42 protein-coding genes, 6 tRNA genes and 1 other RNA gene (1 of these 49 running past the window's edge) are annotated in these 57,671 nt (G+C 63.1%); 18 read left to right on the top strand and 31 right to left on the bottom strand.

Annotated features, from left to right (window positions below; genetic code table 11):
* Positions 1–144: 144 nt before the first annotated feature.
* From recR to ffs, 6 genes are all read right to left on the bottom strand, one after another.
* Positions 145–771 (bottom strand): recombination mediator RecR, encoded by a 627-nt coding sequence (recR, locus tag KBX13_RS09445; protein ID WP_070363279.1) that lies wholly within the window; start codon positions 769–771, stop codon positions 145–147.
* A gap of 58 nt (positions 772–829) precedes the next feature.
* Positions 830–1,207 carry a YbaB/EbfC family nucleoid-associated protein gene (locus KBX13_RS09450; protein WP_070363280.1) on the bottom strand — a complete coding sequence of 126 codons (378 nt, stop codon included), beginning with the start codon at positions 1,205–1,207 and terminating at the stop codon, positions 830–832.
* Between the two features lie 73 nt (positions 1,208–1,280).
* Positions 1,281–3,299, bottom strand: coding sequence for a DNA polymerase III subunit gamma and tau (locus tag KBX13_RS09455; protein WP_256021927.1), 2,019 nt, complete (start codon positions 3,297–3,299; stop codon positions 1,281–1,283).
* Positions 3,300–3,317: 18 nt separating this feature from the next.
* Positions 3,318–3,890: a hypothetical protein gene (locus KBX13_RS09460; protein WP_256021929.1), complete on the bottom strand. Its 573-nt coding sequence runs from the start codon at positions 3,888–3,890 to the stop codon at positions 3,318–3,320.
* On the bottom strand, positions 3,851–5,137 hold the full coding sequence (locus KBX13_RS09465) for an aminotransferase class I/II-fold pyridoxal phosphate-dependent enzyme (protein WP_256021930.1): 1,287 nt from the start codon (positions 5,135–5,137) through the stop codon (positions 3,851–3,853). The genes KBX13_RS09460 and KBX13_RS09465 overlap by 40 nt, the downstream gene beginning before the upstream one ends.
* A 104-nt stretch (positions 5,138–5,241) precedes the next feature.
* Positions 5,242–5,340: signal recognition particle sRNA small type (ffs, locus tag KBX13_RS09470), an RNA gene on the bottom strand.
* Between the two features lie 114 nt (positions 5,341–5,454).
* Between ffs and KBX13_RS09475 the strand changes: the two genes are divergently transcribed.
* Positions 5,455–5,540: transfer RNA gene (locus KBX13_RS09475), tRNA-Ser, on the top strand.
* Between the two features lie 493 nt (positions 5,541–6,033).
* Here KBX13_RS09475 and KBX13_RS09480 read toward each other — a convergent pair.
* Together KBX13_RS09480 and gluQRS are read right to left on the bottom strand one after the other, a co-directional pair.
* Positions 6,034–9,597, bottom strand: coding sequence for a YPDG domain-containing protein (locus tag KBX13_RS09480; RefSeq protein WP_256021932.1), 3,564 nt, complete (start codon positions 9,595–9,597; stop codon positions 6,034–6,036).
* Between the two features lie 168 nt (positions 9,598–9,765).
* Positions 9,766–10,686, bottom strand: a complete 921-nt coding sequence (gene gluQRS / locus KBX13_RS09485) for a tRNA glutamyl-Q(34) synthetase GluQRS (protein WP_256021935.1) — start codon at positions 10,684–10,686, stop codon at positions 9,766–9,768.
* On the opposite strand from gluQRS, the gene KBX13_RS09490 reads away from it, so the two are divergent.
* Positions 10,685–11,371, top strand: a complete 687-nt coding sequence (locus KBX13_RS09490) for a queuosine precursor transporter (RefSeq protein ID WP_070477264.1) — start codon at positions 10,685–10,687, stop codon at positions 11,369–11,371. The genes gluQRS and KBX13_RS09490 overlap by 2 nt on opposite strands.
* On the opposite strand, the gene KBX13_RS09495 is transcribed toward KBX13_RS09490, so the two are convergent.
* From KBX13_RS09495 to KBX13_RS09530, 8 genes are all read right to left on the bottom strand, one after another.
* A complete protein-coding gene (locus tag KBX13_RS09495; RefSeq protein WP_256000645.1) occupies positions 11,368–11,697 on the bottom strand; it encodes a helix-turn-helix domain-containing protein in 330 nt (109 codons plus the stop codon). The genes KBX13_RS09490 and KBX13_RS09495 overlap by 4 nt on opposite strands.
* A gap of 60 nt (positions 11,698–11,757) precedes the next feature.
* Positions 11,758–12,192, bottom strand: a complete 435-nt coding sequence (locus tag KBX13_RS09500) for a hypothetical protein (protein ID WP_141742150.1) — start codon at positions 12,190–12,192, stop codon at positions 11,758–11,760.
* A gap of 67 nt (positions 12,193–12,259) precedes the next feature.
* Positions 12,260–13,510: a tRNA guanosine(34) transglycosylase Tgt gene (gene tgt, locus KBX13_RS09505; protein WP_256000644.1), complete on the bottom strand. Its 1,251-nt coding sequence runs from the start codon at positions 13,508–13,510 to the stop codon at positions 12,260–12,262.
* Positions 13,507–15,909, bottom strand: a complete 2,403-nt coding sequence (locus KBX13_RS09510; RefSeq protein ID WP_256021937.1) for an MMPL family transporter — start codon at positions 15,907–15,909, stop codon at positions 13,507–13,509. The genes tgt and KBX13_RS09510 overlap by 4 nt, the downstream gene beginning before the upstream one ends.
* 397 nt (positions 15,910–16,306) lie before the next feature.
* Positions 16,307–16,394: transfer RNA gene (locus KBX13_RS09515), tRNA-Ser, on the bottom strand.
* A gap of 49 nt (positions 16,395–16,443) precedes the next feature.
* Complete coding sequence (locus tag KBX13_RS09520) at positions 16,444–16,650, bottom strand: CsbD family protein (RefSeq protein WP_070363288.1); 207 nt, start codon at positions 16,648–16,650, stop codon at positions 16,444–16,446.
* A gap of 90 nt (positions 16,651–16,740) precedes the next feature.
* Complete coding sequence (locus tag KBX13_RS09525) at positions 16,741–17,169, bottom strand: nucleoside deaminase (protein WP_256021938.1); 429 nt, start codon at positions 17,167–17,169, stop codon at positions 16,741–16,743.
* A gap of 41 nt (positions 17,170–17,210) precedes the next feature.
* On the bottom strand, positions 17,211–17,693 hold the full coding sequence (locus KBX13_RS09530) for a tRNA adenosine deaminase-associated protein (RefSeq protein WP_256021940.1): 483 nt from the start codon (positions 17,691–17,693) through the stop codon (positions 17,211–17,213).
* A gap of 52 nt (positions 17,694–17,745) precedes the next feature.
* On the opposite strand from KBX13_RS09530, the gene KBX13_RS09535 reads away from it, so the two are divergent.
* Positions 17,746–18,777 (top strand): prephenate dehydrogenase, encoded by a 1,032-nt coding sequence (locus KBX13_RS09535; RefSeq protein WP_256021942.1) that lies wholly within the window; start codon positions 17,746–17,748, stop codon positions 18,775–18,777.
* Between the two features lie 76 nt (positions 18,778–18,853).
* On the opposite strand, the gene KBX13_RS09540 is transcribed toward KBX13_RS09535, so the two are convergent.
* From KBX13_RS09540 to mgtE, 4 genes are all read right to left on the bottom strand, one after another.
* A complete protein-coding gene (locus KBX13_RS09540; RefSeq protein WP_256021943.1) occupies positions 18,854–20,818 on the bottom strand; it encodes a hypothetical protein in 1,965 nt (654 codons plus the stop codon).
* A 143-nt stretch (positions 20,819–20,961) separates the two neighbouring features.
* Positions 20,962–28,494, bottom strand: coding sequence for a carboxypeptidase regulatory-like domain-containing protein (locus tag KBX13_RS09545; RefSeq protein ID WP_256021946.1), 7,533 nt, complete (start codon positions 28,492–28,494; stop codon positions 20,962–20,964).
* A gap of 462 nt (positions 28,495–28,956) precedes the next feature.
* Positions 28,957–29,032, bottom strand: a tRNA-Arg gene (locus KBX13_RS09550).
* Between the two features lie 69 nt (positions 29,033–29,101).
* Positions 29,102–30,463: a magnesium transporter gene (mgtE, locus tag KBX13_RS09555; RefSeq protein WP_256021948.1), complete on the bottom strand. Its 1,362-nt coding sequence runs from the start codon at positions 30,461–30,463 to the stop codon at positions 29,102–29,104.
* A gap of 253 nt (positions 30,464–30,716) precedes the next feature.
* Between mgtE and KBX13_RS09560 the strand changes: the two genes are divergently transcribed.
* A complete protein-coding gene (locus KBX13_RS09560; RefSeq protein WP_256021949.1) occupies positions 30,717–33,269 on the top strand; it encodes a hypothetical protein in 2,553 nt (850 codons plus the stop codon).
* A 12-nt stretch (positions 33,270–33,281) separates the two neighbouring features.
* Here KBX13_RS09560 and KBX13_RS09565 read toward each other — a convergent pair whose 3' ends face one another.
* The 4 genes from KBX13_RS09565 to KBX13_RS09580 form a co-directional block, all read right to left on the bottom strand.
* A complete protein-coding gene (locus tag KBX13_RS09565; RefSeq protein ID WP_256021951.1) occupies positions 33,282–34,106 on the bottom strand; it encodes a fumarylacetoacetate hydrolase family protein in 825 nt (274 codons plus the stop codon).
* A 300-nt stretch (positions 34,107–34,406) separates the two neighbouring features.
* Positions 34,407–34,482, bottom strand: a tRNA-Arg gene (locus KBX13_RS09570).
* 1 nt (position 34,483) lies between these two features.
* Positions 34,484–34,575: transfer RNA gene (locus KBX13_RS09575), tRNA-Ser, on the bottom strand.
* Between the two features lie 81 nt (positions 34,576–34,656).
* Positions 34,657–34,741 (bottom strand) — tRNA-Ser (locus KBX13_RS09580).
* Positions 34,742–34,803: 62 nt separating this feature from the next.
* On the opposite strand from KBX13_RS09580, the gene KBX13_RS09585 reads away from it, so the two are divergent.
* Complete coding sequence (locus KBX13_RS09585) at positions 34,804–35,802, top strand: NAD(P)H-quinone oxidoreductase (RefSeq protein WP_256021953.1); 999 nt, start codon at positions 34,804–34,806, stop codon at positions 35,800–35,802.
* On the opposite strand, the gene KBX13_RS09590 is transcribed toward KBX13_RS09585, so the two are convergent.
* On the bottom strand, positions 35,799–37,028 hold the full coding sequence (locus tag KBX13_RS09590) for an aminotransferase class V-fold PLP-dependent enzyme (RefSeq protein ID WP_256021993.1): 1,230 nt from the start codon (positions 37,026–37,028) through the stop codon (positions 35,799–35,801). The genes KBX13_RS09585 and KBX13_RS09590 overlap by 4 nt on opposite strands.
* 116 nt (positions 37,029–37,144) lie before the next feature.
* On the opposite strand from KBX13_RS09590, the gene KBX13_RS09595 reads away from it, so the two are divergent.
* The 3 genes from KBX13_RS09595 (at position 37,145) to KBX13_RS09605 (ending at position 40,160) form a co-directional block, all read left to right on the top strand.
* Positions 37,145–38,035, top strand: coding sequence for an ABC transporter permease (locus KBX13_RS09595; RefSeq protein WP_256021954.1), 891 nt, complete (start codon positions 37,145–37,147; stop codon positions 38,033–38,035).
* A gap of 16 nt (positions 38,036–38,051) precedes the next feature.
* Entirely contained in the window at positions 38,052–38,840 is a 789-nt protein-coding gene (locus KBX13_RS09600) for an ABC transporter ATP-binding protein (protein ID WP_070363296.1), read from the top strand.
* 402 nt (positions 38,841–39,242) lie between these two features.
* A complete protein-coding gene (locus tag KBX13_RS09605; protein ID WP_256021956.1) occupies positions 39,243–40,160 on the top strand; it encodes a glycosyltransferase in 918 nt (305 codons plus the stop codon).
* Here KBX13_RS09605 and KBX13_RS09610 read toward each other — a convergent pair.
* Both KBX13_RS09610 and KBX13_RS09615 read right to left on the bottom strand, forming a co-directional pair.
* Positions 40,147–40,539: a GtrA family protein gene (locus tag KBX13_RS09610; protein WP_070363298.1), complete on the bottom strand. Its 393-nt coding sequence runs from the start codon at positions 40,537–40,539 to the stop codon at positions 40,147–40,149. The genes KBX13_RS09605 and KBX13_RS09610 overlap by 14 nt on opposite strands.
* 5 nt (positions 40,540–40,544) lie before the next feature.
* Positions 40,545–40,988: a hypothetical protein gene (locus tag KBX13_RS09615; protein WP_070363624.1), complete on the bottom strand. Its 444-nt coding sequence runs from the start codon at positions 40,986–40,988 to the stop codon at positions 40,545–40,547.
* Positions 40,989–41,019: 31 nt separating this feature from the next.
* Between KBX13_RS09615 and KBX13_RS09620 the strand changes: the two genes are divergently transcribed.
* From KBX13_RS09620 to KBX13_RS09655, 8 genes are all read left to right on the top strand, one after another.
* Entirely contained in the window at positions 41,020–41,238 is a 219-nt protein-coding gene (locus KBX13_RS09620) for a hypothetical protein (RefSeq protein ID WP_070363299.1), read from the top strand.
* 99 nt (positions 41,239–41,337) lie between these two features.
* Positions 41,338–42,753: an FAD-binding oxidoreductase gene (locus tag KBX13_RS09625; RefSeq protein WP_070477238.1), complete on the top strand. Its 1,416-nt coding sequence runs from the start codon at positions 41,338–41,340 to the stop codon at positions 42,751–42,753.
* Between the two features lie 27 nt (positions 42,754–42,780).
* A complete protein-coding gene (locus KBX13_RS09630; RefSeq protein WP_256021958.1) occupies positions 42,781–43,545 on the top strand; it encodes a decaprenylphospho-beta-D-erythro-pentofuranosid-2-ulose 2-reductase in 765 nt (254 codons plus the stop codon).
* 50 nt (positions 43,546–43,595) lie between these two features.
* Complete coding sequence (locus KBX13_RS09635; protein WP_256021959.1) at positions 43,596–45,581, top strand: galactan 5-O-arabinofuranosyltransferase; 1,986 nt, start codon at positions 43,596–43,598, stop codon at positions 45,579–45,581.
* 11 nt (positions 45,582–45,592) lie between these two features.
* The gene (locus KBX13_RS09640; protein WP_256021962.1) at positions 45,593–48,934 is read left to right on the top strand and encodes an arabinosyltransferase domain-containing protein; all 3,342 of its coding nucleotides are present in this window, start codon (positions 45,593–45,595) and stop codon (positions 48,932–48,934) included.
* An 18-nt stretch (positions 48,935–48,952) separates the two neighbouring features.
* Positions 48,953–49,837 (top strand): cutinase family protein, encoded by an 885-nt coding sequence (locus KBX13_RS09645; RefSeq protein ID WP_070477232.1) that lies wholly within the window; start codon positions 48,953–48,955, stop codon positions 49,835–49,837.
* A 44-nt stretch (positions 49,838–49,881) separates the two neighbouring features.
* Positions 49,882–51,732: a M13 family metallopeptidase gene (locus KBX13_RS09650; protein ID WP_256021964.1), complete on the top strand. Its 1,851-nt coding sequence runs from the start codon at positions 49,882–49,884 to the stop codon at positions 51,730–51,732.
* Complete coding sequence (locus tag KBX13_RS09655; protein WP_256021965.1) at positions 51,726–52,511, top strand: alpha/beta hydrolase; 786 nt, start codon at positions 51,726–51,728, stop codon at positions 52,509–52,511. The genes KBX13_RS09650 and KBX13_RS09655 overlap by 7 nt, the downstream gene beginning before the upstream one ends.
* 717 nt (positions 52,512–53,228) lie before the next feature.
* On the opposite strand, the gene KBX13_RS09660 is transcribed toward KBX13_RS09655, so the two are convergent.
* Genes KBX13_RS09660 through KBX13_RS09675 form a run of 4 tightly spaced genes read right to left on the bottom strand, consistent with a single transcriptional unit; the run spans position 53,229 to position 55,365 of the window.
* A complete protein-coding gene (locus KBX13_RS09660) occupies positions 53,229–53,993 on the bottom strand; it encodes a VOC family protein (protein WP_256000623.1) in 765 nt (254 codons plus the stop codon).
* Positions 53,994–54,281, bottom strand: a complete 288-nt coding sequence (locus KBX13_RS09665) for an RNA-binding S4 domain-containing protein (RefSeq protein ID WP_256000622.1) — start codon at positions 54,279–54,281, stop codon at positions 53,994–53,996.
* Between the two features lie 2 nt (positions 54,282–54,283).
* Entirely contained in the window at positions 54,284–54,616 is a 333-nt protein-coding gene (locus KBX13_RS09670; protein WP_256021967.1) for a heavy metal-binding domain-containing protein, read from the bottom strand.
* 29 nt (positions 54,617–54,645) lie between these two features.
* Positions 54,646–55,365 (bottom strand): SDR family oxidoreductase, encoded by a 720-nt coding sequence (locus KBX13_RS09675; protein WP_256021968.1) that lies wholly within the window; start codon positions 55,363–55,365, stop codon positions 54,646–54,648.
* Between the two features lie 468 nt (positions 55,366–55,833).
* Here KBX13_RS09675 and KBX13_RS09680 point away from each other — a divergent pair, with 468 nt between their 5' ends.
* Together KBX13_RS09680 and KBX13_RS09685 are read left to right on the top strand one after the other, a co-directional pair.
* On the top strand, positions 55,834–56,400 hold the full coding sequence (locus tag KBX13_RS09680) for a sugar O-acetyltransferase (RefSeq protein WP_256021970.1): 567 nt from the start codon (positions 55,834–55,836) through the stop codon (positions 56,398–56,400).
* Positions 56,393–57,671 carry the 5' portion of an ATP-dependent RNA helicase gene (locus KBX13_RS09685; protein WP_256021972.1) on the top strand. The gene runs 914 nt beyond the window's last position, so only the first 1,279 of its 2,193 coding nucleotides appear in the window; it begins with the start codon at positions 56,393–56,395; the stop codon falls past the right edge of the window. The genes KBX13_RS09680 and KBX13_RS09685 overlap by 8 nt, the downstream gene beginning before the upstream one ends.

Below are 57,671 nucleotides of genomic sequence, written 5' to 3' on the forward strand. Positions count from 1 at the left end.
ACAGCGCCGATGCCGCGTGCATTGATGATGCATTGTTAACCATGAATCTGGCCCACAACCACTTGACACAGAGCGTTTCGCGAGCGAATTTGAAAAAGCCCAGGTCGCTGGAGCTCAGTGAGGGAATTTGGTGCACAGCACCTCCTACAACGTGAGCCGCCCGGAGAGCGCGCGGGAGAGGGTGAGTTCGTCGACGAACTCGAGGTCGCCGCCGAGCGGCATGCCGGAGGCCAGGCGGGAGACGGTCAGATCTGGGAAGTCCTTGAGCAGGCGGGCCAGGTAGGAGGCGGTGGCTTCGCCTTCGGTGTCGGGGTCGGTGGCGAGGATGACTTCGGTGATTTGGGGGGCGTCGTCGCCGTCGAGGTCGGGAAGGACGCCGCCGATGCGCTTCAGCAGGGGCGTGACGGCGAGGTCCTTGGGGCCCACGTTCGCGAGTGGGTCCAGTGCCCCGCCGAGCACGTGGTAGCGGCCGTTGAACTCGCCGGTTCGCTCGATGACCTGGATGTCTTTGGCGTCTTCGACGACGCAGATGAGGTCTTTTTTGCGGCCGGAGTCGGCGCAGATGCGGCAGACCGCTTCGCGGGAGACGTTGTTGCAGATGCGACAGAACGTCACGCCGTCGCGGACGCCGGCGAGGGCGGCGCGGAGCCGGTCGATATCTTCGGGCTCGGTTTGGAGAAGGTGGAAGGCGATCCGTTGCGCAGACTTGGGTCCGACGCCGGGGAGGCGCGAGAGCTCGTCGATAAGGTCTTGGAGCGGTCCTTCGAACATGGGGGTCCTTTACAACACAAAACGCCTGGCGAAGTGCCAGGCGTTCAAGCGGGTGGGTTTAGATGATGCCGCCGAACGGAATCTCACCAGGTGCAGGCTGCTGACCACCAGGAGCCTCCTGTGGCATTGCGCCGCCGGTCAGTGGGCCGATCTTCTCCTGCGCCAGTTCGCCGGCCTTGTTGTGGGCGTCGCGGTATGCGGCGAGGATGAGGTCCTGCAGCGTCTCGACGTCGTCGGCGTCAACAGCCTCCGGCTTGATCTGCAGGTCGGTGATCTCTGCGCCACCGGTCATGACGACGGTGACCAGGCCGCCGCCAGCGGTGCCGGTGACGGTGGTGCTGAGCAGCTCCTGCTGTGCCTGCTGCAGCGCCTGCTGCACCTCGGCTGCCTGGCGGATGAGTTCCTGCATGTCCTGAGGCATATTTGGCTGGGTCATGGTGTGTAACACCCTTTCGTGTCAGTGATTTTGTCTAATTTGCTCACCAGTGTACCCGGTAGTTCCTGAATGCTTACAAGGGCTTGGCTCCAAGTTCGCTGGCAAGCAGGTCCATGGCAACTTCGGTGGCGTCACGACGGTCGAAGGTCGCCGACTCGGCCTCGGCCTGGTCGACCATGTCGCGCTCTTCGTCCTCTTGGCTGTAGGGCTCGGGCGGCGGCGGAGGCGGTTCCCATCCGGCGTCGTCGTGGGGCGGTTCGGGCGGCGGCGGGACTTCCTCGCGCTCGCGGCGCTCCTGTTGCGCGCTGCGCTGCCCGGCGGCCTTCGCTATCGCCCGCCAGTCAGTGGGCTGCTGCGCTGCGGGTTTTGGGGTTGCTTCACTTTTCGACGCCCCCTTCGCCCCTTTCGTGCCCACCACGCAACGCACGGCAACCTTGGTGCCAAGCGCTTCGGAGAACACCGCGACGATGTCCCCGTTGTTGTTGTCGGCGTTGAGGCGCTCCGCGAGGGCACCCGTGTTGTGTCCGATGAGCAGTGTGGGCTGGCCGTCTTCGTTGTCGAGGGAGAGCGGTTTTGCCTCGGCAAGCATGATTTCGGCGACCTGGTTGCGCTTGCCCACAGCTTGGCGCAGCTTCATCCAGTCACGCTGCACGCGTTCGAGGAGGTCTTCCGCAGGTGCTGGCTCTGGCTTCGGTGCCGGGGTTGGTTCCGGCTTCGGCGGCGTTGCGGGTTCCGCGGGTGGTTGCGGCACCGGCTTCGGTTCAGGCTTCGGCTCGGGCTTGTGCTCAGGCTTCGCTGCAGGCTCGGGCTTGGGCTCAGGCTTCGGCGTGTTCTGCGCCTTTCGGCGCTCCGCGATCCTGGCCGCAGCAGCCGCAGCGGCCGCGGCTCCCCCACCCTGCGAAGGAGTCTGCGACGGGGCCGGCTGGGCAGGCTGGGCCGCCTGCGCAGGGGTAGCAGGCGCCGGTGCAGCTGAGGTAGCCGAGGAGACCGCCGGGCGGTCGCCCATCGTGAGCAGGTGCGCCATCATCACTTCCAACAACAGGCGCGGGGACGTCGCACCGCGGAGGTCGCCGATCCGATCGTTGACCTCGGTCGCGAGCGCGGCCAGCGTCGACGGGTGGAACTGTTGCGCTTCGGCGCGGAGTATTTCGGCGCGGTCGACGGGGGCGTCGACAAGCCCTTCGCCGAAGGCATCCGGCACGGTGACGATGAGCAGCAGGTCACGCAGCCGGTCCAGCAGGTCGAGGGCGAAACGGCGCGGCTCGTGGCCGGACTCGATCACCTTGTCGATGGTGTGGAACATCGCCGCGGCGTCCTTGGTGGCGAGGGCGTCGACGGCGGCGTCGAGAAGCGTGAGGTCCGTGACCCCGAGCAGCGGCAGCGCCATCTCGTAGGTCAGGCCGTCCGGGCCGGCGCCCGCCAACAGCTGATCCAGCACGGACAGCGTGTCGCGCGGCGACCCGCCGCCAGCGCGGATGACCAGCGGGTACACGTTCTCGTCGACGAACGCGCCCTCCTCCGCAACGATGTTTTCCAGCAGGTGGCGCATCGCCTGCGGGGTCAGCAGGCGGAACGGGTAGTTGTGGGTACGCGAGCGGATCGTGCCGAGGATCTTCTCCGGCTCGGTCGTCGCAAAGATGAAGATGAGGTGCTCTGGCGGCTCCTCCACAATCTTGAGCAGGGCGTTGTTGCCGGAGGGTGAAATCATGTGCGCCTCGTCGATGATGAAGACGCGGTAGCGGGACTCCGCAGGCGCGAACATGGCGCGTTCGCGCAGCTCACGCATGTCGTCGACACCGCCGTGGGAGGCGGCGTCGAGCTCCATCACGTCCAGGTTCCCGGTGCCACCAGGCGCCAGCGACACGCAGGACGCGCACTTGCCACACGGAGTGGATGTCGGCCCCTCAACGCAGTTCAACGAGCGCGCCAGGATGCGCGCCGAGGACGTCTTGCCACACCCCCGCGGCCCCGAAAACAGGTACGCATGGCTGATGCGCCCGTTGTCGAGAGCGTTCGATAACGGCACAGTCACCTGGTCTTGCCCAACCAGCTCACCAAACGTTGCAGGACGATATTTCCGGTACAGAGCCACGGCGCCAAGTGTAGACGATCAGCCCTCTTCCCGGCACCAATCTTTCACATCCACACCACGCCTGCGAAGACGCCGCTCCAGCACCGGATAGCCCTGCTCGGAGGCGATCCCGAACTCCTCATCGGTGAGCGCAATCAGCTCCAGAAGCAGCGTAATCCGGCCCGGCTCACGCACCAGCGGGGTGCCCTGCGCAAACACCTCCGGCTCCCGCAGCAGCCCATGCCGCACGGTGCCCGGCGCGTCGGCCAGCAGCCCCTCGAGCAGCACGCCAGGCTGCCCCGGCACTCCAAGGCGCTCAAGCTCGCGGGTCGCGTCCACGACGGCCTCGGCAAGCACCTGCTTCTCGACGTCCCCCACCGCCATCACCTCACACACCACTTTGGTGGCGTCATCGTCAGCCAGCACCAGACCCAAATCGGTGCCGCTGAACCCGGCGGTGACCGCCACGTTCGCACCGTTCAGTTCAGCGGTGGCGGCGGCGCGGGCGTCGATAAGCGAAAGCTGCATCCCCGGAAACACCGAGGCCAGCCAGGCGGCGAGGTCGTCACCCGTCATGCGCTGAGCTTCTCCACCGCCGCGAGCAGCACGCACGTGGCCACCCCGTCCATCGCCCGCGTGACATCCTCCAGTGGCGGCATCGACGGCGCTAGGCGAATATTGCGGTCGTTCGGGTCCTCCCCCTTCGGGAACGCCGACCCCGCCTTCGTCAGGCTGATGCCGGCCTGCTTCGCCAACTCCCACACGCGAGTCGCGGTCCCGTCCATCACGTCCAGGGAGATGAAGTAGCCGCCCCTCGGCTCCGACCAGGTCGCCACGCCCGTGCCCCCGAGCCGGTTCTCCAGCACCTCAAGCACAGCCTCAAACTTCGGCGCCAGCGACTCAGCATGCTTCCGCATCACCTCACGCACACCATTCGCGTCCTTGAAGTACATCGCGTGCGCCAACTGGTTCACCTTGTTCGGACCGATGCCTCGCACATTCGCGATCGACTCATACCACTCCAAGTTCTCCTGCGAGGAGGCAAAGAACGCCACGCCCGAGCCCGCGTGCGTAATTTTCGACGTCGACGACATGTACCAGAACCGGTTCGGGTTACCCGCCTTCGCCGACAGCGCAAGCACGTCCGCGTTCACCGGGAAGGTATCCGTCAGCGTGTGTACCGCGTACGCGTTGTCCCACACAATGCGGAAGTCCGGCGCGGCCGTCTCCATCGCCGCCAGGCGCTCGATAGTCGCCTGCGAGTACACCGCGCCCGTCGGGTTAGAAAACACCGGCACGCACCACATGCCCTTCACGGCAGGGTCCTTCACCAGTTCCTCCACGACGTCCATGTCGGGGCCGTCCTCCAGCAGCGGGACAGTGATCATTTCGAAGCCGAAGCGCTCCGTAATCGTGAAGTGGCGGTCATAGCCGGGCACTGGGCACAGCCACTTAATCGCGTGCTCGCGCTGCTCATCCGCCCACGGCCGCGGCGAATCATTCGTCCCAAACGTGTACGCCCAGGACACCAGGTCAAACATAATATTTAGCGACGACGAGTCTCCCGCCACCAACAGCTTCGGGTCAATGCCGAGCGCCTCGGCCCACAACTCACGCAACTGCAAAATGCCCGTCAGGCCGCCGTAATTACGCACGTCCACACCCGAGGCGTCACGGTGATTCCCCACACCCGGCAGGGCCAACAGGTCGTCCGCCAAGTCCAACTGGCGCGCCGAGGGCTTCCCCCTCGTGAGATCCAACGCCATGTTGGTCTCCTCCAGCTGCTTGTACTGCTCACGCAACTCAGCAGCCAGGCTTGCAAGCTGCTCAGCATCTAGTTCTTTCAACGGGGTGTTCAATGTCTTGGTGTCCTATTCGAGTACGTCGGCGTATCTACTAACGACCCATCATCGTACTAGCGACACCCCACCCCGCGCGACGGTTTTTCCCCAGTTTTACCCCATAAAAAAGGGGACCTCACGCACCTGCCAGCGCCCGCTTACCCTTGCTGCGTTCCCGCCCTGGGGGAGTTCACGAGATGAGCACCGCGTGAGATCCTGCAGAACACTCTAGCCTGAAGCTTTAGGCGTTGCAAAACATTGACTGCGCAGGCGTTTTGTCGGAACCTGGGGGGATGGGTTAAAGTAGTCCCTCGACGCATGATGTGTCGCAACTAGGAGGATTCGACTAGCGGCCTATGTCACACGCCTGGAACGCGTGCGGGTTTCACGACCCTCGTGGGTTCAAATCCCACATCCTCCGCGCTATTCAGACAGCGCACCCGGTTGAAGTTTTTCGCCGGGTGCGCTGTTTTTGCATTCGCGTTTGGATTGCGCACCACATTCCCTGTTTCCAGAGTGACGCCCGAACGTTTCCCCAGGTCGCGCCCGCTGCGTGAGGGAATTTGGTGCACTACCCATCACCCGAGTGCCAAAGGACGCAACCCACTTTTCGCAACCTGGGCTTTTACCTCCTCCCCCAACAAGAACTGCGTCCTTTGGCACTCACACCACGCGCGGAGACACCAAATTCCCTCACCGGCTGCCAGTGACCTTGACTTTTCCAATTCGTCCCGCGAAAACCCAGGAATGTGGTGCGCGAGGAGGGTAGTTGCGCACCAAAATCCGGCATTTGAAAAGTCGCCAAAGCATTTCCCCAGGTCGCGCCGACCGTATGAGGGAATTTGGTGCGCGGGTCCAGCATGCACAAAACCCCGCGACCCAACTCGCAGGTCGCGGGGTTTTATACAGAGGAGCTACTTCTCCTTAGGGGTGGTCGGCTCAGCCGAGGTCGTGGGAGCTGCCGTCGAGGTCGTGGCTGGTGCCGTGGTCGATGGCTTCCGGCCGAGGAAGTCGCCGAGCGAGGAGCCCTCGTTGGAGCTCTGCTGGATCTTGTTGGCTGCGCCGTTCTCGCCTGGGGCACACAGGGAGAGCAGGCCGGCCAGGGCACCAATGCCGAGCGTGACCGCCGCGATGGCGCCGAGGGCTTCGGTGGCCTGCGGGCCGAACTTGGCGTTCAGGCGGGCGGCTTCAACGTCGAGCTGCTTCAGGAAGTCAGGTCGGTTGTCGCCGAAGTTGCCGAACGGGTTCGGGATGTTCATCTGCTCGGAGACACGGCGTGCGGAGGCGCTGATCTCTGGGCCCATTGCGGCGATGAGTGGCGCGCCGACGGCGACTGCCAACCCGAGCGGGATGAGCCACAGGAGTGGCCCGCCGTGGGAGGACATGTCGGCGAAGCAGCGCTGCAGGTCATCGGTCGAGCTCTTGCCTGGGGTCTTCGGCTGGTCTTCACCCTGGACAACGACGTGGACGGTGACGTCGCCTTCGCGGCCTGGGATCGTGATGTCGAAGCCCTTGGGGTCCGGGGTTCGCTCAGCTGGCGGGACGATGATGACCTTGTCGCCCTCGCGCTGAGCGGTCCAGCCGTCGGGGAGTTTGAGGTCGCCGATGTTGGCACCTGGCACGTGGACCTCAACGTGCGATGTGCCCGGTTTGACCTCAATGGTCGGAGGGGTGTTACCTGCGGAGGTTGACGGGGTATCACCAGTGACGGTAACAACGGCCGGGCGGGTGACGGTCTTGCCGTCAGGGTAGGTGATTTCTACCGGGACGACGACCTGCTCGCCTGGCTTGGCGTCGGCAGGTGGCGTGACGGAGACGGAGCCGCCGTCGTTGATGGTGACGGTCCAGCCTTCCGGTGCCTTCCAGCCGTCGACGATCTTGAAGGTCGCGCCGTCAGGCTGCGTGCTTGGCGGCACGACAACGGTGACGCCGCCCTTGGTACGGCCAGGGTTGTAGTCAACTGGTGGCTGGCCTTCGGGGGTGTCGGCGTCGTCAACAACCAGGATGGTTGCTGGGCGCGTGACCTTCTGGCCGCCTGGGTAGGTGATGTCGACTGGGACGACGGTGTAGTCGCCGGACTTGGCGTCGGCAGGCGGGGTGGCGGTGACGCCGCCGTCCTCGCCGACGGTGACCTTCCAGCCCTTCGGCGCCTTGTACTCAGGCGAGATGACGAAGGTGGTGCCGCCCGGCGCGCGTGGCGTCGGGTTGACGGTCACGGTCTGGTTCGGCTTGGTCTGCTTCGGGGCGTAGTTCTGGTCGGGGGCGGACGGGGTGGCCGGGTTCGGGTCGACGGGTGCGGCCGGGTCGTCGATGACGGTCACGACGATTGGGCGCGTGATGGTGTTGCCGTTCGGGTCGGTGACCTGTACGTTAATCACGCCGAAGTCGCCTGGCTTGGCGTCGGCAGGCGGGGTGACGTGCGCGACACCGGTGTTTTCGTCGATGTTGATGGTCCAGCCTTCAGGGATGTCCTTCTGCTCGACAACGTAGGTGGAGCCCTCGGTGCCACCCTTCGGGGTGACAACTACGACGGTGCCCGGCTTGGTCGGCTTCGGTGGGAACTGGACGTCGTTGGTGCCCTTGGGGGCGTCGTCAACAACTACGACGACTGCTGGGCGGGTGATCGAGGAACCATCCGGGTAGGTGATCTGGACAGGCACGACAATGCGGTCGCCTGGCTTGGCATCGGCCGGCGGGGTGGCGGTGACGGAGCCGTCCTCGCCGACGGTGACCTTCCAGCCCTTCGGTGCCTCGTAGGCGTCGTGGATGGTGAACGTGGTGCCCTTCGGCGCATCAGCGCTGAACTCTGGGGCGTCCACGGTGACCTCGACGCCTGGGCGGGTGGTTTCCGCCAGGTAGTACGCGTCCGGGTTCTGTGCCTGCGGTGGCGCACTGACGATGACGGTGCCCGGTACGACCTTGGTGGAGCCGTCTGGGAATGTCACCTCGACGTTGACGGTCTTGGTTTCGCCGTCGCGGGCGTTCGCCGGCGGCGTTGCGGTGATCTCGCCGGTGCGCTTATCGACGCCCACCTTCCAATCACCGAGCTGCTGGTCAGGGGCGATCTTGAAGGTCGTGCCGGCTGGCAGCTCCTGGTCACGGACCTGCGGCAGCGTCACGGTGACGGATGGGCGGGTGATCACGACGTCGTAGCCAGGGGTGTGCTCCTGGGCCAGGGTCGTGTCAACGCCGACCACGGACTCCAGCACGTCGTGGGATCCGTCTGGGTAGGTGGCCTTGACCTGCACGGTCACGGTATCTTCCAGGCGCGCGCTCATCGGCGCGGTGACCTTGAGCGCGTTGCTGCCCTCTTCCAGGGTGACGTCCCATGGGCGGGCCTCGCTGCTTGGGGTAGCGCCGATGACCTCGAAGGTGGTGCCGTCAGGGTACTTCGGGCTACCCGGCTTCAGCGCGACGGTTGCCGTCTTGCCCGGGGAGGTCTTCTCGTTGCCGTAGCTTGGGGCCCACTGCTGGGTCTTCAGCCGGAACGTTTCGCCGATCTTGGCGTTGTCCTTGTACTTCTGCAGGTTGAGCTGGTCGGAGCCGTCGCGCGGGGTGGCGTACACCTCAACCTGGAGCGCTTCAGGCTTGTCATTGTCGATTTCGCCGGTCCCGCCGACAGGCAGGGTGACATGCACGCGGCCATCCTTATCGACGCGCGCATTCGCGCCCTCGACAGCCTTACCGTTTCGCGTCACGACAGCAATCACACGAGCGTAATCTTCTCCAGCACCGTTGGTGACCTGGATGTTCGTCGCAAACTCCTTGCCGTTCGCGGTGACAACCGGCACCTCGTCCTGAGCCGCCTGCAGCGGGAAGCACTGCGCGTTCTCTGCCGGGACCGGCAGCAGGTCAACCTCGGCGATGTTGCAGGCTTCGAAGCCCAGGCGGTTCGGGAAGTTCTCGTAGCCGTTGCCTACGCTTCGGGCGACCCACGCGAACGTGCGTGTCTCGCCTTCCTTGATGTCCTTCACGTCCTCGAGGGTGACCTTCGCGGACACCACCGGGGAGCCTTCCGAAAGGTGCAGCTCGACCGGCTCAACGTGCGCGGTGCCGGTGACCTTCAGGTCCATATTGGTGGTGCTATCCTCGCCGGAACGCACCGCTCCTGGGATAGTCTCCCCTACAGACACCGCCGAAAGGGTGAAGGTCTCCTCGAAATCAGAGATGCCGGTCTGGTTCATGCGCAGCTCGGAAACCATCGAGTCCACAGCGTGCTCACCGTCGCCGTGGAGGCTGACCCAGTAGTACACCTCAACCTGGCCCTGCTCGTTGACAACGCGGGTGCCCGTCTCAAACGAGCCCTCGTTCGGCGTAGTCACGGCACCAACGTGCTGGTGCGGGAACAAGGTGTTCGCGCTCAGCACGTCGTGGCATCGGTTCTCCTCGGCGCTCTGCGCGTCCACCTGTGGCACCACGAGCGCGGACGCCCCCAGCGCCAGCGCCACCACAGTGGCTGACATTCTACGATTTCGCATTCTGAAACTCCCCTCAAAGGCAACTGTGTGTTATTTGTGCTATCCATTCATCATGAACGGTTTTTAAGAAGTTTCAAGTACTTTTGACAGTTTATTTTCAGCGAATGCCCGGACCTGCACAGTTGTCGTCAAAATATTTGCATCACATGAATGTTATTCAACCAGCGGTTACCCCCGCTCGGGTGTATTTGTCCAGACGAAAGGATCCGCTGAGAGCCTCTCAGGGTCAAAGCGCTCAAGGATCTCCTGCGCCGTCACAGCGCCTGCGCACCCAATCGATTCTGCAAGCGCCCGCACCACGCCATCCACCCCAATGCGCTGCGACATCTCCGCAAACGTCACCGCCCCATCACGCTTCGCCAACCGCTTGCCCTCCGCGTTGAGCACCAGCGGCACGTGCACATACTCGGGTTCCTGCCCGCCCAACAAGTGCGTCATGTACGCCTGCGCGGGCGCCGACATCAACAAATCATCCCCACGAACCACCTGGTCAACCCCCTGGTCCACGTCGTCGACGACCACCGCCAAGTTATACGCCCAGTCCCCCGCCTGCGCCTGCGCAAGGTTACCGCCGCGACGCACCACCACGTCATCGACAGGCCCAGTCACCTCCCCGGCAAAGAAGTCCCGGACCGTCCACTCCCGCACATCGGCACGCAGGCGAAGGGCAGGCATGCGGCCCTCTTGCGAAAGCTGGTGACGTCGAAAAGCTCGCTGCTCCTCATCCAAGTCCCTGCACGTGCCCGGGTACATCCCAGGCTGCGCATGCGGCGCACTCGCCGCCTCCCGAATCTCGCGGCGCGTGCAGTAGCACTCATACACCGGGAGCTGCGACAACGCCGCCTCATACAACGCCGAACGCTGCGACTGCCACACCACCGGCGGATCAAAATCAAGGCCCAGCGCCAACAAGTCCTCTATTTGACGACGCCCCGCCGCCTCCGACGAACGCTCCGAATCAACATCCTCCACCCGCAGCCAAAAACGCCGCCCACTCTGCCGCGCGAACAACCACGCCAACAGCGCCGTCCGCAGATTGCCAAAATGGAGATCCCCACTCGGAGAAGGTGCATACCGTCCAGCATTCATGTGTATAGGATATGTAGCCGTGACAAACCAAGAAACTTTTGCGCGATCGCTTTACCCTGTACTGGTATCTGTGTTCTGCGCCGTCTTCCTCATTTCCAACATCACAGCACAGAAGGGAGTCGCCCTCGGACCATTCATCACCGACGGCGCCTTTTTCCTCTTCCCACTTGCATACGTCCTCGGCGACGTGCTCGCCGAAGTCTACGGATTCAAAGCCGCCCGCCGGGCAATCTTCACCGGGTTCGGCATCGCCATCCTGGCCGTCGTGTCCTTCTACATCGCCATCTGGCTCCCCGGCGCCGACTTCTACGACATGCAAGAACCCTTCTCGACGATCCTCGGCCTCATGCCACGCATCGTCATGGCTTCCCTGGCAGGCTATATCGCAGGCCAGCTGCTCAACGCGTGGGTGTTGCAGAAAATGAAGGACCGGTTCGGGCACGACCGCCTGTGGGCACGCCTCATCGGCTCCACCATCGTCGGCGAGTTCGCCGACACCCTCCTGTTCTGCGCCATCGCAGCGGCAGTCATCGGCATCGAAACGCCAGGTCAGTTCATCAACTACGTGGTCGTCGGCTTCCTGTGGAAGACCCTGCTCGAAGTCGTCCTCCTCCCAATCACCTACCCGACCATCGCGTGGGTGCGCCGCCGCGAGCAAGAACTACACGCAGAGCTGCGAAGCTAACGCCCAGAGCCAGCGCTAGGAGCTGGCTCGAACACCAATCTGAGATCAAGGGCAGCAAGCACTTTGAGCAAAGTATCAACAGTCGGGTTACCAAGCCCGTTTTCAATGCGGCTCAACTCGGCTTGCTGGATCCCCGCGGAGTCTGCAACCTCTTGCTGCGTTGCGCCGCATTCTTTCCTCGCCGTCATCAGGGCGGCACCCACTGCCCTTCGGTCTGCAATCTCGGAAGCAAACGCACGAGCAGCAGCATCTCGCACGATCTCAGCAGCTGGTGAAGCTGCTTCCCGATACGGTTTTACGAATTCTTCAAATGCTGTAGTCCCCATTCCCACACCTTTCATCCGCTGATTCAATACCCCTGATCTTATGTGTTACAGCACATAAGATCAAGAGGGTTGGTCACGCTTCCACTGCTCCAACGCAGCCCTTGCAGCTCGAATCTCCTTCTGTTCTTGCTTGCTACTTGGCGCACGCAGTTTGTTGTACCCACCCAGCAACAGAACGATCTTATCGCCGTGAAAAGTGCAGTAGACACGGATCAATACGCGTTTCTTCCACCAACGTTTTGGCACCCGATCAGCCGCTCCCGAGGGCCCATGCTCGCGAAGAATTGTGTCGATGCTTCTTCTTATTCGAAGTTCAAACAGCCCCCTACCAAGGCTTTTGCCCCATTCGCTTTCACAAATGCGAATCCCCAGCGGCGCTAGAACATACTGGACTGCTGCGTCCGTGACTGCTCGTTCCACTTCATCCAGGCGTTTGTAAAAACGATGAAAGTTTCCACCATCGAAGACCTCGACGCGCCAAAGCTGATCAGACACTGTACCCCCTTTGTCCCCCGAAATACGCTCTAACTTAGCGCCTATAAGAGCCTCTAGCCACCCTCGCCTACTTCCCTGCGTAATACCGGCCCATGAACTCGTCGCGGAAGGCCTCGTACTCCCCGGCGTCGATGGCGTGGCGGATGTTGTCCACTAGGCGGATCATGAACTCCAGGTTATGCATGGTGCACAGCGTGCCCGCCAGGAACTCCTTGGCCTTGAGCAGGTGGTGGATGTAGGCGCGCGAGTAGTTCTCGGAGACGTAGCCGCCGAACTCCTCGTCGACGCCGGAAAAGTCCCGCTTGAACCGGGCGTTCGTCAGGTTCATGCGCCCGTCCAGCGTATAGACGCCCCCACGGCGACCAAGCCGCGTCGGCGCGACGCAGTCGAACGTATCGGCGCCGGCTTCGACGGCGGTGAAAATGTCGTCCGGCTCGGAGATGCCCAGCAGGTGGCGCGGCTTGTCCACGGGCAGCTCATCGGTGACCCAGCCGACGATGGTGCCCAGGTTTTCCTTCTCCAGGGCGCCGCCGATGCCGAAGCCGCCGAAGCCGCGTCGGCCGGCCTCGCGCGCCTCCCTGTCGAGGTCGAGCAGTCCGCGGGTGGCGTGGCGTCGTAAATCTTCGTACTGGGCGCCCTGCACCACGCCCCACAGTGACTGCTTCGGGCGGTGCGTGCGCGCCTCGGTCAGGCGGTGGTGCTCGTCGAGGCAGCGCTTCGCCCAGCGGTGGGTGCGCTCCACGGAACGCTCCTGGTAGTCGCGGGTATCCACGAGGGTGGTGAGCTCGTCGAAGGCGAACATGATGTCGGCGCCGAGCTGGTGTTGGATCTGCATGCTCACCTCGGGGGTGAAGCGGTGCTTGGAACCGTCGATGACAGACTTGAAGTCGACGCCGTCTTCGTCGACCATCGCCATGCGCTTACGCTTCTCGGCCCGGATGTCTTTGTCGGTGAGCCCGGCGGTGTCCATGGCCAGGACCTTCTTGAAGCCGACGCCCAGGCTCATCACCTGGAAGCCACCCGAGTCCGTGTAGGTCGGGCCGTCCCAGTTTTCGAAGGCGGCGACGCCCCCGGCCTCGTCCACGATGTCGGGACCCGGCTGAAGGTACAGGTGGTAGGCGTTGGACAGGATCGCCTGCGCACCGGTCTGGTGGATCTGCTCCGGGGTGAGCGTCTTCACCGTGGCCTTCGTGGCCACCGGGATGAACGCGGGGGTCTGGATCGGGCCGTGCGGCGTATGGATCACACCCGTGCGCCCATGCTTGCCCGGCGCGTCATACAGGGTGGTGTTCAGGTCGAAGGAAAGGTCGTCGGTCATGCGTGCTCCAGTGATTCGGGGTGGAATTCGGCTTCGAGTTCGGTGCCCTCCACGTCAACTTCCGGCAGCACCTTGTCCAGCCACTTCGGCATCCACCAGGTGGAACGGCCCAGGATGAACATCGTAGCGGGGACGAGCGCCATGCGGACGAAGAAGGCGTCGAAAAATACGGCGGCGCCGAGCGTAAAGCCAAAGATTTGTATGAATGGCAACGGCTGGTCGATGAACGCCACGAACACCGCAATCATGATGACTGCTGCGGCCGTGACCACGCGCGCGCCCTGCACGAAGCCCTCGACGGTGGACTCGCGCACCGCCTTGATTTCCGCCTCCGGGTCGCCGGCGCGGCGCAACTTCAGGTAGCGCTCGCGGATACGGGTGACAAGGAAGACCTGGTAGTCCATGGCCAGGCCGAACGTGACGCCGATCAGGAAGATCGGCATAAATGACAGGATCGGGCCGGGAGTGTTCACAAGTCCGCCCCAGCCGAGCTGGAACAGGCCCACCGTCATACCGAACGCCGCACCGACCGACAGCAGGAAGCCCAGGCCCGCCACCACCGGCACCAGGATGGAGCGGAACACCAGGATCAGCAGGATGATCGCCAGCCCAACCACAATCGCCAGGTAGAGCGGCATCGCGTCGCCCAGCTCCTCAGTAATGTCCATCTGCACCGCAGTGAGACCCGTCAGGCCTATCGACGTCCCCGTCGCATCCTCCACCTGGACATTGTTCGCACGCAGCGCATGCGCCACCTCCAGCGTGTACTCCTCTTCCGGACCGCCCTTCGGGGTGGCCAGGATCCGGGCCGCCGTCAGGTCCTCATTCGCGCCGACGAGCTGCGCGTGCTCGATCCCGTTGACGCTGTTGGCCTCCTGCACCGCGTACATAAACGACGCCAGCGCCGCCTTCTGCGCGCGCCCGCCGGCTTCGTCCGGCATCATCGCCATGTACGGCTGCAGCATCTCCGCGTCCGGGTTGACGGAGGTGGCGTCGACAACCAGGAGGAACGGCGCGTTGACCCCCGGGCCGAAGCCCTCCGCCATCAGGTCCGCCGACTTACGCTGCGTGGTGTCCAGGTTCGACGTCGTATCCGACGGCAGCGCCATCTCCAGCTGCAGCAACGGCGACGCCAGCGCACCCAGCCCCAGCACGACGACCGTCATCACCAGCACCGGGAACCTGCGCACCACGTTCACCCAGGACCGGCCCACCGACTTCGCCGACAAGTCGCGGCCAGGCCGCTTACCCGGGCCAGGGTTGCCCGCGAACCACGGCAGCTTCCCACCAAACGAGCGATCACCCCACACCCCCAGCAACGCCGGGAGCAGCGTTAACGCCACAAGCACCGCGATGAGCACCGTCAGCGCCGCCGCCAGGCCCATCCACGTCAAAAACTCAATACCTGCCAAGGAGAGCGCCACCAGCGCTGTGAACACCGTCGCCCCCGCGAACACCACCGAGGACCCGGCCGTTCCCACCGCCAGGCCCGCCGCCTCCGGCGCGTCCAGCGTCTGCCGCTCCTGCCTGTACCGCGACAGGATGAACAGCGCGTAGTCAATACCGACAGCCAGGCCGATCATCACCGCCAGCACCGGCGTGACCTCGTTGAGCTCCACCCAATGCGTCGTGATCAGCACCGCCAGCACACCAATACCCACCCCCACAACAGCACTCACAATCGGCATTGTCGACGCCACCAAGGACCCAAACGTCACAATCAGCACCACAAACGCCACCGCGAGCCCCACCATCTCCGACGTCGTCTTAATCTGGATCGGATCCCCGAACCCGGCGCCACCGGCCTCAACCTGCAGGCCAGCCTCCCGGCCGATCTCCAGCGCCTCATTGACCACGGCGCGCTCTTCCTCCGACACCGACATCGAAGACTCCGCGCCAAACTCGAACGTGGTGTACCCAATCCGGCCATCGTCCGACACCATCCGCAGGTAGTACGCGTCCTGCTTCGCCTGCTCCTCAGGCAGGCCCATCTGCGTCATCTGCCCGACGATCATCTCCCCCAGCTCCCGGTTCACATTCACCGGATTCCCGAAGCGGTCCGTCCCCGTCAGGCCCTCCAGGTGCTCCTCGATGTAGCCGACCGTCGCGTCCATCCCCGCCATAAACTCGGGCTCTTCTAATCGACGCCCCTCCGGCGCCGCAAACACCAAATTCACCCCAGGCGCCGTCGCCACGTTCCCTTCACCCGGGAAGTGCCGCTCCATGTCCTCGAGTGCTTCGATGCCAGGCGTACCCGAAATCGGAAACTCCGACGTAAACGGCTTCATCAGCGAAAACGCCCCCGCCGCCGTGGCGCCGAGCAGCAACAGCCACGCCACGATCACCTTCCACTTATGCAGAAATGACCAGCGCCCAAGCCGAAACAGCATCTTCGCCACGGTGTTTACGTCCTCACTGTCGCTTCTCGATTCTGACTGCCACCAAACCGTGGCACACTACCAGGCCATCTTATAGGCGAAACCTTGCTGGACTCGATTTCCCTTCATCCCCAGGTCACCCGTCTGGCCAAGCGAAATTGTTCCCCGCTGCACCAAATTCCATCGCCAGACTTAGACGACCTGGCGAAACGCACCGACCCCACCCCAAATCCGGGAATGTGGTGCACATACAAAGGAGCGAGTGCCAAAAGACGCAACGCAATAATTCTAGCCCTTTTCTGGCCTGCGGGAATACAAATGCTCGTTTTGCGAATTGCGTCCTTTGGCACTCGCGCACTCGGCCCCCCAAAACCAAAACAACGCACCCCAGGCGAACCCAGAGTGCGTTGTTTTTAATTGGCGGTAGCGGCGGGATTTGAACCCGCGGAGGTTTTACCCTCACTCGCTTTCGAGGCGAGTACCTTCGGCCGCTCGGACACGCTACCGCAAACCAGAGTAACGGTTAATGCCCGAGCAACCAAATCAAGGCGGGGACTAGTCGTTCAGCTTGTCCTCGACCTTGGCGGCTACCTCGTTTGCCTTGTCCTTGACGGAGTCGGCAGCCTCGTTGACCTTATCCTTAGCATCGCCGATGAGCTGGTTGGCCTTGCCTTCGTTCTCGAGGGACTTGTCGTCGGAAAGCTTGCCAGCTGCTTCCTTAGCGGTGCCCTTCAGCTTGTCTGCTGCTCCTTCAAAAGCCATGTGGTTGCTCCTTTTCGTTTCGTTCTTAAGCTAACGGTTCCCCATGGTAGTCACTTTGGCAGGGCGGCACTGTAACGATTCGGTTAAGTATTAGCGCAGGTCCCGGAAAAATTCGGCGAGCAGTTCCGCGTTTTCGGGTTCCATGATCCCGCCGCGGACTTGGATTTGGTGGAGGTGGTGAGGGTCGCGGAGGGCGTCAAGCAGGGAGCCGACGGCGCCAGTTTTGGGTTCGAAGGCGCCGAAGATGAGGGACTCGATGCGAGCGCCGAGCAGGGCCCCGGCACACATGGTGCAGGGTTCCAAGGTGACGACGAGCTCGCAACCGTCAAGGCGCCAGGTCCCGAGGGTGCGCGCGGCGTCCCGGATCGCTTCAACCTCGGCGTGGGCGGTGGGGTCTTGGCGTTGTTCGCGCCGGTTGACGCCGCGGCCAATCACCTCGCCGTCAGCGTCGAAGACGAGGGCGCCGACGGGCACGTCGCCGGGCGGGGTTGTTGCCGCGAGGTCGAGCGCTTGTTGCATGCGGGCGGTGGCGCGCCGCTGCCAGCTTGAGCAGGCCAACGTTACCGCAGTGCTTCGTGAAGTTCGTCGGCGAAGCCGAGGGCGTCGGCGATGTCGTCGATGAGGTCGGCGGGTTCTTCGTCGGCGTCGAGGAGCAGGCTGAGGCGTTCTTCGGTGAGGCCGAGGTCGGCGAGGATGTCGAAGTCGCCGTCGGCCCAGCTGTCGGTGTCGTCGAGGTCATCGGGGTCGATGTCGGGGATGTCGCAGCCGGCTTCTTCGAGGGCGTCGGCGGCGTAGTCGTCGTCGACGGCGATGGGGGCGTCGCTAAGCAAAATGCGTGCCCGGTTCGGGCCTGGGCGCAGCACCACAACGTACTCATTTTCGACGTTGAGCAGCGCAAACGCCGGACCTTCGCTGCGGAGGCGGCGTACTGCGGCGATGGTGTCTTCCAGCGAGTCGAAGCTGTCGTTGTAGCGGTGCACGGACCATGCGCCGTCGTGCTGGGCGACTGTCACTGCGTACCCGTCTGGAAATTCCTGTGCCATGCCTCACGACATTAGCCTGCACGCAGTGAATTTGTCACTAGAATGTGAAACCGTGACTGCCTCATTCCTACATTCTTCGCGCCACCTGCCTCCCGTCTGCATTGTTGGGCTGGGGTTGATCGGTGGCTCCATCATTCGCGACCTCACCGCGGCCGGCCACGATGCGTTCGGCTACACGCACTCGAATGCGGGCACGAGGGCTGCGCAAAAAGCTGGTTTCGACGTCACCAATGATCTCGAAGCCGCACTGCAGAAGGCAGAGGCGCAGCAGGCCCTGATCGTGATCGCGGTACCGATGGATGCCGTGGCGACCGTCCTGGACGCCATCGCGGAGCACGCCCCGAGCTGCGGCATTACAGACGTGGTCAGCGTGAAGCAGCCGGTGTACGACCTCGTGCTGGAGCGCGGACTTGAGGAACGCTACGTTGGCGGGCACCCGATGGCCGGCACCGAGTTTTCCGGCTGGTCGGCGTCCCAAGAGGGGCTGTTCCAGCGCGCGGCGTGGGTGGTGACGTATGACTACGCGGAGAGCGTCGACAAGGTGCCGCAGACGTGGGCGAGTCTGTTCGCGGATGTGTGCAACCTGGTCGCTGTGACGGGCGCAGAGGCCGTACCGGTGTCGGTGAAGCGCCACGACGAGGCGGTGGCCCGCGTGTCCCATCTCCCGCATGTGATTGCGGAGGCCCTGTCGGTGGTCGGCGATCGCGGCGGCACGCTGGCGCAGTCGCTGGCGGCTGGCTCATTCAAGGGCGCCACGCGCGTCGCGGGCACGGACCCTTCGCTGGTACGCAACATGTGCGAAACCAACGCCGAGAGCCTGGTGAGCATCATTGACGAGTTCACCGAACTGCTTGCCGACGCCCGCTCCGCCCTCTCCGCCGACGCTCCTTCCATGAAGCGCCTCGCCGAGAACGGCCACCGGGCGCACACCCGTATGCTGGCACGTTCGGGCGCGCGACGTGAGTCGGTGTCACCGGTGAAGATTTCTTCGCGCCCTGTGATGCGCCTGCACCCGGGCGCGCCAGGCTGGGTGAAGCAGCTGCGCCAGATCGAGTCATTGGGCGGGCGCGTCGAGGTGTTCTAACTCGCGTTTGCTAGGTACGGCAAAGGCCCGAGGGGATCACTCCCTTCGGGCCTTTACTCTGTACTGCTAATGCGCTTTATGCGTCGCGGCGACGTCCCATGAAGACGTACGCGCCACCGATCAGGAACAGCACAATGCCGAGCGTGATCACGCCGGACATCGGGGTACCGGTATCGGCGAGGTCCCCGCTGCGGGTCGACGTGGTCGTCGAGGAGGACTTGCTGGAGCTGCGCTTGCTGGTGCTCTTCGCCGTGGAACGGGACGCTGCCGTGCTGCGGGACGTTGCGCTGGTCGTGCGTCCGGTGGACACGGTGCCGGAGCTCTTCGAGTTAGAGAACGTCGAGGTCGTCGAAGTCTTCGAGCTTGTCGACTTCGAACCTGCAGCTCCCGCGCCTGCACCCGCAAGGGCACCGAACGCGCCGAGCAGTGGCTTGACTTCCTTGAATACCTCAAGGATCTCCTGCGGCTTGGACATCGTGCTCGTTGCGCGGGTGTCCTTGTTCAGGGTGATTTCCTTGACCAGGTCGTCCTTCTTGATCTGGATGGATTTGTTCTTGTAGCCTTCCGGTGCCTCTACGAGGCGGACAGTGAAGCTCTTGTCGTTGAGCTCTGCTGGCAGGGTGGTAGACAGGTAGCCGTCGGCGTCGGTTGCGCCTTCGAGTTCGAGGTTGTCCAGGCTCGGGACGACCAGGCGTGCGCCCTCGACCGGCTTCTTCTTTTCACCAGTGCCGGCGTAGATCTCGACCTCGAGCGTGCGCTGCTCGGTGACCTCTTCCTTCTTAGTGGTCGTGGTCTGAGTCGTTGTCGTTGCAGGCGTCGACGTCTCCTGCGTCGTTGGCTCGGTAGGCTTCTGCTTCTCCGCATCCTGTGAGGACGGTTCAGCGGGTTTCGAGGCGTCGGAGCTCGGCTTCTCAGCAGACTCGGCCGCTGGCGACTCAGACTTCTCGGCAGCCGCAGACTTCTCGGACGGCGTCTCCTTCTCCGTGTCAGCGTGCTTGATGGCAGTGAATCCGAACTTCTTATCGGCGCCGAGCACCTCACTGAGCGTGTCGTCGCCGTCCTGGGAGAACGTGGCCACGAGCTCGTCGCCAGGGCCGATCTTCAGCTGCGTCGGCTTGAACTCGACGGTGTTGCCGTCCTTGTCGCCAGCAACGAAGACGTCGGTGTCCTTGGTCACTGCGTAGGCAACCTCACCCAGACGGTCGATGCCCTCGGTCTTCACGCCACGCGCCACCTTCAACGTGGTCACGCTGAGCTTGTCGGTGTCGGTGTTCAGGGTCCACAGCGCTGGCTTGCCGTCGAGGGTTTCAGCGTATGCGTGCAGGTACTCCCCCTTCGGGTCGACCTTCTTGGAAGCCGTGCCCCACGCACCGGGTGCCTTGAAGTCCTTCGGCTTGCTGAAGGTATCCACCGACACCTTGTGCTCGGTGAACACCGGGGTGGTGGTCGCGCTCAGCTTGTCCAGGTCGATGGCGTAGTAGCTGTCGCCGTCCTTGGCCAGCTCCTCCGACACAATCAGGCGACCATGAGAGGTAATGGTTGCCGTGGTGATGTCGGTAGGAAGTGCGCCGTGCTCGACGCGTGCAGCCCCAAGATCCTCGACGTTGCCCGTCGCCGGATCGATCTTCAGCAGGTGGTTCTCCTGTGGCGCGGTGGACAGCGCGTAGACGCTGCCGTCGGTTGGGTGCCCCGCCACCGCCGTGTACGTCCACGCACCGGACTCGAGCTCTACACCGCTCGTGCCGGTTCCCGGCTTATCGCTTGTCGACGCCTTCTTCGCCTTCGCTGGCGTCGTCGCCACTGCTGGCGCACCCGCGACGGACGGAGCAACGCTCACGGTTGGGGTGGCGCTGGCGCTCGGCGTCACGCTGGAGGAAGCAATGCTCGAAGGAGCGGTTGCTGTCGTGGTGACGGGCGCCTGGGTGGGCGTCTCGGTCGTGGTGTCAGCGTTCGCTGCCACTGGGACGAGTGTGAATGTCCCGGCGAGTGCGGACGCCATCGCCAAGCGGCCGTAGTAACCGGCGGTCTTCGAAATTTTCATTGTTCCCTCTCGTATAGGTTGCGGGGCTGCAAACCCAGTAATCCACCATTCAATGTACAAAACGATGTGGTACTTCTCAAGCAGCAACCCGCCACCATTTTCGTGGTGGCGGGTTGCTTTTCGCTCGTCCTTAGCGCTTTGGGCTAGGAGACCTTTTCCTTGCTAGGGGTCTGCTCTTTCTTGCTGGAGCTTTCTCCCTTGCTGGAGCCGTCAGCACCAGCTTCGCAGGCTGCGTAAGCAAGGCCCACCGCGATGGCACCGACCGCGACCAGGATGATGGCCAGCACTGCCGGACCCGCTGCTGGGTGCAGCTGCTCTAGCTGTCGGCTGATCTGGTTCATCCACGCCGGACGCTCGATTGCGAGCTGCGGCATCGCCTGGTTGAACTGCTTGACCACGGCGTTGAACTGGTCCTCGTAGATGACCAGGCTGCCCGCCATCGCGCCGACCAGCAGGCCGAGCGGGATGAGGTACATCGCCGGGTTCGAGGCAGACGAGGTCTCCGTGATGCAGCGCCCAAGGGAGCTGCCTTCCTTCGGAACTTCCGCCTTCACCAGCTGGATACTGAGGTCCGTCGGCTGTTCTGCTTCGACCTCGAACAGCTTGGTGGTGATCTTCCCACCCTTTGCTGCCTTCTCGGTCGGGATGCCGTACTCGCCAGCGATCTTCATGACGTCCTCAGACGGGTTGGTCACGCGCAGCTTGTACTTGCCTGGCGTGACGTTGCCGTAGGCAAACTTTCCGTTACCGTCGACGGTTGCGCTCAGGGAGGTCTTGTTGTCCTCCGAGATGAGCTCAACCTTCGCCTCCGTGAGCAGGCCAGCCGGCAGGCCGCTGAGCACACCATCGATGTAGCCCTTCGGGGTCTTGCCCTCAGACACAATCACGTGTGCGTTACCCCACGAGTTCTTGTTCGGGGTAACCGTCAGGATTGACGGTGGGTCCTCCTCGTAGATGCCCTTCTCTTCCTCAATACCCGGGCTACGACGAGGCTGGTCAAGGTCGGCCTTCACCAGCGCCTTGTTGTGGTGACGGGTGCCTGGCTTCAGCGGCGGTAGCGCAGCGGTGAGGAAGACGCGCTCGCCTGGCAGCAGGGTGCGGTTCCAGTCGCTCGGCAGGTCGATTTCCATCGGCTTGCAGTCGTTGGAATCGTCTTCACTCGTGCCTTCATTCCACTCGCAGACCTCGTCCGTCAGGGTGACGTTGTACATCGGTGCGGCGCCGCGGTTCATGATCTCGTAGGTGAAGTACATGTCTTCATCCACATCGAGGGACACTGGCTTGTTCTTATCCACACCGAACCGTGCGTTGACCTTCTTCTCCACAGAGGCAGAACCAATTCTTGCCACTGCGTTATCAGGTGTCGACGCCACCATCTGTCCCTTGCTGCCCGTACCGCGGGCCGTCGCGATGTTGTTCACAACGGACATGTCCTTCTGCGGCGGAATCTTCGCGGAGGCAAACACGTGCTCGCCCGGCTCCAAGGTGCGATTCTCTGGCTTATCCCAGCCCTCAGGCCAGGTGATCTTGGCATCTCCCAGGAATGGGTCATCCAGGGTGATGTTCTTGATGATCTCGTCAGTCTCCTTGGTGATCACGAAGCCGTAGATCAGGTCCCAGTCCTCAGGGAGGATCGGGGCGCTGTCCATATCGTCGGCATCGTACCCGCGGACACGCTTGCTCAGCTTGAGCTGCTTCTCCGTCAGGTGGACGCCAGGGATTGCAACGTCCTGGCCAGGCTTGACCGGAACGTACATTGGGTCTACGTTCTGGATACCCTGCGGGGTGAACACCTCGATGGTGGAGGTACCCGGCAGCGCCTTATCGAAGACGAACTTACCATTCTTGTCGGTGGCGACCACGCTGGTATCACCACGCGGGTCGGTCGCGGTCACGATGACGCCTTCGACTGGGTTGCCGGAGCCGTCGTCAACAACACCTTCGACGTTGCTTCGCGGTGCCTTGATGCTGACAAGGCCAAGCTCGATCGCCTTGTCCTCAGTGACAGTGACCTTCTTCGGCCAGCCCTTCGGCTTTGGCCAGCCATCTGGGACGTCGAGCTCAATGGTGTACTCACCTGGCTCAAGGCGATCCGTGGTGAAGTAGCCGTCCTTGCCAATCTTCACCGCTGGAAGTGTCTCGATAGGCTTGCCGTCCTCGTCAAGGCGTGGGCTGCCGTCCTTATTCTTTGCGGTGCCCTTGATGCGAACCGTGCCGCCCTTGATTGGGTAGTTGCCGTCATCAAGGAGCCAGCCGCTGATCGTGCCTGGTGCTGCACCTGGCTTCGGGTTCGGCGTCGGCTTACGCTCAAGATAGACCCGCAGGTCGCCGTTCGTCTTGCCAGCCTCAACAACGACACGCTGGTAACGCGGCGTATTGAAGCCCTCCGGTGCCTCCACCTGGACGACGTACTCGCCCGGCTCGAGACCGGAAGCCGTGAAGATACCCGAATCGTTCGTGGTGACCTGCGTAGATCCGCCACCGAGGCGGAGGATGTTCACCTTCGCGCCAGCAATCTGCTCGACTGGCTTGCCCTCGCTCACGCCGAGCACGTTGCCCTGCAGGGTACCCGTGGTCGGGGTGTTCTCAACTGGGATCCTCTCCAGTTTGATGTCCTGGGCATAGTTGTCCAGGCCCGTCTCGATGACAACGGTGATGTCCGCGCGCTCGAGGTAGCCCTCCGGCTGCGCGATCTTCAACTGGTAGTTACCGGTTGGGATGCCGTTGCGGCGGAACGAACCGTCAGCGTTAATAGCCACCGGGTAGCGTCCAGCGTCGCCAACAAGAACCAGGCCGGTCTGCGGCAGCGGAGCATTCGTCGCCTTGTCGTAGACACCACCGATGAAGTTACCGGTTTCGGCCTCCACCTCGCTCTTCTTCAGCGTGATGGTCGGGACGACACGCTCCTTACCTGCGTCGATCTTGACCGGGATGTTGTCCACCGGTTCGTAGCCAACCGGCTGGGTCACCTTGAGGCTGTAGGAGCCTGCTGGGATGGTGGCGTCGTCAAATGTGCCGTCTTCGGCGACCTTGACGTCGATGGTGTTGCCCTTGCCGGAGGTCGGCTCGAGCGAGATACCAACGTTCGCAACCGGTTCACCGGCTTCGTCCTCAACGTTGCCCTTGATGGTGCCCTTCGTCGGCTTCGTCTCGAGGGTGATGTCAAGAGCCGTTTCCTCGGCAGGCTTCACCGTGGCGGTCAGACCGCGGACCGGCTTGAACTTCTCCGGCTGCACAACGTCAACCGTGTAATCGCCCACCGGGACCTTGGTGAAGGAGAACGTGCCGTCTTCGGCAGATTCAGATTCGATTGGCTGCTGGCCTGCTCGCTGCAGCTTGATCTTGACCTTGCCAACAGGCTCGCCGTTCTCGTCACGGACAGTGCCTGCAACGTCGCCGATCTCGGCGGTGAACTTAATCACGCCCAAGTCAGCTTCCTTGCCTGGGTAGACCGTCAGTGGTGGAACGCTTACGCGCTTGTAGTTGTCCGGGGACTTGACCTCAACATTGTACGTACCTGCTGGTAGCTCTGGCACGGCAATGTTGCCTTCGTTGTTGAATTCCAGATCGATTGGATCGCCGGACTCCGGTACCAGTCGGATCTCGGCGCCGTCGACAACCTTGTTGTTCGAGAATTCGACCTTACCCTTCATGCTGCCTGGCTTGCGCTGCAAGGAGACCTGGACAGGATCCGTACCCTGGCCAAGCACAACCTCGAAGCTTTCGCTCTCACCAGCGAGGTGGGTGTCAGTCTCCTCGACCTTCACCGTGTAGGTACCCGGCTCCATCTTGTCGAATGCAAAGCTACCGGACTTATCGGTGGTCTGGGTCTTTACTACCTCACCGTTCTGGATCAACTGTGCTTCGACGCCTTCGATGGCATTGCCGCCATCGTCAAGCACGGAGCCGTTGAGGCGCTTAAGGTCTCGGGTGACCTCGATGGTGATCTCTTTCTGATCACCTGGCAGCAGACCGTTCACGGTGAGGTTGTTACCGGTGTACTCGCTAGTCTTCGGGACCTCAAAGGTTGCGTTGCCTTCGCTGAGGCCCTCGACGACGAACTTGCCGTCCTTGTCAGTCGTGACTTCTTGCGTGCCTTCGTTCGTCACCTTGACGGTGGCGCCAGCAACTGGCTGCTTGTTTTCGTCGACGACGGTACCGATCACCGTCGCGGACTCGTTGGTCACCCTGACGAATTCTTTGTTATCAGCTGCTGTGGTGCCAGGCTTGATGGTGACGCCGGACTTCGATCCACCCTTGTGGCGATCCGTTGGCTCAACCTCAATCGTGTAAGTACCTGGGCGCAGCTCGTTGAACTCGACCTTGCCGTTCACGTCACCGGTGCCCTTGGTCTCTGCACCGTTTTCATCAATCAGCTTGATGACTGGTGACGAGATAGCACGGCTCTTCTCATCCATGACGTGGACCGTCATGGATGCATCTTTACGACGCAGCTTCACATCGCGAACGACGTTGCCCGCTGCATCGACCTTGAGCTCAATACCCTGGGCCTCGTCGTATGCTGCAGAGTCGTCAATGGTGACCTTGTAGGTACCGACTGGAACCTTATCGAAAGCGACCTTGCCGTTTGCGGTGGTCAAGTCCTTGTTGATTTGCGTCTTGTAAGCGTCAGACTGTGTGCCCTTAAGCCGCACCTTCACACCGTTTACTGGCTGCCCTGCATCGTCAGTGACGTTAATCGTGACGGTGCCCGGGTTACGGGTGACGGTGTAGTTAGCACGGCCACCTGCAGCCCACCTCACTGTGACCTTACCGTGTGTGGAACCATGAATGTCGTTTGCCTCAACCTGGACGATGTACTCACCAGCAGGCAGGTTGCCTGAGGTATACACGCCGCGCTCGCCTTCGGTCCAGGTAGTGTCGACGCCCTTGAGGGTCAGCTTAGCGCCACTGACTGGCTCACCGGCCTCATTACGGACGGTCGCGACAATTGGAGCGCGATTTTCCTTGAGGTCGAACTCAACCTTTGCAGGCTCTCCAGGCTTGACGGTGACAGACTTGGTCGTCTCGTCGAAGCGACCATCACCCGAGTTTCGGACCGTGACCTCGTACTTACCTGGCAGCAGCTTCGCGGAACCGGTATTTGCAAAGGAGAACTTACCGCTCGAGTCAACACCACCGAAGTCGATGTACGCGCCGTTCTGGCCCTTTGCTTCCACCGAGACACCACCTGAAGCAGGCTTCCCGTCGATGCGGACGGTGCCTTCAATGCGGGAGGTTGCTCGGTCGACCTTGATGTCCTCGACAGTCTTCCTCTCCGCTGCCTTGAGCGCCGAGAACTTCTGCGATGCCTCTGCGTAGGTGCCATCGCTTGCCGCAGCGACGGTTACCGAGTCAGCGCCAGCCGCGACCCTGTTAAAGGTGTAGTAGCCGTTCCAGTTCGTACGAACCGTCTCATTGCCAATTCGAACTTCGGCATTCACCACTGGCTTGCCATCGTCGTAGATGACGCGACCGTTGATCTCGCCTGGGTTCTTCTTCAGCGTGATCTCCTGGACTTGCATGCCAGTCTTGGGAGCAATCGTGACGGTTCGAGGAGCATTCTCGAACGTGTACTTGTCGCCCAGGTCGCCCTTCGGAGAAGTCAGCTTGAGATCGTAGGTGCCTGGGAACAGCACCTGCTGGACAAAGCCGTTCTTATCAGTGACGCCCTTACGTCCTTCAGCCCCGTTTGCCTTCTTATGGTTCGGGCTCAGAGTGACTTCCCACGTCACGCCTGCAACGCCGTCTTCTCCGCCGAGGAACTGGAGAAGAAGCTCCTTCGTCATAAAGTTCGGCTTCAGCGGCTCAGGAAGATCGTAGGTTTTGCCACCTTCAGTCTTATTGACCGGCACTGACCTATTCAGCTCGTAGGTGTAGTTATCAATTGCATCGACCTTGACCTGAACCGACTCCGTAGGCTTCACACCTGCAACAACGAACTGACCGCGAGAGTTTGTCTTCGCACTCTTGCCGTTTACAGAGACCGTGGCACCAGAAATTGGATTATCAAACTGGTCAAGCACCACGCCCTGGTAGGAAGCCAGCGTCTTGGACACTGTGGCGCGCACAATCTTAGTTTCGCCTGGAAGCACGAACTCATAACCGCTGCCTACGACCTTTCCGTTCCGGTCGATCAGCTGGACGGATACCTCACCTGGGTTGACAACACCGAGGTCGTATCCTGCTTGATTCTTGTATGGGTAGTCACCCCAAGTCTGATTGTTGTATTTCAGGCGAATCTTTCCGCCATCAAAGTTCTCGTTGCTTGGGACCTGGATCTCTACCTTAGCGCGGGCCTCTTTCAACGTTGGTCGGAAGTCAACTCCGTCGATCGTACGGTTACTAATATTCACCGTTCGTGAAACGGTATTGATGTAGTCACCAGAGAGCTGGAAGCGGTAGCTTCCATTGTCCAGACCCTGAATCTTGTAATCCCCAGAGTCCAGGAGAGATACCTTCCGGACCTCGCGTTTGTTTTGGTCAAACACTGTGAGGGTAAGCCCCTGCGCAGCATTGAACGAGTAACCAGACGGCAGGTAAACCCTACCGCTTACCTCCTTGCGCTGCAGGTAGAACCTGATTTCACTTGGCCGGTTCCCTGGGATATTGAACGACTGTGCTGATGTAGGGAAGTACTCATCCGAGCCGCTGTACCAAATTTGGTAGTCGCCGTAGCTTCCGGTTAGTTCAGTCGACGACCAATTCCCATGGTCAATTGAAGCTCCGTTACTCGGGCCAAGGTCGGTACGTTTGATCTGCAGGCTACCTCCCGTGTTCCACAGCGGGTAGCCATGACGATCGTGCATATGGACCAAAACGGTCCCCTTGCGCTCCTCAAGTTTGATATTGAGGTAGGACTGCTGGTCAGCACTGATTGTAACGCTACCGCTTGACGTTGAAGTCTTATCGTTCAGGCGAGCTTCCCAGCCGTACGTCCCAGCATTGAACTTCTCGCTCACAAACCAGCCGTTGCCACCAACTTGAACTGGGCGCCCATCAATCTTCAGGTCAACATCGGAGGCCGAGTAGCCATTCGGTACCTGTACAAGGCCCGCTACCCAACCTTGTTTGGGGGCTTCTGGTTTCTTTTCCTCAGCTTCACGGTGCCCAAAGCCTCCCTGAAGGCGACCTTGCTCGAAGTTTCCCAAGAGCTTTCGATCGAGATCGTTCGCAGACTCAATCCACAATGAGTGGACGTCAGACTGTGGGAGGTAACAAGGCGAAGAGGTGGTGCACTTGGAGGAGAGATCAAGCTTATAGGACTTCCCGTCAGAGGTGATCGGAAAATCAAACTCGCCTAGAGTCTCAACAACTTCAGCACCCTGCTTGATCTGGACTTTTACCTTACCGATCGGCACGATCGGCTTTTTGGACTCCAGCCAAGGAGTGATTGTAAAAATCCCGGAGATAGGGATTGGATATCGCGCCGACCCTACAGACTGTATCGCCCACGAAATTTTTCGCTGCCCCTTTTTAGTCACTTTTGCCTGCTGAATGGGCAAATCAGTGATAACAGTTGCCGACGCCGACGGCAGCGCCACCTCGGCGGCGTGGTCGCTCACCGCCGGGACGGCCATCCCACCGATAGCTAAAGAAAAAGCGGTCGCCGTAGCTATGGCCGCTTTGCGAATGCTGGAAAACAGCCCGCGTCCGGGCTTACCGTTTCCGGTCATTATGGTCTCCTGATTCGTACGTTATTGAGAGAAATTCGAAGCCTAGGAGCAAGCGCACAGACTTCTCCTAAGTAATCTGTACAAATATACGTCGTTTACCACCGTCAATTCAAGCTAAGAGCTACATATACGCAGCGCAAGAATCGCAAATCCCCTCTTCGCACCGCTCCAATTATCGACGCCCCCTCCGACCTGCGCCCTTAGTCCAAATCAATCAGGCACCCCCAACACACGCCGGGCAAACCTTGCAAAAAGCTGAGAGCAGCGGGGTCCCCCTTTTTGTTTCCCCAGTTCACTGATGGCCAATGAGGAAATGAGTGCCAAGAGACGCAATCCGAGAAAACGTGACCAATATACGCACAGGTCAGCAAAGGCCTAGATTTCAAGGGGTGCGTCTTTTGGCACCGCCTCAAAGAATAAAGCAGAAACCCCAGCCCACACGCGGTGGACTGGGGTTTTATTTGGTGCGCCCGGAGGGATTCGAACCCCCAACCTTCTGATCCGTAGTCAGATGCTCTATCCGTTGAGCCACGGGCGCGGTGTTTTGCTGCCTTGTAAGCAACGAAAGAGACTCTACACCGAAACTGCGAGTCCAGCAAAACGCCTGTTAGATGCCCAGAACCGCCTTCGCAATAAAGAAGTAGATAATCAGACCGGTGGCATCACAGAACGTAGAGATAAACGGGTTAGAGAACACGGCTGGGTCAGCGCCAATGGTCTTAGCGATGATTGGCATCACGCCGCCCACGGTTGCGGCCATCGTGCAGACCAGCAGCAGCGTCAACCCAATGACAATGCCCACTGACTGCCCGAACACCAGCCCTGCCAGCACAAACCCCAACGTACCGAGCACCGCGCCGAGCAGCATACCCACCCGCATTTCGCGCCACGCCACCTTAGCCACGTCGCGATTACGAACGTCATTGAGCGCGAGCGCGCGGGTCACGGTGGTGGCGGCCTGGTTGCCGGTGTTACCGCCGGTACCCGTCAGCAGCGGGATAAATAAGGACAACACGACGGCCTTCTCGAGCGTGTCCTCGAAAATACCGAGCACCTGCACGGTCAGGATCGCGGAGACCGCAAGCACCAGCAACCACACGATGCGGCTCTTGACCAGGGCTTGCACGGGCGTTGAGAGGTACGGGCGCTTCAGGGACTCGGACGCACCCAGGCGGGCTGTGTCCTCGCTGTCTGCTTCCTCGACGATGTCGTGGGCCTCGTCGTATGTGAATATGCCCACCAGGTGGTGCTCATTGTCGACGACCGGCAAGGCCAGCAAGTTCGACGACAGGAACCAGCGCGCGGTGTCCTCAGCCTCGTCGGAGGCGTAGGCGTACTGCGCTTCCCGCATGACCTCGGAAACGGGTTGGTTGGCGTGGGATTGGAAGAGGCGTCGTAAAGAAACGATGCCTACGAGCGTGCGGTGCGCATCCGTGACGGGGACGGTGTAGATCGTCTCCAGACTGTCGACGTTCTCGCGGAGATTATCGACGACCTCCTTGACCGTCATCTCTGGCGTGACCAGCGGCACCTCCGGCGACATGGTGCGGCCGACGGTGCCCTTCTCGTAGCCGAGGACGACGTTGGTGACGCGCTGGTCGTCCTCGTCGAGCTCGTGCATGAGGCGGGCGGCAACCTCGGGAGGAAGCTCGTCGAGGAGGGCCACGCGGTCCTCGGCGCCGAGGGCGTCGAAGAAGCCGACGACGGCTTCGTCGCCAAGTGCGGTGACCATGTCTGCCTGGTGCGCCGGGTCCAGCACGTCGAAGACGACCGCAGAGCGCTCCGGCGACAGCAGGCGCAGAATCTTCGCACCGTTTGTGAAATCGGTGCGCTCAATCATCGCGATGATGTCTTTGAGGCGGACGTGCTTCAGCTGCTCCTGAAGTTCCGACAGCTCCTCTATCTCAGGGTCGTGGTCCTCCAGCCGCCGCTCGAGCTCGTAGAGCTGCTCGGGGTCATTGATCTTCATCTCCACGTCCTTTCACCTCACCGCTTCCTGCCAAGTCAAGCATTGCAAGCGTAGCCGCACCTACCCCCGGAGGTGGAATAGCACACCTTTCGACCACCGAACTACCTGCATGTTTTGCCTATCCCTTTACGTTCCTCGCCTTGGGCGGGGGTGAGAATGTTAAGTTTTACTGGACAGAAACGATATCAATCTGTGACATACCTGTGCTACAGGTCCAGTACAGCGTTTTCGCTCTTGAGCAAAGGACAAGTTTATGGCATACAGCACGCGCACAAAGCGCATCTCCATCGCTGCCGGTGCGCTTTCTATCGCGCTGGTCGCCCCATTCGTCAGCGTTTCGACGTCCGACCTCCCCGCAGCCCACGCCCAGACAGTGGCGACGCAGGCATCCGACTTCGACACGCCCGAAGAGGTCAACTTCTGGGACGTTGATTCGAAACCGCTCAAAGACCTCGCCCTGAACCCTGGCGACAAGGTAGAGACCTACTACAACTGGAAGACGATCGGCACGTACCGCTGGAAAGTCACCGTCGACGACCTCGGCGCCCTGACCGTTGGGCGCCCGAGCGATGGCTTGGCGTTCAGCAGCAAGGTCGGAAAGACCATCGAGATCCCGATCAAGGTCACCCCGATCGCCGGGGAGCCGTACGAAGCCACGCTGAAGATCGCCGTCAAGGACGAGAAGCCAGCGGAGGAAACCACCACGCCGGAGACGACCTCGGCAGAAACCACCACGCCGGAAACCACCACGGCTGAGTCCGAGGCGCCGTCTGAGTCCTCCGAGCCGGAAGCACCAGCCGAGTCTTCCGAACCGGAAGCACCAGCAGAGTCGGAGGGGCCGTCGACAAGCGAGGAAGCCCCAGCCCCTGAGGCGCCGAAGTTTGACTTCGACAAGACCTACGAGGCCGAGAACTTCTGGAACAAAGAAACAGTGCCTGTGCCGGACGCCAAGCTCGAGCCCGGCGACAAGATCGCGTCGACCTACTGGGACAGCACCACGCGCTGGCCAGTGACCGTCGATGCGGAGGGCAACGTCACCATCGGGAAGCCGTGGAACAAGATCACCTTCAACAACGCCATCAAGGCTGGTAGCGCGGATATTCCGGTCACCATCACGCCGAAGAAAGGCGAGCCGTACTCCGGCACCCTGAAGGTCAAGCTCACCGACACCATGCCTCCCGCCAAGTGGGAAGGCGACCTGCCGGACTTCAGCAAGATCTACTCAGTCGACTTCGAGAAGCAGCGCGTGAAGCCGGTTCCGGGCCTCACCCTGCCGGAGAACGTCACGATTGAGCGCAGCGGCGCGAAGTACCCGCTCTGGTCCTTCACCAACCTCAACGGCGAAGTGCAGGTCAACGCACCTGCCACCTTCACCCCGGGCGTATTCGACCTGCCAGTCAAAATTAGCGACGGCACCTCCACCGTCGAGCGCACCATCCGCATCAATGCCACCAACCCGCAGACCACTGGTGGGGAAATCGCGAAGGGTGTCGGCGGCGTTCTCGGCCCAATCCTGGGTGGCCTGATCGGCGGCGGCACCGGCGGCATCGGCGGCGCTATCGGTAACTTGCTCGGCGGCCTGATCGGCGGCGGTGGGTCCGGCGGCTCTGGCGAGGACGGCAAGGGCGGCTCGGGCGGCGGGCTGCTCGGCAGCCTGAAGGGCGCGCTCGAGGGCATCGTCAAGGTTGAAGACGGCGCGATCCGCATCGAAAACAACGGCAACAACAACGGCCATGTCACCGTCACCGGCAACGCCAACCCGACCGTCAACATCTCCGACAACGGTTCCAACAACGGCAACCCGCAGGTCAGCGTCGTTGTCACGGATAACGCCAAGGTCCACGACAACGGCAACGTCACCATCACGGGCAACGCCAACCCGACCGTGAACATTTCCGACAACGGCAACAACAACGGCAACCCAAACGTTGTTGTGACCAACAACGCGAACCCGACGGTCAACATCACCGATAACGCGAACAACAACGCGTCCAACAACGGCAACCCGGACGTCAAGATCTCCGATAATGCCAAGGCGTCCGTTGTTGTGACCAACAACGCGAACCCGACCGTCAACGTTTCGGACAACGCGTCGAACAACGGCAACCCGAACGTTGTTGTGACCAACAACGCGAACCCGACCGTCAACGTTTCGGACAACGGCAACAACAACGGCAACCCGGACATCAAGGTCTCCGACAACGCTAAGGCGACCGTCGTGGTCACGGGGAACGCGAACCCAACCGTAAACGTTTCGAACAACGGCAACAACAACGGCAACCCAGACATCAAGGTCTCCGATAACGCGAACCCGAACGTGCAGGGCATCCCGCTCAGCTCCGGCGGCGGCTCCTCCAAGGGCGGCGGCCAGGGCGGCGAAGGCCAGGGCGCTGGCAATGGCGGCTCCTCGAACCTGAACGCGCGCGTCGGCGCCGAGGGCGGCATCTCCGACCCACGCTGCATCGCGACCCTGGTCGGCCTCGGCCTTCCGCTGCTGGCCGCAATCCCGGTTGCACTGTCGAACCAGCTCGGCATTCAGGCTGCGGGCGTCGATAAGAACTCGATTGACCGCGCACTCCGCGACACCGCCCGCTCCCTCAACGTCGACGCAAACACGCTGACTGCGGTCGGCGGCGGCCTGGTCGGCGTCATGGTGACCCTGCTGGCGATCGCCGGCCTGCGCAGCTGCATCCCGAACGTCAAGGACGTCGACATCACCGTCGGCAGCTCCGGCAACCAAGGCCAGCAGCCGACCGTCTCGGTGACCACCACCGCGCCAGTCGTCCCCACCACCCCAGCGAAGTAAGGGCGCCGGGCGCTACTCGAACACTGTCTGGTTCGAGATGCGCCCCAACCCCTCAACCTCAATCGTGACGACGTCCCCGTCGCCCACATAACGCTTCGGGTCACGCGCATGCCCAACCCCGCCCGGCGTACCAGTCAAGATGGTGTCGCCGGGATTCAGCGGGTAAATGTGCGAGATGTACTCAATCAAAAACTCCGGCGTGAACACCAGGTCAGACGTCGAATCGTTCTGCACCACCTCGCCGTTGAGGCGCGTCGTGAGCTGCCCCGCACCCGCCCACTCGTCGCGAGTGGTCAGCCACGGCCCGAACCCCGCCGACTTCTCCAGAGACTTGCCCTGGTGCCACTGCAGGGTGGAGTACTGGTAGTCGCGCATCGTGTAATCATTGGCCACCGCGTAGCCCGCGATGTAATCAGCCGCGTCCGCCTCTACTACTCGACGCGCCCTCTTCCCAATCACCACCGCCAATTCCCCCTCCCAGTCCAGGGCGCCCCTGGCCCATTCGGGAACGTTCACATCGTCGTAGGGGCCGGTGAGGGCGTCAGCAAACTTGATGAACAGCGTCGGGACTTTCGGCAGCTCACGACCCATTTCCTTGATGTGGTTCGCGTAGTTCAGACCGACACAAATGACCTTGCCCGGGCGCAGCACAACTGGCGCGAGATCCTTGTCCTGGAAGGTGAGCTGCTCCCCATCTGCCGCGGCAAGCTTCTGCCAGTTTTCTTGGGCGAGGAGCTCGCCGACATCTTGAAAGCCGAGCTTGACTGCGGTCGATTCCCCGGTGCGGCGCGCGGCGGTCGTGGTTCCGCCTGGTTGGCGAAGTGTCATCAGTTGCATAGTGCGATTCCTTTCGGTGCGTGTGTGTACGCACGACGCTACCGGCCCGCATATGCGCGCGCACCAGATTCGCCAATTCGCGCGAACGGGCTCGGCGTTTTCCCAGTTCGCTGATGGGCGGGGAGGGAATTTGGTGTCCCTCCCAGCCGATTGAGTGCCAAGGGACGCAATACGAAAAATCGGCCCGGACATATGGCCAGTTCACAAAAGGGCTAGCCAATAATGGGTGCGTGCTTTGGCACTGCACAACTAGCAGGAAAGCAACAAACCCCAGCCCACACAGTGGACTGGGGTTTGATCTGGTGCGCCCGGAGGGATTCGAACCCCCAACCTTCTGATCCGTAGTCAGATGCTCTATCCGTTGAGCCACGGGCGCGTGGCGGAGACGACAGGATTTGAACCTGCGGCCCTCCGCAAAGAGGGCAACTCCTTAGCAGGGAGCCCCATTCGGCCGCTCTGGCACGTCTCCAGACCTTCGCCCATAGTACACACACCTCGAACGGGGAACAAAACGAAGGCCCCTCACCAACCGGTGAGGGGCCTTCATGTGCGGAGACGAGGGGATTTGAACCCCTGGAGGTGTGACCCTCGCTGGTTTTCAAGACCAGTGCATTCGGCCGCTCTGCCACGTCTCCAATGTTGCGTGATTCTACAGCACCCCCTTGCTGAACGCGAAAATTCAGTACGCTGGCCCGGTATGAGCAGTATGAGCACACAGAACACGAAGACTATGCAGGCCATCGTCCAGACTGATACCTCGGACCCGCGGGCCCTCGAACTGACTACCGTTCCCCTTCCGGAGCTGAAGGAGGGTGAGGTACTGGTGAAGGTGCACGCCGCGGGTGTGAATCGCGGGGACCTGATGCAGGCGAAGGGGATGTACCCGCCGCCGAAGGGCGAGTCGGAAATTATGGGGTTGGAGTGCGCGGGCACCATCGCCGATCCGGGCACGACCGGCCGCCAGCCGGGCGAGGAAGTCGGCTGCCTGCTGGCGGGCGGCGGCTACGCCGAGTACGTGGCGGTGCCGGAGGGCCAGCTGACGCCGAAGCCAACCAACCTCACTCTCACGGAGACCGCCAGCGTTGTTGAGGCGGCTGCGACGGTGTGGTCGAACCTGGGGATGGTCGCCGGGTTGCAGTCCGGGGACAAGGTGCTCATCCACGGCGGGGCGGGCGGCATCGGCTCCTTCGCCATCCAGCTGTGCAAAGCCATGGGCTGCGAGGTCGCCGTGACGGCGGGGAGCGCCGAGAAGCTCGAGTACTGCAGGCAGCTCGGCGCGGACAGGCTCATCAATTACAAGGAGCAGCACTTCGAGGAGGAGCTCGCGGGCTGGGCGGACATCATCCTGGACGTCATCGGCGGCTCCTACCTGGAGGCCAACATCAAAGCGCTGGCGGTGGACGGCAGGCTCGTCGTCATTGGGTTGCAGGGTGGGCCGAAGGGCACGCTGAGCCTGGGCCGCATGCTCACGCGCCGCCAATCCGTCCACGCGACCACGCTGCGCGCCCGCCCGCGCCCCATGAAAGCAGCGATCGTGGCAAGCACGGTGGAGCACGTGTGGCCACTCATTGCAGCAGGCCACATCACACCGAACATCTCCCGGACCTTCCCGCTTATCGACGCCCGCTGCGCCCACTCCTACCTCAACTCCGGCGAGCACACCGGCAAGGTCGTCCTGGAGGTCGAAACCGCTTAGGCCAGGGAGGCCACGGTACGGATCAGCTGCTCGATGTCCACTTCCGTATTGAACGGACCCAGCCCGACGGCGACCGCGCCGCCCATCTCGGCGACACCCATGTCCTGCAGCAGCGGGGTGGTCGGGGCGGGCGTCGATACGATGCCGTTGGCGAACAGCCGCTGGTGCACCGTCTCTGCCGGCACGCCGTGCACACCGAAGACCAGGCGCGGGGTGTGCTCCATGCGCGAACCCTCAGCGGCCTCGCCGGACACACCCACGATGTGCACCGACGGCAACGTGCCCAGGAACGTGTGCAGGTCGTCGCGCAGGCCACGCATGTAGCGCTGCGTCAGCCCCATCGAGAACTCCAGCCGGTTGCGGCGCGTCTTGCGGCGCCCCGGCTCCTCCACCAGGCGCGCGTAGTGGTCGACGATGGCGGACACCCCGCCGGCGAGGCCCGTCGATACGTCGAGCTGCAACGCCGACATATCCAGCCTTCCGAACATCGCCTCATCCCGGAACACCAGCGCCGCCACCTGCGGCCCGCCGAGCTCCGCGACGTCAATGCCCAAAATGTCCGCGCCGAAGCTATCGAAGTCCATCAGGTAATACGGCGCGTACGCCGAGACGTCCGCGAGCACCCACGCGCGGGAACGATCCCGCACCGTATCCGCAATATCCGCCACGCGGACCACAGACCCCAGCACCTCATGCGCAGCAGGGACCGCCACCAGGCGCGTCGAGCCATCCACCAACTCGCCGAACTGCCAGGCAGGCACATCGCCAGTTGCCAAATCGGTCTGCGCCCAACGCAGCTGCGCATCCCCCGCGCAGCGCGCCAACGCGTCCGTCAACACCGGACGATCCGCATTGCACACCACCACCGACGAACGGTGCCGAAACAGCGGGCGCATCGCCAACACCAGCGCCGAATACAACACCGGAAGCGACGGCCCCAACACCACACGCTCAGGCGAAACGTTACACAGGTCGGCGATGGCGGAGCGGGCGTCGAAAAGAAAACTTTGCCCCTCGGGCACACCGACAGTCGGGCGAGCATGCGAGCCGACCCGCGGCTCCGGGCGCGCAACCGCCGTCGACATACGGAACGAACGTGCAACCGCCGCCGACACCCGCTCCGGAATCTGCGGACAATCATGCGCATTCATGTAGGTCCAGCCGTCAGAAAGGGAGGTGTACAGCCCACGCACACTAGCAACGTCATACGACTGCAACGACACCATGACCTCCTCCAGGCAACACTTCCAATCATTATGCACGCCCGAACACCGCAGCGCACCCCACCCGCAGCATGCTGCCAAAACACCGCTCAACGCACACGCAAGCTAGGGTATGAACCGTGCACAATACAAACCAGCTCCGAAACGACGTCGCCAGGATGACCTCCGAGCCACACCACGACGACGCTCCGAAATCACAGTCGAAAACACTGAAGCTGGCATTCCGCGACCTCATCCGCGGATGGGGCCAGCACGAACTCTGGCTCCAACTAGGCTGGCAGGACATCAAACAGCGCTACCGACGCTCCACCCTCGGCCCGCTCTGGATCACCATCGCCACCGGCGTGATGGCGCTCGCCCTCGGCCTCCTCTACTCCATGCTGTTCCAAATCAGCGTGCGCGAATTCCTCCCACACGTCACCGTCGGCTTCATCGTCTGGGGATTCATCTCTGGCTGCATCAAAGACGGCGCGGAAGTCTTCATCGAAAACGAAGGCCTGATCAAGCAGCTACCGTCGGCACTGTCGGTCCACGTGTACCGGCTCGTATGGCGCCAACTCCTCTTCCTGGCCCACAACCTGGTCATCTGGGTCATCCTCGTGCTCGCGTTCCGCATTCACCTCGGATGGCAAGTCCTCCTCGCCATCCCGGCGATGGCACTCCTCGTGGTCAACGGCGTGTGGGTGACCATGCTCTTCGGCATCATCGCCACCCGATTCCGCGACGTCGCCCCACTTCTGGAAGCGCTCGTGCAGCTGCTGTTCTACGTCACCCCGATCGTCTGGACCACCCACACGCTCAAGGAGCAAGGCGGCGACGTCGCTAAGCGAGCCATGCTCGCCGAAATCAACCCCCTCTACCACTACCTCGAGATCGTGCGCGCCCCCATGATCGGCCAAGAACTCGCCGGCTACCACTGGATCATCGTCGGCGTCTGCACCATCATCGGCCTGCTGCTCGCCCTGCTCGCCATGCGCCAAATGCGCTTCCGCGTGCCGTACTGGGTCTAAGGAGAAGAAGTCACACATGGTTTCCATCGACACCTACAACGCCTGCGTCGACTTCCCAATTTTCGACGCCAAATCCCGCTCACTCAAAAAGGCAGTCATGTCCTCCGCCGGTGGCAAGATCGGCAAAAATGCTTCCAACACCGTGGTCGTCGAAGCACTCAAAGACATCAACCTCCACCTGCGCGAAGGCGACCGCGTGGGCCTGGTCGGCCACAACGGCGCCGGCAAATCCACGTTGCTACGCTTGCTCTCCGGCATCTACGAACCCACCCGCGGCGTCGCCGACGTCCGCGGCCGCGTCGCCCCCGTCTTCGACCTCGGCGTCGGCATGGACCCCGAAATCTCCGGCTACGAAAACATCATCATCCGCGGCCTCTTCCTCGGCCAGACCCGCAAACAGATGAAAGCCAAGATGGACGAAATCGCCGAATTCTCCGAACTCGGCGACTACCTCTCCATGCCCCTGCGCACCTACTCCACCGGCATGCGCGTTCGCCTAGCCCTGGGCGTGGTCACCTCCATCGAACCCGAAATCCTGCTCCTCGACGAAGGCATCGGCGCCGTCGACTCCGCCTTCATGGCCAAAGCCCGCGTCCGGTTGGCCGAACTCGTCGAGCGCTCCGGCATCCTCGTCTTCGCCTCCCACTCCAACGACTTTTTAGCGCAGTTGTGCAACACCGCCCTGTGGGTGGACAAAGGCGAAATCAGGAAAGCCGGCCTGGTCTCCGAGGTCGTGGGCGCCTACGAAGGGCCCGAAGCCGGCCAGTACGTCGACGACCTGGTCACGCGGTTCCAGGCGGAGTAGGCGCCGGGCTGGTTCGGCCCGGTTTCGGCCAGTTTTCGCTGGCCGGAGCTCCTCTGAAACCCAAATGGGAGTAACAGGATTGTAGTAATCCCCTTTTCGCAATCATTTTCGAGGATTACTACAATCCACCTACTACACTTTGCAGTTTCTGCCGGTTTTCGAACGACCGTTTGGCGGCCTGCCCTCCCGTTTCCCCTCCAAGGTTAAAACCGAGCGGTGCAGGTCGCGCATTTTCACCCAGCCCGGCCGATTTCTGGCGACCAGCGTCGCACTCCTTGTACACCTCGACCGGAACGAAAAACCGCGCAAAACCCACGCGAAAACCACCCAACGCCAGCCCGAAAACCACGGGCTCCCCGACGCACCACCACCCCGCCCCGCCGATGGTGCACAATATGAGGCATGACTGGAACTGGAACGGCACACCTGAAAAGTAGTGGTTCGACGGCGGCGGTGATTGTGACGCATAAGCGTGTCGAGATGCTGCGGCATTCCCTGGAACAGGTGGTGAACCAGACGCACCCGGTGCAGTGGGTGATCGTGGTGGATAACGGCTCTGAGCAGGCTGTTCAGGAACTGCTGCAGGAGTTGGCTGGGGATCGGGCGGTGTATTTGCCGTCGAAGACGAACTTGGGTGGTGCTGGCGGTTTCGCGTATGGCTTTTTGACGGCGCTGGCGTTGGGGGCGGACGCGATTTGGTGCGCGGACGACGATGGCCGCCCGGCGGACCACGGCGTGTTGGAGGAGCTGTATCGCGTGGCGGAGCAGCACCGGCTGCATGAGGTGAGCCCGGTCGTGGCGAATATTGGGGATCCGGCGAAGTTGGCGTTTCCCCTGCGCCAGGGCTTGGAGTGGAAGCGGACGACGGCCGAGTTGGAGGGGTCGTTCTTGCCGGATTATGCGTCCTTATTTAATGGGGCGTTGATCTCGGCGGAGGCGATGGAGCGGATTGGTGTGCCGGATTATCGCCTGTTCATTCGGGGTGATGAGGTGGAGTATCACCGGCGTTTGTCGCAGTCGGGGCTGCGGTATGGCACGGCGCTGACCACGAAGTATTTGCACCCGGATGGGTCGGGCGAGTTCCACCCGATTATGGGTGGCAGGGCGCATGCGCAGTGGCCGGATAATGAATCGAAGCGGTATTTCACGTATAGGAATCGCGGCTACATCATTAATCAGCAGGGGATGAAGAAAATGAAGCTGCAGGAAGTGGTGCGCTTCGGGTGGTTCTTCCTGGTGGAGCGGAAGGATCCGAAGGGCTTCCTGCAGTGGCTGCGTCTGCTGCGGATGGGGGCGCGGGAGGACTTTAGGCGTCCTTAAAGATGACTTTGCTTTGGAGGACGAAGTTGGTCACGGTGGCAACGCCTTGGGCGATGACGAAGGACACGGCGTTCTTCCACGAATCTTGCAAGCCTAGCGACGACAACGGCTCGTCCGTCACCCTCCACAGCAACATCTGCACCGCGAAGGTGGTGGCGTAGAGGATGAACACGGCGCTGGCTTTTTTGGCGTCGATTTTGGCGTTGAAGGCGAACTTGGAGTTCAGCACGTAGGCGGAGATGGTCCCGAAGACCCAGCCCACGGCCTTGGCAAGATCGCGTTGGACGTCGAGGGCTTGGTCGAGGGTGTTGGTGATGCCGAAGTCGATGACGGCGCAGCCGATGCCGATGATGAGGAATGGCAGCACCTGCTGCTTCATTGCGCTCACAGTTGTTTCGCCCCGAGGTATGCGAGGGCTGCGACGGTGCCGATCGCCACGTTGGGCTTTGCGACGCCCCTCCGGCCCAGCCAGCCTGCCAGTTTCTTTTGCGCCTGTACCCCGGCGGCGAAGGCGCCGACGGCGGCCACGGCGATGCCGCCGATGGTGAACCAGGTGGTGGCGATGGATTCGGCTTCGCCCTGTTCGGATTCGAGGACGGCGGTGAGGTCGTTGCGGGGGTCCTCGTCGAAGGCGTTGAAGGCGGCGATGGTCGCGAGGTTGGCGGCGCCGAGGAGGGTCCAGGCCAGCGCTTTGCGCGTGGTGAAGTCGGGGACGGAGGCGGCGGCGAGGATGTAGGCGGCTTGGATGCACTGGCCGCCGAAGGTGTCGTCGAGGGCGTTGTAGTCGATGGTGGGCTCGTCGACAAGTGATTGAATCGTGTCAGTCATGGTGTCCAATGCTACTAGTAGGGTGAAAAGCATGACTAAGCATGAGGAGATTCATGAGGCGGCGCAGCGCGTCGAGGTGCCGCTGTCCGATTACATGGTGAGGCTGTTCGCGGAGGAGCTGCCGTTTGTGGATTCGATGTCGCGTGGGCGCATCTATGAGCTGCTGCGGGAGCACAAGGCTGCGGGGAAGCCGGAAATTACGTCGCAGGAGGAGCTTCCTGCAGAAATCAGGGAGCTTATGGACCTTTAGTATGATGTTTTTATAGGTTTTTCAACTTACATCATTTAGACTCGAACCGAATGTCTTCGCACTTCGGCGAAGCAACGACGACAAGAAGAAGCGAAAGAGATGGAACTACACACCAATCTTAAGTCACTCTACGGCTGGGGCCGCACTGCTCCGTCGACTGCGCATGTGCTGTCCACGCCTGACGTGGAGGTCATCAAGCAAGCCGTCGCACAGGTCGCGCAGGATAACGAGAGCCTGCCTGAGCACGCTCGGCGCGGCGTCATCGCCCGTGGTCTGGGCCGCTCCTACGGCGACCCGGCACAGAACGGTGGCGGCCTGGTCATCGACATCAACGAGCTGAACAAGATCCACTCGATTGATCCGGAGACCGGCATCGTCGACGTGGACTCGGGCGTCAACTTGGACCAGCTGATGAAGGCGGCCCTGCCGTACGGCCTGTGGGTTCCGGTCCTGCCGGGCACCCGCCAGGTCACCATCGGTGGCGCGATCGGTCCGGACATCCACGGTAAGAACCACCACTCCGCTGGTTCCTTCGGCGACCACGTGGTCTCCATGGAGCTGCTGGTGGCGGACGGCCGCGTCCTGCACCTCGAGCCGGAAGGCAGCGCGGACGACCCGGACGGCACGCTGTTCTGGGCGACGGTCGGCGGCATGGGCCTGACCGGCATCATCCTGCGCGCACGCATCCAGATGACCAAGACGGAGACCGCGTACTTCCTGTCTGACACGGAGCGCACCAGCACCCTGGATGAGACGATCGCACTGCACTCGGACGGCTCCGAGGTCAACTACACCTACTCCTCCGCGTGGTTCGACGCCATCTCCGCGCCGCCGAAGACGGGCCGCTCCACCATCTCTCGTGGCTCGCTGGCGACGCTGGCGCAGTTGGAGGAGTACGCGCCGAAGCTGGCGAAGGATCCGCTGCGTTTCAAGGCGCCTCAGCTGATGACGGTGCCGGACATCTTCCCGTCGTGGACCATGAACAAGCTGACGCTGTCCGCCATCGGCGAGGCCTATTACATGATGGGCGCCCCGAGCAAGAACGACATCAAGAACCTGACGCAGTTCTACCAGCCGCTCGACCTGATTGGTGAGTGGAACCGCGGCTACGGCAGCGCGGGCTTCCTGCAGTACCAGTTCGTGGTGCCGACGACCGCTGTGGAGCCGTTCAAGGACATCATCTACCAGATCCAGTCCTCCGGCCACTACACGGCGCTGAACGTGTTCAAGCTGTTCGGCGAGGGCAACCGCGCGCCGCTGTCCTACCCGATGAAGGGCTGGAACGTCTGCGTGGACTTCCCGATCCGCCCGGGCCTCAACGAGTTCCTGGACCGCCTGGATGACCAGGTGATGGAGTTCGGTGGCCGTCTCTACCTGGCGAAGGAGTCCCGTACGTCGGCGGAGAAGTTCCACAAGATGTACCCAGGTCTGGAGGGCTGGCTGAAGACCCGCCGCGAGATCGACCCGACCGGCGTCTTCGCTTCCGACATGTCCCGCCGCCTCGAGCTGAACTAGCTGAATGAACTGAAGGAGATTTTTCACATGTTGAATGCAGTAGGCCAAGCGCAAAACATTCTGCTCGTGGGTGGCACCTCGGACATCGGCCTCGCCATCGTGCGCGAGTTCGTCACCCGCGGCGGCAATCCGAATGTCACCCTCGCGGCTCGCAAGAGCTCCCCGCGTATCGACGCCGCCGTTGCTGAGGTCACCAACGCAGGTGCAGGCTCCGTTGAGGTCCTGGACTTCGACGCGACCGATTTCGCGTCCCACCCGGACGTGATCAAGCAGGCGTTCTCCGGTGGCGATGTTGACGTCGCCGTGGTTGCCTTCGGCACCCTGGGTGACCAGGAGCAGCTGTGGCAGGACCAGGCGGCAGCCGTGGAGTCGGCGCAGGTGAACTACACCGCGTTCGTGTCCGTCGGCGTGCTGTTGGGCCAGGAGATGAAGCGCCAGGGCCACGGCACCATCATCGCGATGAGCTCCGTTGCGGGCCAGCGCGTGCGTCGCTCCAACTTTGTGTACGGCGCGTCGAAGTCCGGCATGGATGCCTTCTACCTCCAGTTGGGTGAGGCGCTGCGTGAGTCCGGCGTGAAGGTGACTGTGGTCCGCCCGGGCCAGGTGCGTACCAAGATGACGGATGGGTTGGAGGAGGCTCCGCTGACCGTCGATAAGGAAGAGGTAGCGCAGGCTGCCGTTGAGTCGGCGCTGAAGGGCGAGCCAAGCGTGTTTGTGCACAAGCTGTTCGGCCCGATTTCTTTGGTGCTGCAGCACATCCCAGCGGCGATTATGCGCAAGCTCAACTTCTAATTCCCGGCGGGGAACGTGGTGGATGCGCTGCGATGTGCCAAACTGAGTGCATGACAGATACATCCATCCAACCCACGCTGGAGTTCAAGACCGTCGACTACGAGCCTGACGCTGTGTCATGGACGTCGGCGGTCTTGCGCATGCTTGCGGCCGGTGCCAGCGCGGCGGTGGTGACGTTGGCGGTGTGGTACGTGCTGCACTCCACGTCGCTGCCTGCGTTTAATACCTCGATGGTGACGCGCGCTCTATCCACGGGCGGCTCTTTCGTTGTGATTCTGTGCGCGGCGTTGGCGTGCTGGGCGTGGGTGCGGAAGCGCCTGTCGCGGCCGGTGCGCGTGCTGTGCCAGGCTGTCTGCGGGCTGGCCCCGGCTGGTCTGGTGATTACGGCGCTGGGGATCCCGCTGGCGTCGACACGCCTGTGGCTGGACGGCATCCAGGTGGATCAGGGGTTCCGCACCCAGTTCTTGAGCCGGATGACCGAGGTGGCCACCAACCAGGACATGAACTACCTGGACCTGCCTACCTTCTACCCGATTGGGTGGTTCTGGCTCGGCGGGCGCCTCGCGCACCTGCTGGGCATGGAAGGCTGGGAGGTATACCAGCCGTGGGCGCTGGTATCGCTGGCTGCTGCGGCGTGCGCGCTGGTACCGATTTGGCGGAAGCTGTGCGGCTCCCTGCCGGTATCCACGCTGATCGCGCTCGTATCGACGGGCATCGTGCTCACCGAGACGCCTGACGAGCCCTACGCGGCGATCGTCGCCCTCTTCGCCCCCGCGGCCGCTGTCACCGCGTACAAGGCGCTGACGGGCTCCTGGCAAGCCACGGTGGTGCTGGCGCTCTACCTGGGCGTTTCCGCCATGTTCTACACCCTGTTTACTGCGATCGCCGCGCTGACCGTTGTGGTGATCGCGGTGCTGTTGTGGTTCCGCCGCAAGTTCGCGCGCGGCCCCGTCGTGCACCTTTTGGCTTCCGGGGTGGGTGCGCTGTGCATAGCGGCGATTGGTTGGGCTCCGTACCTGTACGAGTCGGCCTTCGGCGGTTTCGACGTGCGCCACACCGCGAACCACTTCCTGCCCGCCCAGGGCACGGTGATCCCGCTGCCGTTCTTCTCCCTGTCCATCATCGGCGTGCTGTCGGTGTTGGGCCTGATCTTCATGGTTGGGCGCCTGCATGTGCCTGAGGTGGCGTCGTTAGCTGTGATGGTGGTGGTCTGCTACACCTGGGTGATCGTCTCGATGTTTGCGTCGCTGCTGGGCACGTCCCTGCTGGGCTTCCGCATCGAGGTGCTGCTGATGTTGCTGTTTTCCACCGTGGGTATCTTCGCGGTGGCGGACTTGCGCACTGCTGGCGTCGATTATTACTACCCGGGCCACTTCAAGGAGCGCACGCAGCGCGTGATCACCGCGGTGCTCATCATCGTGGTGGCTGCGGGCACGCTCTCGTTCGTGCAGCGCATCCCGGCAGTCAACGAGGCACACATTGACCAGGCGTACTCGGATACGGACGGCTTCGGCGAGCGCGCCGACCGCTTCCCGCCGGACCCGGGCCGCTACTACGGCGAGATCGACGAGTTCATCCAGTCGCACGGCTACACCCCTGGGGAGACCGTGGTGTACACGGATGAGATCAACTTCATGGCATTCAAGCCCTACCACGGCTTCAACGCGTTCACCAGCCATTACGCTAACCCGCTTGGGGAGTTCCACCTGCGCAACGAGGCACTTTCGCAGTGGGCGAAGCTCTCCTTCGACGCCCCCGAGGAGCTCGACGCCGCCATGCAGGACACGAAGTGGACAGCGCCGCAGGCATTCATTTTCCGCGGAACCATGAGCGATGACCTGCGCGAGGACGCCACCGAGAACCGGGATACGGCGTGGAAGACGCACATCGGCCACAACATCTTCCCGAGCGAGCCGAACGTGCGCTACGAAGGCCTGTTCTTTAACCCGAAGGCGTTCCCCCGCGAGACGTGGGACGCGAAGCAGATTGGTCCGTTTGTCGTGGTGGTTCGCAATGCCGCCACGCCTGAGAAGTAGAGTATGCCCCTGTGACAACTGAGACATCCGTGAATCCCGTGAACCCTGCGAACCCACAGAGCGCGGCGAGCACGCCCGGCGCGCAACAACCTCGGCGCGCCCCGCGCCAGCTGGTGACTGCGACCGTCGTGTCCGGCTTCATCGCCTTCGTGTTGCTGCTGCTGACGCCACTGCTGCCTGTGACGCAGGTGCAGTCGTCAGTGCAGTGGCCGCAAGGCGGCTCGGTGGGGTCGGTGAACGCCCCGCTGATTTCGCTAGCGCCGCAGGAGATTGACATGACGGTGCCGCTGGAGGCGACGCGTCACCTGCGTGAAGGCCAGAACATTATTGTGTCGACGCTGCCTGCGTCCTCGGAGGAAGCGACGGACCGTGGCCTGTTTGTGTCGGCGCCGGATGGCGGGTTGGTGGTCAGCTCGATTAATAAGGTGCTCTTCGAGCTGAGCCCCGGCGAGCTGGCGGGTATCGGCCCGGATAAGCAGCTGCGGGTGCACATCACGGATGAACAGGCAGAGATTTCGGTGCCGGGCACCAGCTTCGAGGAGGTCCTCGAGGATGACTACCGTCCGCAGCTCAGTGGCCTGTACTCGGAGCTGAAGGAGGAGTCATCGACGCAGCTTATCGACGCCGGGCTCGCCGCCAACATCGAGATCAACTCTCGCTTTACGTCCAGCCCGACCCTGGTGAAGTCGCTAGCGATGTGGCTGGGGCTGGCTGCGATGGCGGTGAGCCTGTGGGGGCTGTGGCGCCTGGATCAGCTTGATGGGCGTCGCATCCCGCTGTTCAACCGGCGCTGGCGCACGTTCAAGCCGCTGGACGCGGTGGTGCTGGCGGTGCTGGGGTTCTGGCACGTGTTCGGCGCGAACACCTCGGATGACGGCTTCCTGCTGACGATGGCGCGGGTCTCGAACGACTCGGACTACATGGCGAACTATTACCGCTGGTACGGCGTGCCCGAGGCGCCGTTCGGTTCCCCGTTCTATGACGTGTTGGCGTTGTTGGCGAAGGTGACCACGGCGTCGATGTGGATGCGCCTGCCGACGCTGCTGGCCGCCATTTTGGTGTGGTGGCTGATTTCCCGCGAGCTGCTGCCGCGCTTCGGCGCGGTGATTGCTGACCGCCGGATGGCGTACTGGACTGCGGCGTTTGTGTTCCTGGCGTTCTGGCTGCCGTACAACAACGGCACCCGCCCGGAGCCGATTATCGCGATGGGGTTGACGCTGACGTGGGCGCTGTTTGAGCGCACAATCGCGACGAAGCGGCTGGCCCCGGCGGCGCTGGGCACGGTGGTGGCGGCGTTCACGCTGGCCTGCGGCCCGACGGGCCTGGCGGCGGTGGGCGTGTTCCTGATCTGCCTGCCTGAGGTGTTCCGCATCATGAACAAGCGACGCGCGATTGCCCCGGGCATCGCGTACATAGCGGCGTTTCTGGCGGCGGGCTTCGCCGTGATGGTGCCGGTGTTCAAGGACCAGACCCTGGCGACCGTATTGGAGGCCACCAAGGTGCGCGGCGAGGTCGGCCCGGCGCTGTCCTGGTACTCGGAGTGGGTGCGCTACGGCACGCTGTTCCAGGAAGCTGTCGACGGCTCGCTGTCGCGCCGCTTCCCGATGCTGGTCTTCGCCTTCTGCGTAGTCCTCATCCTGTTCTCGATGGCGCGCCACGGCGCGATCCCAGGCACGCCTGCGAAGCCGACGCAGCGCCTGATGCTGATCATCGGGCTGTCCACGTTCTTCCTGATGTTCACCCCGACGAAGTGGACGCACCACTTCGGTATCTACGCGGGTATCGGTGGCGTGGTCGCAGCACTCGGCGCGGTGGTGCTGTCCCACTTTGCGCTGCAGTCGGCGCGCAACCGTTCGTTCGCGATCGCCGCGGTGCTCTTCCTGGTGTCCCTGAGTCTGGCGGGCTGGAACGCCTGGTGGTACGTGTCCTCCTTCGGCGTGCCGTGGTGGGACAAGAACCCACAGGTGAAGGGCATCGAGGCGAATACGGTGCTGCTGGGGATCACGCTGCTGGTTGCCCTGGTGGGCGTCGTCCAGTGGCTGCGGCCGCGCCCTGATTCTGTGCGGGAGCGCGCGGCGGCGTCGCGCTGGGCGGGCGTGATGGCCGCGCCGATCGCCGTCGCCGCGGTACTCATGGTGGCGTTTTCCTGCCTGACCTTTGTGAAGGCGTTCGCGGAACAGACTCCGAACTACTCGGTGGGCATGGGCAACGTGAAGACGCTCAAGGGTGACATCTGCGCCCTCGGCAGCGAGATTCTGCTTGAGACCGACACGAACGACTCCTTCCTCACCCCTGTCGACGGGGTGCCGCTGGGCCGCTCGCTGGACTCCGGGGTGAACCGCGCGTTCCACCCGGACGGCGTGCCTGCCACGATCGCGGACGACAACGCCGACACCACGGATACGAAATCGGGCGACGACACCGCCATCGAGACCGTCCAGTCCGATGCAAACGAGGAGCCTGAGCTCTCCTCGGATGCACGCAGCGTCGAGGGCAACCGCCCATTCACGCTGCGTGGTGTCAACGGGTCGACGGTGCGCCTGCCATTCAACCTGGACTTCAACCGCATCCCGCTGCTGGGCACATACGACGAGCGCGCGACGCGCACAGCCTACCTGGAAACCACCTGGTTCGAACTGCCACAGAAGCGTGACGACGCCCCCCTGCTGGTCACGTCCGTGGCTGGCAAGATCGCGCACCACGACATTAATGGCGTCGAAAAGGAAGGTGCCGAGCTGGTGCTGGAGTACGGCGTGCGCAGCGACGACGGCTCAATAAAGACCCTGGGCGAGGCAGAAATGCTGGACCAGGGGCCGACGCCGAAGTGGCGCAACCTGCGCTACCCCATCGCGGACCTGCCCGAGGAGGCGAACGTGGTGCGCCTCGTCGCCGAGGACGCATCCCTGGCGGAGGACGACTGGATGGCCGTCACCCCGCTGCGCAACCCAACGCTGCAGCCGCTGAACAAGATGTTCGACTCGGACACCCCGGGCCTGCTCGACTGGTCGGTGGCGTTCCAGTACCCGTGCCAGCGCACGTTCAACCACTTCGCTGGCGTGACCGAGATCCCGGAGTTCCGCATCATGCCTGACGCACCGGGTAAGCAGCAGCTGTCCGGATTCATGGACTTCCTGGGCGGCGGCGCGCTGTCCACCGCGGAGGCCGTGAACTACTCCTACCAGGTGCCGGGGTACATGAAGGGCGACTGGCAGCGCGACTGGGGTTCCCTCTCGCGCTACCAGCTGCGCACGAACTCCATCGGCGAGGTGCCAGCGCTTGCTGAGATCCAGCTGGAGGAGGTCACCCGTTCAGGGTGGTGGACCCCAGGCCCGATGAAGATTCGGGAGGTCTAACAGCTAAGATGAGGCGCCATGCGCGCTTTCTCATCCCTCCGCTCCGTTCTTGTTGCCGCCGCTACCGCCGCCCTTGTCGCGGTTGGTGCGGCGGCTCCGGCGTCTGCGCAGCAGCTGCAGCTGCCGGCGCCGATCGCACCGTCGTTCCGGCTGCCGAGCCTGCTGAAGTCCCAGGGCTGCAAGTCGGAGTACCTGATCGCGGTGCCGGGTGGCGTCAATACGATGCCGGGGCTACCGCGCAACCTGCCGCACGGCGGGAACGTGTGGCTCACGGGCGTGCTTACCCAGCTGTATACGGGTGGGCAGATTCAGCCGCTGTGGATCGCGTACGACGCCGCGCCGTTCGCCACCACGCAGTACCAGACGGCGTCGAATCGTGGCTACGCGGAGACGAAGAAGGCCGTCGCGGGCATCGCAAACGCCTGCCCGAACGCGCGCTTCAGCTTCACCGGCTACTCCCTCGGCGCGGATATTGTGTCGCGGATGCTGAATAACATTGCGCATGACCGTGGCCCTATCGCGAAGGAGCGCGTCGCCTCGGCTGCCCTGTTTTCCAGCCCCTACCAGGGCGGGAACGGTGCGGTGATGTCTGCGGGAACGTCGCCACACGTGCGCGGCGCGCTCGGTGAGCTTGAGGGCGGCTATGGCGACCTCGGTGAGCGCGTGCTGGAGATCTGCAACACCGGCGACATCGTGTGCTCCCCGACGGAGAATCAGCGCGAGATCGTCGACCCTGCGATGGACGTCAACCTGAGCAGCGGCGGGATGCCCCGCTGGGTGATTGACATCGCGCGCGCGAACGACGGCCGCACGAGCAGCATCATCCACTCGATCGGTGCGCACGGGTCCTACACGCTGGCGCAGCAGCATGAGGCTGCGAACTGGATCGCCAACCACCGCTAGTCCCGCCGACGCGCATGTCCGCCCCACACGTTAGAGTTGTGGGCATGCATGATCTTTTTCATCACGTAAACGGCGAGTGGGTCGAATCCCACGAGATCCCAGCCGATCGCGGTATCGACGGCTCCTTCTACGCCCTGCGCGACAAGGCGGAGGAGGACGTCCACGCGATCGTCTCGGAGACCAGCGACCTGTTCGCCTCCTTCATGGACACCGACGCCATCAACGCCGCAGGCACCGCGCCCCTGCAGCCGGACCTGGACCTGATCGCGGTGAAAGATATCGAGGAGTTCGCCCACAACCTGGGCGTGCTCGACCGCACGGGTGTCGGCTCCCCCCTGGCCTTTTGGGTTGAGAAGGACTCCCAGGGCGAGGACAGCGTGCCCTACCTGGTCCAATCCGGCCTTGGCCTGCCGGATGAGGCCTACTACCGGGAGGACGCCCACGCGGAGACCCGCGCCACCTACCAGAAGCACGTGGCCCGCATGCTGGCGTTTTTGGACCCGGCGTACCTGCTGGGGCTTACGCCTGAGGTGGCGGCGCAGCGCATCATGAACCTGGAGACCCAGGTGGCGGCCAGCCACTGGGATGTGGTGCGCAGCCGGGACGCGATGGCTACCTACAACCCGGTGGAGTTGGCGGAGTTGCCGTCGATAATTGTGACGATGCTGCGCGGCGCCGGGCTTCGCGACGGCCGCGTGATCAACATGATGCCCTCCTTCACCGAGGACTTAGCGACGATGCTTCGCCCCGAAACCCTCGCCGACTGGCAGCTGTGGGCGGCGTGGACCGTGCTGCGCTCGCGCGCGAGCGTGCTCACCGAGGAGATCGGGCGGGCGAACTTCGAGTTTTACGGCACGGTGCTCTCCGGCGCGACGCAGCAGCGCGACCGCTGGAAGCGCGGCGTGGGGCTGGTGGAGTCGCTGGTTGGCGAGGAGATCGGTAAGGAGTATGTGGCGCGCCACTTCCCTTCCGAGTCGAAGGCGCAGATGCTCGCGCTGGTGGACTACCTCGTGCGCGCCTACGAGCAGCGCATCAGCAACCTGCCGTGGATGACACCGGCCACCCGCGAGCGCGCCCTGGAGAAGCTGCGCCTGTTCCAGGCGAAGATCGGCTACCCGGAAACCTGGCGCAGCTACGAGGGCCTGACCTTTGAACCTTCCGGCGAGCAGCTAGTGGCCAACGTGCGCCGCGGCGCCGCCTTCGAGCACGACTACCAGCTGGGCAAGATCGGCAAGCCCTCGGACCGCTCCGAGTGGGTGACCACCCCGCAGACCGTCAACGCGTTCTACAACCCAGTAGTCAACGACATCACCTTCCCGGCCGCGATCCTGCAGCCGCCGTTCTTCGACCCGGAGGCGGACCCGGCGCGCAACTTCGGCGCGATCGGCGCGGTGATTGGCCACGAGATCGGCCACGGTTTCGACGACCAGGGCTCGCGTTACGACGGCCACGGCAACCTCAACTCCTGGTGGACCGACGAGGACCGCGCCCACTTCGAGGAGCGCACCGCGAAGCTGGTGGAGCAGTTCCAGGGCCTGGTGCCTTCCGTGCTGGAGGGCCAGGACGTGGCGGGGGTCAACGGCGAGTTCACGCTCGGCGAGAACATCGGCGACCTGGGCGGCCTTGGTATCGCGGTAGTGGCGTACCAGCTGTACTGCGCCGACAACAACGTCGAGCCGAACCTGAAGGAGCTCTTCCTGGCGTGGGCCCGCGTGTGGCGTTCGAAGGCGCGGCCGGAGATGGCGGCGCAGCTGCTGGCGATTGACCCGCACTCGCCGAACGAGTTCCGCTGCAACGTCATCGCCTCCAACGTTGACGAGTTTTACGAGGCCTTCGACGTGGAGCCCGGCTCCCCGATGTGGATCGCCCCGGAGGAAAGGGTCAAAATATGGTAGAGGAATCGTCGCTTCAGCCCGGCGCGGAGGGCGCGCACTACCCGCTCAACGAGCAGGGTTCCGAGGAGTTCCAGGTCGGTGGCGTGGAGCGCACCCTGCCGGAGTCCGAGCAGCTCGCGCAGCTGGTGTCCTACATCGAGGCGTCCTACGAGGACTCCCCGCAGTACCTGGCGTTGCTTCCGGACCGGATTACGCACGCCGCGATGCTAATGCTGGGCTCCGCAGTGGATCACCAGATGCCGGGCGTGGCGTTGACCGGGGACGTCTCCGTCGAGGACGCCCCGCTGGGCCAGGTGTTCACCTCTTCCAAAGCGCCTGCCGAAGGTGGCGTGTGGGTGGTGTCCTGCTACGACGGGCCAGCGGATGCCCGCGAGTTCTCCTGGCGCCCCGAAGTTGCCGCCTGTGCTGAGCAGGCCGGGGCCCGCGCTTACAACGTGGATGACCCAGCCGACGTCGCCGCCGCCGTGCACGCCGCCCGCCAGGAAGGCGCAGACATGGTTGCCGTGTGGGGCACCGGCTCCTCCTGCGGGCTGCTGCCTGCGGGCGCGGACGCCTACGTGCTCACCTTCCCCACTGACGCTGCTACAACGATCGAGGTCGGCGAAGCGAAGGTGCTGCTGCAGCGCGCGTCCGACGCGGCGTGGGAACAGCCCTCAGTCGAGGGGGCGGAAGTGAAAGAGTACGTCTCCACCGGGGTGATCGCTACCCCGGCCCAGCACCGGCGCAAGGTCCTGGATGCCGCGGAGTTTCTTGCCGGACTTGCTACGGCCGAACGCTGACGCGGGCGTGGCGTCGTGGCGCTGGACAATGCCACGGCGTACGTCGACGGTGTTGTGGTAGGCGCTGCCGTTCGTCAGCGCCGCCACCGCCCACGTCTCATCCAGCGTGGTGCCCCAGGAGACAGAGGCGGTCGCTGTGGTGGCCTCGTTGGCCCAGCCCATCTTGGAGCCCTGCACCCCGCGCAGGCGCGCGGTTCCGAACTGCTGACCAAACCCGTCAGAGGCCACCAGCGACTGCCGACGCATCCCGTCCAACAGCGGCTCAGCAACCGGGTCCCACAGGATGGCCGCGATGAAGGTAGCCACGTCCCTCGCCGACGTCAACGTGGTACCCCAGGCACCGACGCGCTGCGTTCGCTCCAGCTCAAAGTCGGCGGCAATCTCGTCGATGGCCTGCGGGTAGCGAGCGTCGAGTTCCTCGGCGATGGCGTCGTTGGAGACGCGCACCATCTCCTCAACCTGCGCCTTCTCCTCCTTCGTGCCGTTATAGAGCACCCAGTAGCCCAGGTAGAGCTTGGCCAGGGACAGGGCGGCGCGCGGCTCCTCGCCCGCCGGGGAGATCGACACCCGGCCGTCCGGGTGCACCACCGCCAGCGCAGTGCGCTCCCGCGTGTAGCCGGGGTTCACGTGAAAGCCCTGCAACGCAGGCATCAGCGCGCACACCAGCAGCGCAGCGATCCACTTCTTCAACACAGTGCTTCTGCTTCGCTTCGCGCCCTAGAGGTCCAGGATGGAGTCTGCTTCGCTGACGTCCTCGCTGACCGGCTCCGGCACCTCGCACAGGTACACGTTGGCGCCGGTGGCGTCCTTCGCCCCAAGCATCGGGCCGAACGGGCTGAGCGTCGGACCAGCCAACACCTGGCCGCCACCCATACGCACCGCATGGGACGCCGCATCAACGTCCTTGACGCCGAAGTAGGAGTGCCAGACCGCCGCAAGGCCGTGCTGCTGCAGCCGTGGGTCCAGACGCAGACCCAAGAACGCCGCGCCCTCCTGCAGCGCAATGTAGTAGCCGCTTTCCTTGCGCAGCTCCCAGTCGAACAGCTCCCCGTAGAAGTCCACGGTGGCCTCATCCGGCGCCACGCACTCGTACCACACCGGAACACCCGGCTCACCAGCGGCAACGAAGGCATCCTCCCCCGCCGGGCGCATCAAGCCGAACAAGCCACCGGACGGGTCGGCACACACCGTCATCACACCGAAGTCCACCTCCTGAGAGCTCAGCACCTTGCCACCCAGCGACTCCACGCGTGACTCAATCGAGCCGTCCGCGTCCATGAAGTACGTCACCCACAGGTCCCGCTCCTGCTTCGACGGCACAAACCCCGCCACCGGCAACCCGTCCTTGCGGGCAACCCGGTACGTCTCGCCCGTCACTTCCCAGCCGAGCACCTTCGAGTAAAAGTACGCGGACTTCTGCACGTCTTTGGTCAAGCAGTCCTGCCAGTACGGCATCCCTGGTGTTCCCTGAAACGCAGGCATTTACATGTTCCTCCACTTTTCCGGATCGAAATCGTCGTTCGCGGTGCGCTCATCGAAGTAGTCGCCGTCATCCCCGCCGGTGCTCACGGTTGCCGTTTGGGTGCCGACGGTGACGGAGTCGGCGTCGAAAAGCAGGTGCCCGCGCGCACGCACCACCTCCCCATTGACGCTGACCTCGCCGGCGTTGATGAGCTCCTTCGCCTGCCCGCCGGACTCCACAAGGTTGGCCACCTTCAAAAACTGGCCGAGCTTAATGCTCTCCCCCGAAATCACCACATCAAACGCCATGATTACACCACCGGCGGAGCAAGCTTGACCGCAGTGCCCACCGCGGACACCAACATCATGCCGCCGTCAGCGCCCATGGACTCATAGTCCACCTTCACGCCAACCACCGCGTCAGCCCCCATCTCCGTGGCGCGATGCCACAGCTCGTTCAGGGCCTCCTCGCGGGCGCGCACGACCTCGGCCTCCCACGCAGCGGCGCGACCACCCACAATGTTGCGAATGCCCGCCGCGAAATCCTTGAACACATTCATGCCGACGATCGCCTCGCCGCCCACGATGCGCATGTACTCAGCGATGGTGCCGCCATCGACGGAATTAGTAGTGCTTAGAATCATGCAGCCAGTCTAAGCCACGCCCCCGACACTTAGCGTTCAGCCTGGTCAGTCGGCATAATCGACAACGTATCGATGTTCACGTGCGGCGGCAAACTCGCCACCCAGCGCACCGCCTCCGCAATGTCCTCCGCGGTCAAGTTCAACTTGCCCTCGTACACCGCGTACGCACGCTCGGCATCGCCCGCGAAACGGTTCAGGGAGAAGTCCGTCTTCACCCGGCCAGGGTCAATCTCCGTAACACGGATGTTGTTCTCCGCCTCCTCCCGCCGCAGCGCCCGCGTGATCCCGCGCAGCCCGTACTTCGCCGCGTTATAGCCGCTGCCGCCCTTGTACGCGTCAGTCGCCGCCACGGACCCAATGTTCACCACCAGACCGGACGCCTCCAGCAGGTGCGGGTACAGGGCCTTCGTCACCCGCATCGTGCCGAGCACGTTCGTCTCGTACATCCACTGCCAGTCGGCGGGGTTGGCGTCGCGAAGCAGGTCGAGGCCCTTGGCACCGCCCGCATTATTCACCAGCAGCCCAACAGACCCCTCAATTATCGACGCCAACTCTGCCACACTCGCCTCATCCGTCACATCAAGGCGCACCGCCACGCCCCCGATCTCCTCCGCGATGGCCTGGCAGCGCTCCACCCGGCGCGCCGCCACGTACACCTTCCAACCGTCCGCGGCGAGCGCCCGCGCACACGCCTCCCCGATCCCGGCGGAGCCACCCGTCACGACGGCCACTTTCGTTGTCTCTGTCATGGTTGGCAGTGTAGTGCTCGTGCGGGCTCGGCGTGCTGCCTCTCTGAGCCCGGTGCCCTGTGCCGACGCCCTCATATCGTTCCGGTCGAGGTGCTATAGGAGTGCGACGCTGGTCGCTGGAAATCGTCCCGGCTGGGTGAAAATGCGCGACCTGCATCGCACGCTTCGAAGCGCACGCTTTTAGCGGTTTGGGGCGTGTTGGGGCTTGGTTTTGGCGCTGTTGGGTATGCGGTGCTGGGGAGATGGCGCGCTGCCGACTAGTTCTCGCGTGGTCTTCGCGCGGTCTTCATTCCGGTCGAGGTCTTAAAGGAGTGCGACGCTGGTCGTCAGAAATCGGCCGGGCCGGGTGAAAATGCGCGACCTGCATCGCACGCTTCGAAGCGCACGCTTTTAACAGATTTGGGGCGTGTTGGGGCTCGTTTTTGGGGCGCAAAACGGATACAGCATGGCCCCGGTACCCTGGCTGGTATGTATTCGATGGAGCAGATGCGATCAGGTCAGTGGTACCTCCCCGGCGGCGAGGAGGCCGACGCCCAACACGCCCGGACGTGGGAGTTGATGCGCCAGGTCAACGCCTTGGGCAACACCGATCAGCCGCGGGCGGAGGAGCTGTTGCGGCAGGTGTTTTCCAACAGTGCGCACGTGCCGGGCCTGTTCGCGCCGCTGCATGTGGAGTTCGGGGTGAACACGCGCTTCGGCAAGGGGTGCTTCATGAACTTCAACTGCGTCATCCTCGATATTGCGGAGGTGACCATCGGGGACGGGTCGATGTTCGGGCCAGGCTGTCAGCTGATTACGGTGGGCCACCCGGTTGAGGATGCAGCGAAGCGGGCTGAGGGGTGGGAGATCGCGAAGCCGGTTCGGATTGGGAAGGACTGCTGGTTCGGGGCGGGTGCGATGGTGATGCCGGGTGTGACGGTGGGCGATCGTTGCGTGGTGGCTGCGGGCACGGTGGTGACGAAGGACGTGCCAGATGACTGTTTGGTGGCGGGGGTGCCGGGCGTCGTGAAGCGGAGGTTTGGCAAGGATGCCTGAGCACGCGTTTGACCTGGGGCGGATTGGTGAGGGGCTGCCCGTCGCGAAGGTGATTGGGGAGCTGCCGCGCACCGGGCCGCTGGTGGTGGAGGCGCCGCCGGGGACGGGTAAGACGACGTTGGTGCCACCGGCGGTGGCAAATATGTGTGGGAAGACGCTGGTGACGGCGCCGCGGCGTGTGGCGGTGCGTTCGGCGGCGAAGCGCCTGGCGGACCTGGATGGGTCGCGGCTTGGGCAGCGGGTGGGCTACTCCATTCGTGGTGAACACCAGGACGGTTCGCTGGTGGAGTTCGTGACGCCGGGTGTGCTGCTGAACCGCCTGCTGCAGGACCCTGGCTTGGAGGGCGTCAACGCGGTGATCATCGACGAGGTGCACGAGCGCGGCCTGGACACCGACCTGGTGCTGGCCATGTGCATGGAGACTGCCCTGCTGCGCGATGACCTGTACCTGTGCGCGATGTCGGCGACGCTGGACGCGCGCCGCTTCGCCGACCACATGGGCGCCGAGGTGCTGTCCACGGAGGCGGCGACCTACCCCGTCGAGGTCGCCTATGCGCCGCACGCTGGGCGGATGCAGGGTTCGCGCGAGTTCTACCGGCATGTTGCCGCCCTCGCGGAGGCGCCGGAGCGCACCCTGGTGTTCGTGCCGGGGGTGCGGGAGGTGGAGCTCGTCGCCAGCTTTCTTGACGACGCCACTCCGCTCCACGGCCGCTTGTCCTCCGCGGAGCAGGACGCCGCGCTCTACGGGGATGCTGCGGTGGTGGTGTCGACGAACGTTGCGGAGTCCTCGGTGACGGTGCCGGGTGTGCGCCGCGTGGTGGATGCCGGGCTTGCCCGGGTGCCGCGGCGGGATGCCCGCGGGATGACGGGCTTGGTGACGGTCTCTGCCGCGAAAAGCAGTGCGGACCAGCGGGCGGGCCGCGCGGGCCGCCTGGGACCTGGCACGGTGGTGCGGGCCTACTCGGAGGCGGACTACCAGCACTTTCAACCGGACGTGGCGCCGGAGATCGCCACGAGTGACCTCACGCAGGCGGCGCTGCAGTTGGCGGCGTGGGCGTCGCCAGACTTGCCGCTGCTGGACCCTCCCCCGGCGCACCACTTGGCCGCTGCGCAGGAGACGCTGCGGCTCATCGGCGCGCTGGACGATCAGCACCGCATCACCGCCCTCGGCGAGAAGCTGGTGCGCATGCCGGTGGACCCGCGCCTGGGCGCGGCGCTGGTGAAGTTCGGCTCGGGCGCTGCGGACACGGTGGCCAAACTCGCCGACCAGC

Origin of the sequence: Corynebacterium sp. CCUG 51687 (genome assembly GCF_024453995.1) — a bacterium.
GTDB lineage: Bacteria > Actinomycetota > Actinomycetes > Mycobacteriales > Mycobacteriaceae > Corynebacterium > Corynebacterium pseudogenitalium.

Bases quoted from the DNA above. Each gene is read 5' to 3' on its own strand.
- recR (WP_070363279.1), bottom strand. From the start codon at position 771: ATGTTCGAAGGACCGCTCCAAGACCTTATCGACGAGCTCTCGCGCCTC.
- KBX13_RS09450 (WP_070363280.1), bottom strand. From the start codon at position 1,207: ATGACCCAGCCAAATATGCCTCAGGACATGCAGGAACTCATCCGCCAG.
- KBX13_RS09480 (WP_256021932.1), bottom strand. From the start codon at position 9,597: ATGCGAAATCGTAGAATGTCAGCCACTGTGGTGGCGCTGGCGCTGGGG.
- KBX13_RS09490 (WP_070477264.1), top strand. From the start codon at position 10,685: ATGTGTATAGGATATGTAGCCGTGACAAACCAAGAAACTTTTGCGCGA.
- gluQRS (WP_256021935.1), bottom strand. From the start codon at position 10,686: ATGAATGCTGGACGGTATGCACCTTCTCCGAGTGGGGATCTCCATTTT.
- KBX13_RS09495 (WP_256000645.1), bottom strand. From the start codon at position 11,697: ATGGGGACTACAGCATTTGAAGAATTCGTAAAACCGTATCGGGAAGCA.
- tgt (WP_256000644.1), bottom strand. From the start codon at position 13,510: ATGACCGACGACCTTTCCTTCGACCTGAACACCACCCTGTATGACGCG.
- KBX13_RS09520 (WP_070363288.1), bottom strand. From the start codon at position 16,650: ATGGCTTTTGAAGGAGCAGCAGACAAGCTGAAGGGCACCGCTAAGGAA.
- KBX13_RS09525 (WP_256021938.1), bottom strand. From the start codon at position 17,169: ATGCAACAAGCGCTCGACCTCGCGGCAACAACCCCGCCCGGCGACGTG.
- KBX13_RS09530 (WP_256021940.1), bottom strand. From the start codon at position 17,693: ATGGCACAGGAATTTCCAGACGGGTACGCAGTGACAGTCGCCCAGCAC.
- KBX13_RS09540 (WP_256021943.1), bottom strand. From the start codon at position 20,818: ATGAAAATTTCGAAGACCGCCGGTTACTACGGCCGCTTGGCGATGGCG.
- KBX13_RS09545 (WP_256021946.1), bottom strand. From the start codon at position 28,494: ATGACCGGAAACGGTAAGCCCGGACGCGGGCTGTTTTCCAGCATTCGC.
- mgtE (WP_256021948.1), bottom strand. From the start codon at position 30,463: ATGAAGATCAATGACCCCGAGCAGCTCTACGAGCTCGAGCGGCGGCTG.
- KBX13_RS09560 (WP_256021949.1), top strand. From the start codon at position 30,717: ATGGCATACAGCACGCGCACAAAGCGCATCTCCATCGCTGCCGGTGCG.
- KBX13_RS09565 (WP_256021951.1), bottom strand. From the start codon at position 34,106: ATGCAACTGATGACACTTCGCCAACCAGGCGGAACCACGACCGCCGCG.
- KBX13_RS09585 (WP_256021953.1), top strand. From the start codon at position 34,804: ATGAGCAGTATGAGCACACAGAACACGAAGACTATGCAGGCCATCGTC.
- KBX13_RS09590 (WP_256021993.1), bottom strand. From the start codon at position 37,028: ATGGTGTCGTTGCAGTCGTATGACGTTGCTAGTGTGCGTGGGCTGTAC.
- KBX13_RS09600 (WP_070363296.1), top strand. From the start codon at position 38,052: ATGGTTTCCATCGACACCTACAACGCCTGCGTCGACTTCCCAATTTTC.
- KBX13_RS09605 (WP_256021956.1), top strand. From the start codon at position 39,243: ATGACTGGAACTGGAACGGCACACCTGAAAAGTAGTGGTTCGACGGCG.
- KBX13_RS09610 (WP_070363298.1), bottom strand. From the start codon at position 40,539: ATGAAGCAGCAGGTGCTGCCATTCCTCATCATCGGCATCGGCTGCGCC.
- KBX13_RS09615 (WP_070363624.1), bottom strand. From the start codon at position 40,988: ATGACTGACACGATTCAATCACTTGTCGACGAGCCCACCATCGACTAC.
- KBX13_RS09620 (WP_070363299.1), top strand. From the start codon at position 41,020: ATGACTAAGCATGAGGAGATTCATGAGGCGGCGCAGCGCGTCGAGGTG.
- KBX13_RS09625 (WP_070477238.1), top strand. From the start codon at position 41,338: ATGGAACTACACACCAATCTTAAGTCACTCTACGGCTGGGGCCGCACT.
- KBX13_RS09630 (WP_256021958.1), top strand. From the start codon at position 42,781: ATGTTGAATGCAGTAGGCCAAGCGCAAAACATTCTGCTCGTGGGTGGC.
- KBX13_RS09635 (WP_256021959.1), top strand. From the start codon at position 43,596: ATGACAGATACATCCATCCAACCCACGCTGGAGTTCAAGACCGTCGAC.
- KBX13_RS09645 (WP_070477232.1), top strand. From the start codon at position 48,953: ATGCGCGCTTTCTCATCCCTCCGCTCCGTTCTTGTTGCCGCCGCTACC.
- KBX13_RS09650 (WP_256021964.1), top strand. From the start codon at position 49,882: ATGCATGATCTTTTTCATCACGTAAACGGCGAGTGGGTCGAATCCCAC.
- KBX13_RS09655 (WP_256021965.1), top strand. From the start codon at position 51,726: ATGGTAGAGGAATCGTCGCTTCAGCCCGGCGCGGAGGGCGCGCACTAC.
- KBX13_RS09660 (WP_256000623.1), bottom strand. From the start codon at position 53,993: ATGCCTGCGTTTCAGGGAACACCAGGGATGCCGTACTGGCAGGACTGC.
- KBX13_RS09665 (WP_256000622.1), bottom strand. From the start codon at position 54,281: ATGGCGTTTGATGTGGTGATTTCGGGGGAGAGCATTAAGCTCGGCCAG.
- KBX13_RS09670 (WP_256021967.1), bottom strand. From the start codon at position 54,616: ATGATTCTAAGCACTACTAATTCCGTCGATGGCGGCACCATCGCTGAG.
- KBX13_RS09675 (WP_256021968.1), bottom strand. From the start codon at position 55,365: ATGACAGAGACAACGAAAGTGGCCGTCGTGACGGGTGGCTCCGCCGGG.
- KBX13_RS09680 (WP_256021970.1), top strand. From the start codon at position 55,834: ATGTATTCGATGGAGCAGATGCGATCAGGTCAGTGGTACCTCCCCGGC.